Source organism: Sporolactobacillus nakayamae, assembly GCF_900113325.1.
Classification (GTDB): Bacteria; Bacillota; Bacilli; order Bacillales; family Sporolactobacillaceae; genus Sporolactobacillus; species Sporolactobacillus nakayamae.
In genome coordinates, this window is record NZ_FOOY01000027.1 from 1 (window position 1) to 51,947 (window position 51,947).

The following is a 51,947-nucleotide window of genomic DNA, read 5'->3' on the forward strand; positions in this document are numbered from 1 at the left end:
GATAAAAATTAACCGTTTCTTTCCGTCTAGCCAGATGTGTTCCACTTGCGGGCACAAGGATGGAACGAAAGCGCTCCACATCCGGGAATGGGACTGCCCGCAGTGTGGGACTCACCACGACCGGGATGTCAATGCAGCGCTCAACATCTTGCATAAAGGGCTAAAAAAGACCTCAATTGAGGGCTGAATAAAAGCTAAGAACCGTCGGGACGACGGGGTTCGCCTGCTCAAAGAAATAAGCCGCTACCCAATGGTAAGTCGTGTTGGGCAAGCTTATTGTTCGCAGGAACTTTTGATTGAGAAATCAGAAGCCCGCGACTTTAGTCGTGGGAGGTTCACTAAATGCCCATACGGTTGTGAAGATGATGCCATTCATGCCGCTTGCAGCAGCCGATTTGATAATCTCCTTTCGAAACATGTGGCAAAGTCGCCACATCTCCGGCGTAAAACCAAACAAGGGGACAAGTAAATCAATGGTCATATGATTATGAAAGAGTTTCAAATCAGTGATCTTTGCTAGTTCTTTGCCGACAGTCATTTTTCCTACAGCCTGCGGTCCGAAAAGAAGGATAAAATTCATCACCATTCCTCCAACCTTAATAAATTTTATAGGGTAACATTTTGAACGGTTTGTCGATTGCGTCCGCGCTTCATATGAATCGATTGATAAAAGCAGTAAATACCGGTGCAGCTGAAGAGGATATAGAGAATCGCCATTCCATAGGAAGGGAGAAACGCGCCGATGATGACACCGAGCGACCCCATTATTTTTGCCCCTTGAAAAACAAGCCCGTAAACAGCCATATATGCGCCACGTACATTTTCCTGAGCCATTGATGCGAGCATGGTTTGGCAGTTCGGCACATACATGAGTTCGCCTAAGGAAGATACAAGGATCATAAACGCAAGCAACAGCCACTGATTGCTGAATGCGAGTGTTATATAGCCTGAACTATACAGGACAAGACCGACGAAGAGGACATGATTCGGGCGGTAATGCTTCATCCATTGATTGACGGCCACAGTGAAAACGACAATGAGCAGTGTGTTTTCCACACGCAGCCAGCTGAGCAATTTCAGGCCGTTAACGGATTGGTTCAGGATTAGTGTGTGAAACTCTTGTGAAAGCCGAATCGCAATATAATTGTTCATCTGAAATTCAAGGGAGAGGATCAGCAGATGAGCGAGACAAAAGACAAGAAAACGTTGGTCCGATGTTACGGTTTTGTAACTCTTTCCCATATCTCTTAGGAGCTGAACTACGGTTGTTACTTGGTTTTGCATCGTGCTCTGATGATGACTTTCGTGCATAAAGAAAGCGAGCAGTGTAAAAACAAAAACCGAAGTCAACGCTAGAATGACAAACAGCATGAATCGATGGCTGTTAAAATATAAACCACCGATAATCGTGCCGGCGGCGATTGAAAGATTGACCGACCAATAGTTGACACTGTACATAAATTGCCGATTTTTTTTGGTGCTTACGTCAATAAGCATTGCTTCTGCAGCCGGATTCATTAAACCGCTGCTGATACTCTGAAGCAGCATCATCGCGAACGTGATTCCCGGTGACAGGATCCAGGGTGAGTTAAACGCAGCCATGATAGTAAACGCGGCAATTTGAATCACTTGTGCTAGGATCATGACATGCTTCCTTCCGAGTCGATCGGAAATGTAGCCACCAAAAAAGCTTGTGATCAATGAAGCGATGACATTGAGCAGTAAAAGAAAACCGGCCATGGCTGTACCGAATTCCTTCGCAAAGTAGATCGCCATAAACGGGAAAACCATATTTCCGACGAATCGCGAAATGAAAGAGGTCAGAAGTCTAATTCTAATATTGGGATGCAGTTCCATGAATGTGTTCATCTCGTTCATCTCCTAGTGATTGTGAAGCTGTATGACTATTGTTCTATAAAATAAATCGTGAAAAAAGTGTAGACTAGAATAATTAATTTCCCCTTTTTTGTGAACCAAGTCGAGTACAATAGAGCTAGGGAATGAAAGAGGGTGATCGAGTGAATGCGATTGATTATTATACAGAGCTGTACTTAGCTAAAGTTCACGGATTTCAAAAACAAGTGGAGACAAGTATCAGTGAATGTGCAGCTGTCTTTTTCTGCTCGGAACGCAACGCAAAGCTGGTCATTCACAAAATGGAAGATCTGAATTGGATTCGTTGGACGAGCGGATTAGGGCGTGGAAATAAATCACAGATTTTATTTCTAAAGGAGCTCGATCTGTTTGTTGATGAGCAGATCAGCACGCTTGTTCAAACGCAACAATTAGATAAAGCGCTTAAATTCATTCAATCACACACATTACCAGAATCCTTGGCGGATCATTGCTACAAAAGGATAACACAGGAATTTGGGTATCAAACGGAAAAAAAAGAAAAGCATGAACGCGACATTCTTCGTATTCCGAAGAGGAGGCAGTTAGCGACTCTGGACCCCGCTTTTGCCGCGATCACCAGTGAATCTCATATTGCCCGGCAGCTATTTGATTGTTTAGTAAACTATAATCTAGAGTCGAATACGTTTGTGCCTCATCTCGCTCATTCTTGGGAGGCGTCATCAGATCGAAAGAGGTGGACGTTCTATCTGCGAAAGGGAGTTACCTTTCATCATGGCAAAGAATTGTCTTCTAAAGACGTTTTATTCACCATTAGGCGTATCTGCAATCCGGCGAATCAAGTGCCGTGCCGATGGTATTTCCGATCAATGAGCCACGTTTCAGCAGTTCATCCTTATGTGTTCACGATAGCTTTTACCGAACCGACACCGGCTTTGCTCTTTTTTAGTTCATTAAATCTTGCCATTCTTTCTGCAGATGTTGGGTTTGATCCTAAGCATATCATTGGAACAGGTCCTTTTAAAATCGTAAAATACACGAGTCAGCAGCTTGTTCTTGATCGTTTTGCCGATTACTTCAGCGTGCGTGCATTGTTGAATCGGGTTGAACTCTATTATGCGCCTGATCTGATCAGCTCGCAGAAAATTTATGATGTCCCCAATACGCAGCGACAATCGGCCATTCATGAGGAAGTTCATGAGGATATTGGCAGCAATTATATTATGTTCAATTTTAAAAAAGGAGGACCGCAACAGGATTACTGGTTTAGAAAGACAATCGATCTGCTTATTGATCGTCAAGCGATGATTCGTGTACTAGGCGGCAACCGCACCCGAATCGCGACTAGTTTTCTTGAAATGGAGTCAGGAGAATCACTGCACCCAACTGTTACAGATGATCAAGTAAAGCAATGTCTTTCTCGCAGTCATTATGATGGGGAGATGCTTAAATTCTACTATTTTGACCACCATCCAGTGAAAATAGATGCGCGGTGGATTCAGGCACGTGCAGCTCAAAGCGGAATTATTTTTGAACTCTATCCATTGTCGATGACCGATTTCTATAGTGAGCAGCTTATTCAGAATGCGGATCTGGTACTCGGTGGAGAGGTGCTGGAAGAAAATATCGAACTTGGTATCGCCCACTTGTTTCGGGATGAGAGCAGTTTAATTCGACGAATGATCAATAACGAACAAGCGTATCGGATTGACCTTTTTATTGATCAATTTCTTCAAATAAGCAATCAAGCGGAAAAGTACAGAGTCTTTCATCAGCTGGAAGACTATTTAAAGGATGAAAAACTGCTCATCTTTATGTATCATAACCGCCGAGAAATTACGTTTCATTCGGCTCTGGAAGGTATTAAGCTTAATGCGTTCGGTTGGGCTGATTTCAGTAAATTATGGATTAAACCTGACATAGTGCAGGAACATGACTGATTAAGGAGAATAAAATGAAATTTATCTCATGGAATGTCAACGGATTTCGAGCACTACAACGAAAGATGGATGTGTTCGCATGGCTGCAGGAAACTGGAGCCGATGCGTTCTGTATTCAGGAAACGAAACTGCATCAGGATCAGGTTCAGTTTGATACGCCCGGGTATTTTCAATATTGGAATGATGCAGTTCGCAAAGGCTATTCTGGCACAGCGATCGTTACAAAAAATGAACCTTTGAATGTAACCTATGGGATGGGCATTGAAGAACATGATCAAGAAGGACGCTTAATAACGCTTGAATACGAGAACTATTTCCTAATCACTGTCTACACACCTAATGCGAAGCGTGATCTGACGAGACTGGGATACCGGCTTGAGTGGGGTGCTGCATTCACCAAGTACATAAAGGGTTTGGATCAAATCAAACCGGTCATTTTTTGCGGGGATCTGAATGTCGCACATCAGGAGATTGATTTGACGTATCCTAAAAATAACAACGGCAACTCCGGATTTACTCAGCAAGAACGCGATGATTTTACTACTTTGCTAGACAATGGCTTTGTTGATAGTTATCGCTCGCTTTACCCGGAACAGACAGGTGCCTATTCATGGTGGTCGTTTCAATTCAATGCCAGACAGAGAAATATTGGATGGCGAATTGATTATTTCGTTACCTCTGAGCGGTTGAAAAGAAAAATTGTTGACGCAAGAATTCTTCGAGATGTCATCGGTTCGGATCATTGCCCGGTCGAACTCGAACTGAGTGAATACTATGGAAGACATGCGGGAAGATGAAACTTAGTAAGTTTTGTGGAGCGGCTTTCTTTATTCGGGAGAGAAAAAAACGTAACAATGGAAGGACTGTTATTCATGAGTACTTTTGAACCTCTATTTCAATCACTAGAATTACCCAATGGCGTGCGTTTAGCCAATCGGTTGGCGATTGCTCCAATGACTACCTGGTCAGGAAATGTCAACGGCACAGTATCTGATCAAGAAATTGCTAATTACGAGCGGCGTGCGCGACTTTCCAGTCTTTTCATTTCTGCATGTATTGCGGTATCTCCAACAGGAGTCACCTTTGATCGGCAGTTCATCGCCTTTGATGATGCTGTACTGCCGAGATTGAAAAAAATGGCGAAAGCAATGAAATCTGGAGGAGCTAAAGCGATTCTCCAAATTCACCATGGAGGAAGCGAAGCAAAAAAAGAATGGACGCTCTTCGGACAAACGTTAAGCGCGAGTGCTGTACCTTCCTACTCGGATCCGAATCAAGTACCTAAATCAATGACTGAAGAACAGATCGAAACAGTCATCAAAGAATACGGGATCGCCGCGCGGCAAGCCATTCGAGCGGGATTTGACGGCGTTGAAATTCATGGAGCCAATCATTATTTAATTCAGCAATTTGTTTCCGCTCACTTTAATAAGAGGACGGATGCATGGGGCGGCAGCCTTGAGAAGCGGCTGCGCTTTCCCATTGCGATTCTTGATGAGGTGCGCTCTATCGCACAGAAATATGCAGATGATTCGTTCATTATCGGTTACCGATTTTCTCCTGAAGAGATGTTTCATGATAAAGGCTATGATTTGCAGGATACCTTGAAGCTAGTGGACAGTTTAATCGAACATGGTGTCCATTACCTACATGTTTCTCAAGGTGACATCAGTTCCTTGCCTCACGGACATCAATCAGATGACCAAACAATTGTCCATCAGCTATCCACACATATACACGGCAGAGTTGCATTGATTGCCGTTGGCGGAATTCATTTTCCTGATCAAGCCGTTTCCGGATTAGGCGATGGAGCCGATCTGATCGCACTTGGTCGTGAGGCGATTATTGATCCCGATTGGACGGAAAAGGTTCGCACAGGTAAGATTGACCAAATCAAAAGCGCGCTTGATCTAAGCGCGCAGCGTGAACTCGTTGTTCCGGATCGATTATGGTCGATCATAACCACGCGAAGCGGCTGGTTTCCAATTGAAATAAATGAATAAAAAAAACAGGAGCGGATGACTCATTCGCTCCTGTTTGCTCATTTAATCGCATTCTGATTTGCCCATTCTTCCAATTCAATGATCGCATGATAAACTGTATCAACGGTACACTTCATTGGATGCATATGAATGAGGGATGTTGGTTTTAGTACAGCTACGGCAATTTCTCGAATCTCATCGTTGGTCAAATCACCTAAAGAGAGATCTCCGAGAGTAACGGGGAGATTGAGTGCTCTATAGAATGGAAGCAGACGTTTCATTTCCTCGTATTTTTTTTCAATCACGAGTTCAACCATAACGCCATACGAAACCTTGATGCCATGAAGCAAATGATGGGTTTCCTGCCTGATTGTCAACGCGTCATGCACCGCGTGAGCAGCCGTCGCGCGTCCGTATTCATCACCAAATCCCGCAACAAGACCGCTAGCCATAATATTGGTCTCCATAACCTGAGTCCAATCGTCGGTGAGTCTGCCGTCTTTCATATCTTGAATGGCTTTCTCTGCATGTTTGAGTGGGATTTCAAGGCATTGCCGCGCAGCTTCACGTGAGAAGAAAAGAGCTAGACTTTTACGATCTGCTTGTTGCAAGAGCAGGTCGGATTCATACCACTTGGCGATCGTGTCTGCTACGCCGGCAACGAAATAGTCGATTGGCGAGTCTAAAATCACACGTGGGTCAACGAGGACGAGGCTCGTTTGCGTTGGATAAATCTCGTGACCGATGCATTCCCCGTCCTCTTTGTACAATACAGACAGGCAGGACCATGCGGCACAATTACTTGCCATCGTTGGAAGAAGAATAATGGGAACAGCTCCGGCTTTATAACCGGCTGCTTTTGCGGTATCTAATACTTTTCCACCGCCAAGTCCAATGATCGCGTCAAGCTTCTCGTTTTTTATCAAGTCAATCATTCGCTGAATTTCATTCTTTGAACATTCACCATTAAAAACAACATCAACAACCTTAATCCCCTGTTTTGAAAGGTCTGGCAGATAGGCAGCCGCCTTCGCCATTGATTTTGTACCATGAAGAAAAAGAACACGGTTAATGAAACGGGATTTGAGCGCGGAAACAAGCCGATCATACGCACCAACTTCTGAAATATATTCTTGTGGAGCGATTCTTGATACTAATTGAAGTGCCATTTGCATTCTCTCCTTAATACGTACCTTTTCCTAAGCAGCTAATTATATAAGCGATCAAGTCGTGAATTATATATTAGTCGTTTTTTGCTTATTCTGTCAATGAAAACAAACTGAAAACTCTAGTAAAATTCACAAATTAATTATGCAAAAATAGTATCGTTTTCATTCAATTGCTGATCGAGCCTTTAAATGGCTAACGATTTTCGTTTTCACTATACTTAGAGGTGAATGATTAAGATAGAAAGACGGGTGATTGCAGTTGAAGAAGATTGTTTTTGGTTTTGATGACGAGTTTTATTTGCCGCAAGCTGAATTAAAGCAGCTGAAAGAGAACTATATGAACCAGTTTCAATTTGTTGAGCTAATGAATGACACCATTCCGGAAGGCGTGTCGATTGAGGATGCAGTGGCGTTCATTGGCGGACCATCAAGTGAATTGCTTCAAAAGATGCCGCATTTGCGCTGGCTGCAGCTCCCAAGCGCAGGAGCTAATCATTTTGCGCGACATCCTGACTTGGCGAATGATGTGATTCTCACAAATTCAAGCGGTGTTTTTGGTGTATTAGGTGCAGAGCACACCATAGCGATGGTTCTTGCTTTGACAAGAGAATTGCCACTATACGTACGACAAACGGAACGCCATCTCTGGAAATTAAGCGATCATTGCTTGCAAATTGACGGATCAACAGTCGCAATTATTGGTTATGGTGACATTGGCTCAGAAATCGCGCATCGTTTAAAAGCGTTCGGTGCACGGATACTTGCAGTAAAAAGAACGGCAGGTAAGGTACCGAAGGACGCGGACGCCGTTTTCGATTTGAGCAAGTTTACAGATGTATTGAATGCGTCGGATTTTGTTATTAATGTACTTCCCTTAACAAAGGAAACGGAACAATTGTTTAATGCAGCGCACTTTAATTCCATGAAAAAAGGCACTATTTTTATTAATGTCGGACGTGGTGGCACAGTAGATGAGAACGCTTTGATTGAAGCCGTGGAATCGGGCAGAGTCGGAGGAGCTGCACTTGATGTTACAGCTCAAGAACCGCTTCCGAAAGAAAGTCGTCTATGGGAACTTCCCAATGTTTTGATCACCTCGCATTCTTTAGGGGCCGGGCCAGGAAAATATAAAAAAAGAACAGACTTGATCAGAAGAAACCTAAAAAAATTTAGCAACGGACAACAGTTGGAAAATAGTGTAGATCGCAGTATTGGCTATTAATGATCGGCAGCTCTACTAATTAATCGAAGAAGCATCGTAAAGTCTCCGCTTAGGCGGGGATTTTTTTATGCGTTACTTTAGACCTATTAATCTAGTAAATATTTCAACCGAAACGAATATGTAACCTAATTTTGTCGGAAAAACATGAACTGTGTTGGTATAATAGGGATAGTGTTGAATCTCGAAAGATTTATAGATATGTGTAACCTGAATTTATAATCGGTATATGCTTGCTGAGCATGGATAAGGAGTCCGGTAGATTGAAAACAACAAAGATGAAAGTGATCGGCGCAGTATGTCTCTCCTGCTCCTTGATTTTGGGCGTTGACGGTGGGGCGGCTTTTGCGAATACTCAAGCTCAGCTTAACGACAAGTTAAATCACGTTCAGAACCAACAGCAAAATAACAAAAAGAAATTGACGTCCTCCAAAAAGAAGCTCTCTGAAAATCAGACAAAGCAGGATTCGGTAGTCGATAAAATTAAAGCCTCAGAGAAAAAAATTAACTCAATGAATGCAAAAATTGATCGCACAAAAGAAACTGTCCGGCAAAATCAGATGGATATCATTCAACTCAAACAAGCGATCAAGAAGATTGACAATCGCATCAAAATTCGCGGGCAATTATTGAAGGGGAGACTGCGTTCCATTTATATGAATGGCGGGGCGGTTAGTTACTTGGACGTACTGATGGGGTCCAGAAGCTTTGGCAATTTCCTGGATCGCATGCTTGCATTAAAAACGATCACTGATCAGGACAATCGGATTATAACTGATCAGAAAAAAGATAAAAATAATCAAGTGTCAAAGAAGAAGAAACTTCAAGCGGTTCTCGTTCAGACAACAAACGGGCTGCATAATTTGCAGACAATGAAGACAAACCTTGATCAAGAAAACGATAATAAACTAAGCTTGCTTGAGGAATTGAAGAGCCAAGCATCCGATATTGAAAAAACTGTGATGTCCTCAAATGAACAGACAGGAATTCTGAATGCGCAAGAGTCAGTCATCAAAAAGCAACTGGCTGATCTTGCCGAGCAGCAGACACGAGAAAAAGCGCGTGCAGAAGCAGAAGCTAAAGCAAAGGCCGAGAAGGAAAAGGCAAAGAAGGAAAAAGTCGAAGCGGCGAGACCAGATTCCAGTCAGCAGGTCACGGTTGAAAGCAACCCGAAAACCTCCGCCGAAACGGTATCGTCAACGAACAGTTCAACTGAAACGACGCAGACAAATTTTATTAAACCAGCGGCAGGATATATTTCTTCAGGGTTTGGTTATCGTTCTTTTGACAATGGATTTCATCCTGGAATTGATATTGCTAATAGTTCCGGCACACCAATTCACGCGGCAGCAGATGGTATCGTCTTCAGAGCTTACAACTCATCAAGTTATGGAAATTGTGTCATGATTTCGCATTTTATTAATGGACAACTTTACACCACTGTTTATGCGCACATGTCCTCGATAAATGTGTCTGATGGACAGAGTGTTTCGCAGGGACAGGTCATTGGAGCGATGGGCAGCACCGGTGAATCCTTTGGCTCGCATCTTCATTTTGAACTCTATGTGGGCAGCTGGACTCCGCCGCCGCACAATGGCGCAGTCAACCCGGAGAACTATATTAGATGAATTACCCTATTATTGCTTATAAGAAAGGCCGTTCAGATTATGTTCGGCTTTTTTTTATACGTAGAGGTTACAAGCGGTTCTGTATCAGCATTCCATGCATAAGGTTAGGATGAACGCGACTATCCGGATTTTATGGATGATTGGAGCTGATGATCACGAATAACCAGAAGATCTGTGGTGTAATTAATTTATCTGAATCAATTGACGCGACATTACCTTTGACTGAGCATCGTCCGGTAGCTGGTTTGCCCTTTTGCGGAAGGTATCGCTTAATCGACTTTCCATTGTCGAATCTTGCATCGGCAGGTGCTGATTCGATCGGTATTTTCATGAATGATCGATCGCGTTCCATCTATGACCATGTACGGAGCGGCAGTGATTGGGATCTAGACGGGGCTCATAGCGGTCTCTTCTTTTTCACTCCGACGATCGATCGGCCGACATATGGCAGGGTGAAAGAAGACCTTTCAAATTATTATGACAATCTTGAGTTTATTGAAAAATCTGGAGCAGATTATGTACTCATTATGGGCTCAAGGATGTTGTGCAATTTGGATGTGAATGCCCTTTTGCGTTATCATCTTGAGCAAAAAGCTGCGATCACGGTTGTTTATAAAAAGATGCATCGAATGGAATCAAATGGCGTGCGATCGACGAGTCTTGTGTTTGGTAAAGACGGGCGCGTGATTCAAATTGTATCCGAGGCAGAACAACAGGATGATCAGATTGCGAAGAATATGGAAATCTATCTTATGAATGCACGTTTGTTCACAAGATTGATCCGATGCTGCACCGCGGGGAATGAACTTTATCGTTTAAGAGACGCGCTTCATCAATCAGTTTCCGAATTTCCAACAATCGGATTTAAATATACCGGCTACATGAAGAACGTACAATCGATTAAAGCTTATTATGACGCAAATATGGATATGCTCAAAGATGCGAACCGCACAGCCCTCTTAAACGGGAATCATCGAATCAGCACAAAAATAAAAAATGAGGTACCCGCATTCTATGGCCAAAATGCTGAAGTATCAGAGATATTGCTTGCCAATGGCTGCGTGATTCATGGAAGTGTTCGACGGTCGATTCTTTCTAGAAATGTGACTGTAGCTGCAGGAGCGAAAATTGAGGGCTCGATTCTTATGGAAGGATGCGTTATAGGAGAAGGCGCTTGTTTGGAAAATGTCATTATGGATAAACAGACCTATGTTGAGCCCGGTTCCAAAGTCATTGGTTCAAAGTTTAAGCCCATTGTTATTGAAAAAAAATCAACAATTTATTTAGACACGTAACGACGTGTTCCGACGTCAAAAAGTCGGTCAAGCCCCGGTTTTTCTGAAAAATTGTTTTGATGCGCGAAAAACAGGGTAAAAGTAATGAAAGGGGACTAGTTTATTTTTTGAGGAGGGAAGCTGATGAGAAAATTGATCTTCTATACCTATCCGAGCTGCACTTCTTGCAGAAAGACAAAAGGCTGGCTGAAGGATCATCAGATAAGTTATGAGGAACGGCATCTTTTCCGGAATCGTCCGGATGCTCAAGAATTGATGGAACTTATTAAATTGTCGAAATCGGGTGTTGAAGATTTACTTGCAACGCGCAGCGCAATGTATAAGCAGTTGACGGTCAACTTGAATGATATGCCGCTTAGCGAGGCTCTTCAGCTTCTTTCCGATGAACCTAAATTATTGAAGCGTCCTATCATTACCGACGGGAAACAATTGGTTGTCGGTTACCATCAAGAGGATCTTAAAAGACTCACGCTGAATGATAAACGGGAACATCAAAAATCAATGGGATAGTTTGAAAAGTATGCGGGAAAAAGTAATGAGCATATTTTGGTAACGATGAATTTTAGCATGATTTAAAATGAGCGGCCGCAATCCCACTGGATTGCGGCCGCAAACGTTGCGAGTAGTGTTTTCAATTTTTTTGTTGCCGATTTTAAAAATAATGAAAAAGAAGGGATGCAGTAACTGAGTGTGGAATAGTTAGTTAACCCTGAATCTCGGAAACAAGCCTGTTTTCTTGAACAAAGCGAAAGCAGGTGATGATATGGAAAATTTAGACAATGGAACTGTTGAGCAAAGTCGAGAAATGCTGAAACAAGCGTACAACGCAGGAGCGTCAGACATTCATTTCTCGCCTCGCATGCGCGACACATTGGTTGAGCTCAGAATTAACGGGTATCTTTACGAACTCGTTAGACTTGACACCGAGTCTGCTGAGCGGATCATTAATCACTTCAAATTTTGTTCGGGAATGGATATTGGTGAGCATCGTCTTCCTCAAAGCGGCGCGATGCGCGCAATCATCAACCATGATCCTGTTTCCTTACGCATGTCCGTCCTGCCTACTCCGAATAAAGAAAGCCTTGTTATTCGAATACTGCCTCAAAGAAACGAATTACCCATTGATGAATTGACTGTGTTTGATGAAGCAAAGCGCGGATTATCTTCGCTGCTTTCTTATGAGAACGGTTTGATCCTTATTTCCGGACCTACCGGTTCTGGAAAAACAACAACCCTATACACACTGCTCTCTACATTGCAAAGGCGTTACCATGCGCGAGTGATCACGATTGAAGATCCGATTGAGAAGAAAAATGATGCATTTATTCAAATGGAAGTAAATGAAAAAGCAGATTTCACTTATGCGAAGGGATTCCGAGCCATTCTCCGACATGACCCCGATATAGTGATGATTGGCGAAATCCGTGATGAAGAAACGGCAAAAATTGCTGTGCGCGCTTCTCTGAGCGGACATCTTGTACTGTCCACCGTGCATGCCTCGAATGCGCCCGCAACTTTGCAAAGAATGGCTGAATTAGGGATTCCCCGATTTGATCTAAAGGAGACACTTGTTGCGGTTATCGCTGAGCGATTGGTGACGATTCAATGCCCAAATTGCGGACAAGCGTGTACCGGTAATTGTCCTCATCGCCATCATCCCAAACGTACCGGTGTCTTTGAAATTCTGGCGGGTATGCCGCTTCACGACTATCTGTCGGGGAAACTGACACGAAGCACGCCGTCAGCTTATAAAACGATTGAAGATTATGTTGAAGAGGGGATTGAAACCGGTTGGATCCCCAAGGATACGGTAAGGAGGCAAGCAGATGTTCTCACGGAAAAAATGGACTAGAAGGGAACAAGCTCAGCTTTTGATTGAACTTGGGGAATCGCTTAAGTATGGTTATCCATTAAATGTGGCCTTGACGTTACTCGCTAACCGGAGAAGGACGGCACTCCGTGTTGCAATTCAGCAAATTAGTGAGCGATTGAAGGCCGGCAATACACTTCATGAGACACTTAGTGACTATAAATATCCAAAGGAGGTCACAAGCTCAATTTATTTTGCAGAGGCAAGCGGTCACTTGTCGGAAGCTTTGATCGAAAATGGCCAAATGATTTTACGTAAAGAGCGCTACGTTCAAACATTGCGACGATTGATTCGATATCCACTTTTTCTTTTGTGGATATTAGCCATTGTTCTGTTTGTTGTCGGACATTTTCTCTTGCCCAATTTTATTCAACTGTATCATTCTCTATCGCTTGAACTCCCGGCCATAACACGAATGATGCTGTATTTAGCAGAACATATGGTTCTGGTGTTGCTGGTGATCGCCGGGTTCATACTTTTGGTAGCTATGGGCACAATTATTTTTCAGCATCAAGAGCTTTTAAATCGAATACGTTTAGCTGCGCGCATTCCTTTGCTTGCTAGCTTTATCAAATTGCACTATACACATCAGTTTGCTTTTCAAGTCGGAGGATTGCTGCGTTCCGGTTTGACAATTAAGCAGTCCGTTGAAATCTTGTCTGAACAAGGGACTTCACCTTTTCTAAAATTAGAATCAAAACGACTTAGCGAAAAGCTCATTCAAGGAGTGCCACTGAATTCAGCCATCGAAGATACGGTATACTATCTGCCTGAACTTTTAATGATTATAGAACAAGGCGGTCTCCAAAGCTCGTTAGGGAATGCGCTTGATCGTTTCAGTGATCAGCTCATGACTCGAATGGAACGGCAAACTAAATGGCTTTTGTCACTTTGCCAACCTATTCTATTGATTTTAATCGGTGGATTTGTGCTTCTCTTGTTTCTTTCCATTTTGTTGCCGGTTTTCCACATGATTAATGGTCTTTAACCAATCCCGGCAGGAACGTAGAGGATTGCAGGTAAAATAAACCGACATTAATTAATTGAAGGCTTATCTTCGGTTGGTATTGCTCCTTCAATGCTTTTTGTTCCTGAAAATAACGATCAGGCTTTTCATCCTGATGTTCGTAAAAGGTATCAAGCAGATCTTGGTCTTTGACCCACCGCTCGCTTGCCTGATCTGCCCATTCAGAGGGTTCCGACTCCAATTCTGATTCGATAAAGCGTTCGATTCTCTGAATCCCGCTCTTAACCGTTATTAGAGGGCTAAGGGTGTAGCAATAATTGGGCAATTTTTGATTGAGATCAAGCCTTGTTAACATAGTCTGGAAGCCTTCGATTAATGTTCCGTTTATTAATTGAAGGCCCATCGATATAAGCCGATCTTTTTTCAGATCACACTGATAACTAATCTTCATGTTGATCCCAAGCCACGGTTCCAGCGCGGGTGAAGATTGAGGCGCAAGGACTTGGTAAAGACGGATGTAGCGCCCGAGTTGTTCCGCCGTATTGAAAATTTGATGAAGGCGCGGAGAACCGAAGTGGACGAATTCGCCTTCATCGAGTTGATCGGTAAATCGGAAGGTGAGGGTTGCTGTTTCCGGTGTCTGACCAATTTGTTCAATATAATGCCAGTAAAACGGGCGATTCATTAACAATTTATCCATTTGCTTGGTTAATTTCACCTTTAATTGGGCCGGGTTGGATATAGGGAGTAATTCACAATCCGAACTTGAGAAAAATCGAACAAGAAAATCACGAATTTCCGCTTGCTGCATGATGATCATCCTCTGCTCTATTTTCTTGTTCAAAATTAATAACACTGCTTAGGTTATCCAGCTTAATTTTAATTTCTCCGTCTGATTCCGATTCCTCAAAGATATGAGCTATCTGCTGATCAACATCTTGTAGGTCGATGTGGTTGAGTATCTTATCCAGTTCACCAATGACCTGTTCGAATAGATGAATTTTATTATAGAGCAGGTTCAAAATATGACTTTCAACCGTTTCTCGTGTCGCAAAATTGTAAATATGGACGTCGTTTTCCTGACCAAGACGATGAATTCGGCCAATTCTCTGCTCAATCCGCATGGGATTCCATGGAAGGTCATAGTTAATCAGATGGCTGGCAAATTGCAGGTTAATACCTTCGCCGCCTGCTTCTGTTGCGACAAGCACCTGAACTCTATTCTGAAAAAGCATACGCATCCAATCTTTTTTATTCCGTCTGAAACCACCATTGAAGGGGACGGATGAAATACCATTTTTCTTTAAAAACCACTGTAAATAGAGTTGTGAAGCACGGTATTCTGTAAAAATAATCACCTTATCGTTTATATGTTTAATCAATTCAAGTGCTTTTTCAGCTTTAGAGTTATGATCAATTGCGTTTAACTTCTCAAAGATAGGATGCCAAAGTCGTTCATTTACCGGAGTCGCAGTCGACTTGTATAGTTTATTTAGAGTCGCAAATGCAGCTTCGCGGCTGCTGCATGCTTCTCGTTGCAGTGTAAGCAGTGAAAAGGGCTGAACGACTCCGTTTTCTCTTAGTGTTGATAGGCTATCATAGAAAGCTTGCTCAGTCTGCGAAAAGGGAATATCAAAAGATTTGATAATTCGTTTCGGCCAGTGGAGGCCGGTATCCTCACGGCGATTGCGAACCATAACTTGATTGACAAGTGCTTTAAGTTTTTGTTCATTCTTAACCGAGCGAATTCCCGATTTATAGTTCTTTGAAAAACTTTCGGCATCACCAAGATAGCCTGGTTTCAGCAACGAGACGAGATAAAAAATTTCATTGAGTCGATTCTGGATGGGTGTCGCGGTCAGTAAGAGACAAAACCGTTTCTTGAGTGATTGAACGAATTGATAGTTTTTTGTTTTGTGATTTTTAAGCTTATGTGCTTCGTCGATAATAATTAGGTCATAGTTTTGTTCCATAACGATGTCTCGATGGGGCTCACGTTTTGCCGTGTCAATAGATGAGACGACAACGTCATACTGACTCCAGACATAAGCCTTGCGCTGAGCGACTGCCGGAATATAGAATTTTGAGTTGAGCTCGGATACCCATTGCAGTACTAAAGAAGCGGGAACAAGGATCAGCACTTTTTTTACAAGTCCGCGAATCATATATTCTTTAATAATTAATCCTGCTTCAATCGTTTTTCCCAAGCCAACTTCGTCTGCTAGAATCGCTTTGCCGTGCATGTCCTCAATGACCATACGAGCGGTCTCTACCTGATGGGGGTGCAGCTTTAATAATGGAAGGCGTTTTGGGGCGATTAAGCCGTGAAATGTGGGAACGACCCGTTCTTTTTCGGCGAGATAGGCAAGCGAGAAGAGTTCGGATTTAGCCCAAGGACCGTCATCGTCGATTCGTTTGAAGAATTCTTCATGCCAAGTTCTGTCAAATTGGATAAGAGGTTTCATTTTCGACACCTTATATGTTAAAATTTTGTGAACAAAGTATTGCTAAATTCACTGAGAAAATGGTAGGATAACACTGTTAGTATGCACGATAATATCTGGAGTTAAACGATTGAATTGAATGGATTGCGGATGACGTTATGGGGAGAGACCGCTTCAGTGCGGTCGCCGAAGGAGCAAACGAGTAGTGAATCTCTCAGGCAAACAGGACTCATGACGGACGCACCTCTGGAGAGTGCCACGGGGCTACCAAAGGGGATACCGCTTGAAGCTTAGGCTGATAAAGCGATAAACTTTCAGGTATAAGGACAGGGGAAGACAAACTAATTGTCTTCCCCTGTCCTTTTTTAACATTCATTCAATGGTACGTCCAAAGAACAGCTTTAGTGGGAGGAATGAACGGAATGCCGGATTTGAAAACAACACCGCTCTACGACTTTTACAGAAGTCAAGATGTAAAACTGATTGACTTTGGCGGCTATCTATTGCCAGTACAGATCTCAGGAATAAAGCAAGAACATAATGCCGTGCGCAGTAATGCGGGTATTTTCGATGTATCTCACATGGGTGAGTTCTTGATTCAGGGAGAGAAAGCAGAACAGTTTCTTCAAAAAATGGTGACAAATGATGTATCCAAGGCTCGCCCTGGGGATGCATTGTATACCGCGATGTGTTATGAAGACGGCGGAACTGTCGATGACTTGTTGATTTATTGCCTTGGTCAAAATAACTATCAGTTGGTTGTCAATGCCGCGAATATTGATAAGGACTTCAAATGGCTCTCCGAACATGCTCCTCAGGACCTTGAATTGATTAACCAATCAAATAAAATAGCGCTGCTTGCTGTACAGGGGCCACGCGCTATCGCAATTGTTCAAAAAATCACTGACTACGATTTAACATCAATAAAGCATTTTAAATTTGCTGATCAAGTTTCTTTAGAAGGCGTATCATGTCTCGTTTCCCGTACCGGCTACACTGGGGAGGACGGTTTAGAACTTTATTGTCCATGGGACAAAGCGCCAGAGTTATGGAATGCCATTCTTGTATCAGGAAAAACAGAAGGGATCATTCCTTGTGGGCTAGGTGCGCGCGATACGCTGCGCTTCGAGGCGCGACTTCCTTTATATGGGCAGGAACTCAGTGCGACGATCAGCCCTCTGGAAGCAGGCATTGGTTTTGCAGTCAAGACGAATAAAGAGGCGGACTTTATTGGTAAAACAGTGTTGGCGCGGCAAAAAGCAGAAGGATTAGCACGTAAAATAGTTGGTCTGGAAATGATCGATCGAGCAATTCCACGTACACATTATAGTGTTTATGTGGGTGATACTAAGATCGGCGAAGTGACGACTGGCACTCAATCCCCAACACTTGGCAAGAATTTAGGCCTTGCTTTGATCAATAGTGAATTTGCAAAAATCGGCGGCTTGGTTGACGTGGATATCCGAGGAAAGCGCAAAAAAGCCAAACTAATTAAAACACCTTTCTATAAAAAAGGCTGAGGAGGAAATCAAATGTCAGAGTTTCGCTATCTGCCGGTGACGGAAGAAGATCGCCGCGAGATGCTCAATGTTATTGGCGTGCAGTCGGATGAAGACCTTTTTTCAGATGTACCGGCAAAGATCCGTTTTAAAGGAGATTTGAAACTTGAACCGAAGTTATCCGAACCGGAGTTGGTCCGTTTCTTAGCCGGACTCGCGAAGAAGAATGTGAGCACAAGAGACTATCCTTCATTTTTGGGGGCGGGTATCTATGATCACTATATTCCTTCTGTCGTGGACAGTGTAATCTCCCGTGGTGAATTTTACACGGCTTATACGCCTTATCAGGCTGAGGTGTCGCAGGGAGAATTGCAGGCGATTTTTGAATTTCAGACATTAATTTGCGAATTAACCGGGATGGAAGCTGCTAATTCATCAATGTATGACGGATCAACTTCGCTAGCAGAGGCGGCACTGCTCTCGAGCAGTGTAACACGAAATAAGAAAATTGTAGTTTCAGAAACCGTTCACCCAGAATATCGTCAAGTGCTTGCCACTTATGCACATGGACGCAGGCTTGATGTAGTTACTGTGCCAGCAAAAAATGGTGCTGTGGATCTTCAAACACTTGAGGCTGCTGTTGATGATGGAACCGCCTGCGTGATTGTTCAGTACCCGAATTTCTTTGGACAAATTGGGCCGCTAAAAGAAATTGAGCAAATCGTTCATGGAACAAAAAAAGCGCAACTTATTGTCGCAAGCAACCCGCTTTCCTTGGGACTTCTAACGCCACCGGGTAGCTTCAATGCTGACATTGTTGTTGGCGACTGTCAGCCGCTCGGAATTTCAGAATCGTTTGGTGGCCCTCATTGCGGATACTTTGCGGTATCCAAAAAATTGATTCGCAAGGTACCGGGGCGTTTGGTCGGAGAAACAGTAGATGATCAAGGTCAACGTGGTTATGTGCTGACGCTTCAGGCACGCGAGCAGCATATCCGCCGTGAAAAGGCAACTTCTAATATCTGTTCGAACCAGGCATTGAACGCTTTGGCTTCTTCAGTTGCGATGAACGCTTTTGGCAAGAAAGGAATCCGTGAACTTGCCGAACAAAATATTCAGAAGGCACATTACGCTGCTGAGCAGTTTAAAGAATATGGAATTTCTGTTTGTTCCGATCAGCCGTACTTTAATGAATTTGTTGTTGATTGCAAGCGACCGGTATCAGAGGTCAATCACTTGCTGCTCAAAGAGGGTATCATTGGCGGATATGATTTAAGCAAATCTTTTGATCAAATGAATAACAAAATGCTTATTGCTGTGACGGAAATGCGATCCAAAAACGAGATTGACCAATTCGTTGAAGCACTAGGAGGGATTATTGGTGGATAATCAAAATCAGGCGCTTATTTTCGAACGGAGCAGAGAAGGACGGACAGCGTATAGCCTGCCCCCACTCGATGTACCGGAAACGCCGCTTTCGAATATGGTTGACAAGGTGTATCTACGGCAGGAAGAACCAAATTGGCCGGAAGTTTCGGAACTGGAACTTGTCCGTCATTACATGGCTCTCTCAAGAAGAAACTTTGGCGTCGATAATGGGTTCTATCCGCTCGGATCATGTACGATGAAATATAATCCGAAGGTAAATGAAGTGGTTGCACGTCTTGACGGTTTGACGAATATTCATCCGTATCAGGACGAACATTCGGTACAGGGCGCACTTGAACTGCTCTATCGACTCCAAGAAAATTTACAGGAAATCACCGGTATGGATGCAGTCACACTGCAACCTGCAGCCGGTGCACATGGTGAGTGGACAGGTCTAATGATCATTCGGGCTTTTCATGAAGCAAATGGTGACGTGAAACGTACGAAGGTCATCGTTCCGGATACAGCACATGGTACAAATCCGGCTTCTGCCGCCGTTGCCGGATTTGATGCGGTAACGGTAAAGTCCGATGAAAATGGCCTTGTCGATTTGGATGATTTGAGACGTGTCGCTGATGAGACAACTGCTGCGTTCATGCTCACGAATCCGAATACATTAGGCTTATTTGAGACACATATTCAAGAGATTGCTGAAATTATTCATGCCGCGGGTGGTAAAGTGTACTATGACGGTGCGAACATGAATGCGATCATGGGTGTGACAAGACCAGGCGACATGGGGTACGACGTGGTACACCTCAACCTTCATAAAACATTTACCGGTCCGCATGGCGGCGGTGGACCTGGTTCAGGTCCTGTTGGTGTAAAAGCAGAGTTGGAACCCTTCTTGCCCAAACCATTGATCGTGAAAAAGGATGATGGCAGTTTTGGTTTTGACAATGATCGTCCGCAATCTATTGGCCGTGTAAAGGCATTTTATGGAAACTTCGGTATCAATGTCCGTGCCTACGCATACATTCGGACGATGGGCGGCAAAGGACTCTTCCAGGTTTCCAAAGATGCTGTTCTTAATGCGAACTACCTGTTAAAACGTCTGAGTGATGCCTTCGAAACACCATTCAAGCAGCTCTGCAAGCATGAATTTGTGCTCTCAGGCAGCCGCCAGAAGAAGTTGGGCGTGCGCACACTCGATATGGCCAAGCGACTGCTTGACTTTGGCTACTATCCACCGACCATTTACTTCCCACTGCTTGTTGATGAAGCGTTGATGATTGAACCGACGGAGACGGAGTCTAAGGAAACCTTGGATGCATTTGCCGACCATTTGATCGCAATAACAAAAGAAGTGGAAAACAGCCCTGAAATTGTTCAAGAAGCGCCTCATAAAACGGTTATCGGTCGATTAGATGAAACACAAGCAGCTCGTCACCCGGTACTGCGCTACGTGAAAGAAAAACACTAAGAATAGTAAATCAAAAAGCACCTTCGGCATGAAGGTGCTTTTTGATGTGTTAAGAATGATAAATTACGGTAATTAACCGTGCTTGATGCGACCATTCCATTTTTTAAATCCGCCGTCTAGGTCAAATAGATTTGTGTAGTTCATTCTCTTTAGAACGGCTGCTGCGCGGGCGCTTCTTGTGCCATTAGTATCATAAAGATAGATTGGCATATCATGTCGCACTTCCGTGTGGCGCATTTTTAATTGGGTTAACGGAATATTTCTTGCACCGAGAATATGGCCGTTCTTAAATTCATTAGGTTCTCGTACGTCAATTAACTGAGCTTTACGATAACCTGCTCGAAAATCGACTTCCGACAATGTGGTGAGATAGCGTCGCTGTAGATATCTGGCGATAAAGAAATAGCCTAAATATGCGGCGATCATTGCGAGTAATATAATCCAGCCCATGACTAGTCGTCCTCCTAATTCATTTCAAGTTTTATTATAACGATTTGTACCATTTTATGAAAGGTGTGAAACAGTCATAATTTATTCGTAGCGCAATGGTGAGCCTTGTTTGTTTACGGTAATTCCTTGTTTTTTAAGCGCTGTTATAGTAACATGAGGGAGTGAAAACGGAAGTTGTTAGGGGGAGACACGATGTCGCCTACTCCGAGTATGGAAGACTACATTGAGCGAATTTATTGGTTAATTCAAGATAAGGGCTATGCAAGAGTTTCGGATATTGCTGAAGCATTGGATGTGCATTCGTCCTCAGTGACTAAGATGGTACAGAAACTAGATAAGGATCAGTATCTGATTTATGAAAAATATCGCGGTTTCATCTTAACGCCAAAAGGTAAAAAAATGGGGAAGCGATTAGTTTATAGACATGAACTGCTTGAAGACTTTCTGAAATTGATTGGCGTTCATGAAGAGAATGTCTATAAAGACGTGGAGGGGATCGAGCATCACCTCAGTTGGGATTCAATTGACCGTATTGGTGACGTTGTCCAGTACTTTGAAGAGGATCCCAAGCGCGTGAGCCAATTATTTGAGATAAAAGAACGCACTGATGAAGAATGAACACGTGAGATCTGAAGAGATGAAAATCTTCAGGTCTCATTTTGCTTCTGTACTCATTTAATGGTAAGTAAGGGGGGAAGCTGGTGTGTTGATTGATATTGTTTTTTCCGGAGGAGGCGTCAAGGGGTTTGCTTTTGCCGGTGCGTTACAAGTGCTTGAGAGAACAGGCTACACATTTAAGCGTACAGCGGGGACCAGTGCCGGATCAATCGTTGCCGCACTAATAGCAGCCGGTTACACGGCAAAGGAATTAGAGAGCATTATAGGCGATATGGACACAAATAAACTGCTTGAGCCTTCAATGCGAATGCGCTTCCCGTTAGTTAAGTGGCTGCGCCTTTATTTCAAGATGGGACTATTTCGCGGAGATTCTCTTGAGAAATGGATTGCCAAATTACTCAAGGCTAAGGGTATTGAAGACTTCTCTGATCTTCCGAAAGACCGCCTGAAAATTGTCGTTTCGGATGTTACTAAGGCAAGACTTGTGGTCATTCCCGATGATTTGCAAGACTATGGAATTGATTCTTCTCATTTTTCAGTGGCCCGGGCCGTGCGAATGAGCTGCTGCTTGCCTTTCTTTTTCGAACCTGTGCCTCTTTATGACGCAAATGGCGTAAAGTCTTTAATGGTTGATGGCGGGATACTAAGCAACTTTCCACTCTGGATTTATAACAAAGAAGATGAACTCCCTGCGCGTCCATTTCTCGGGCTGCAAATCGTGGATAAAGATTCAGATTTTAAAGAAGCAACGAAAATAAAGAACGCGGCAGAATTATTTCGAGGATTGTTTAAAGCAATGCGTGAAGCTCATGATGAACGTGTTATTGAGAAGCTCAAGGGATCAAATATTATTTGTCTCCCAGTAGATAAAGTAAATACGAAGGAGTTCCAAATATCGAGTAAAGAAAGGAATCGATTATTTCAAATTGGCGCCGACAGTGTAAAAAAGTTTCTTGACCAGTGGTCCTATTAACGTAAAGAAAGAGCGATCAGCTTCAATTGCCGATCACTCTTTTTTTGCATTTATTTAGAAAAGCAGCCGTTTCTTTTTCTTGCTTTTCCTGCCTTCAATGACGGTCAGGTGTCCATGACTTTTTGATGTCTGATGGGTTAAATTATTTAGTGAATGTGTCCCGCTTTTAATGACTTTAAGTTTTGAGGTCGAGTGAAGACTTCGCGTTCGTCGGCTTAGAGCAACCGGTTTTCTTTTTTTACGTGACTGACGCGCCGCTTTTTTGTATCGTGCTTGATCACCGTTTCCTGTCCACTCGCCAAGGCGTCTAAAAAAGAATAACCCAATAACGATAATGAGTGCGATGATGATCAGTTGCGTAAACAAAACGGAATTCTGACTAGGTAAAAACATGGAGAGCAGGCCGAACAGTCCGAGTCCTCCAATCAACAAGAAGGTTAAGGAATAGAAAAATGTTCTCACGGACACTCACCCCCGTTTAATTAAAGCACTTGCTGTACAAGTACTTGTTCCTTTTCAATGGCTGAATCTCTCCGTCTCATTTCTTCGAAAGCGCGGATGCCGATTTCAATTTGATTGTCATCAGGCTCCTTTGTCGTTAACAATTGGACCCAAAGTCCCGGATAGCCAAGCCATTTCAGCACTGGAATGTGGCGTACCTTATTCGTTAGTTTAAGTATTTCATAGGCGAGCCCAAGATCAAGAGGGATCAACGCGATCCGGTACACGAGTCTGAGCAATAGTGGTTCGGTTGGTACAAAGAAATAAAGAAAAATACTAATGATCGCGGTAAACAAAATGAAACTTGATCCGCAACGATAATGAAGCCTGGAATGCTTACGTACATTGGCAACCGTTAAGGCGACGCCGCTTTCAAATGTATTAATTACTTTATGCTCAGCACCGTGATATTGAAACAGCCTTTTCATGATTGGCGTAAGTGAGACAAAATAAACATAGCCAACAAGCAGCATAATTTTGAAAAAACCCTCGAGCAGCACTTGAGCCACATCACCTGAAATAATCGGTTCAAATAAACTAGCGACGAATGCCGGAACTAAGGTGAAAATAAACTTAGCAAATAAAAACGAAATAATTCCAAGTGCGGTCAGACCAATAACCGTCTCCAAATGAAAACTTTTTTTCGCTTCTTCCTCTTTTGTAACCTCTGCGCCAGGTTCTTCTTCAAAGACTTCTGAAGAATAATTCAGATGCTTTGTTCCGATTGCACTCGATTCGATAATGGCGACGATTCCTCGTATTACCGGGATTTTCCGGAAAAATTTCAGAGAACGAAATTCTTTTTTTGGTGCTTCAAAGTAAGTGACGGATTGATCTTTCCGGCGAACGGCCGTAACCGTTGTGTACTTACCGCCCATCATCACACCCTCAATGACCGCCTGACCACCATATATAGGAAGTATTTTTTCCATTGCCCAATCAACCCGATTCTCATAAATAATTTTGTATCTCTAATACTTATTCTTATTCTACCCGAATTCACTTAAAACCTCTAGATTTGTGTTGATTATCTATTCATAGTTTTCTAACGGCATGCCTATTTGAGTCGGTGGGGAGAGCTTTGTTTCCAATTTTTTAAATTGTTTTTATGGAGATGGGCATACTGTACTACATGATTTACCGTAAAAGAGGGATTGAACATGGCGAGACGTAAAAAAAAGGCAACCACAAAACAAAAACATCAATTTGCGAAATCATTGGGTCGTACTGCGGTAACCGGACTCTTTGGCGGATTAATTTGGTCGGCAGCAGGGCTTGTCTGCTATTTATTAAACTTTAGTAAAGTAGGACCGTCATTGCTGTTCGCGCCGCTCACCTTTTGGTCATGGAGAAATAAGATCAGTGGCCAATTAATAGCGATCGCGGCAATTGGTGTCCTTTCTATTTTTATTGCTTCAGCCTACCTTTTTGCTTTTAGTAAAATAAAATCGATTTGGTTCTCAATTGGTTTTGGTCTTGTCCTATGGGGGGCAGTATTCTTTCTGTTTCAACCGCTCCTCAACGGATTGCCAAAAGTAACAGAGGTTGGATGGAATACGCTGACGACAACTCTGTGCCTTTATGCGCTTTATGGTTTGTTTATTGGGTACTCCATTTCTTTTGATTTTGAGGAAAATTCAGGAGTGAACAACTATTCAAATCAGTAATGCTGTGGTAAAATTGCTAGAGTGAATTTGTCTGCGCACCGTTCTTTGTGTGCGAGCGGAAAATACCCTTGTTTGAGCCTTTTTCGACGCATTTATTTTCCAAACCATGGGAATAATGCTTTTTTCATGGGTATGTGATGAACGTTTTCAGACATCGTTTTACATTTTATTATGACGGGGATTCATTCCTCGTTGCTGCATGGTTGTATTTTAAGGGAGGAAGCCTTATGATTTCTGTAAATGATTTTAAAACAGGTCTGACAATTGAGGTTGACGGAGATATCCTGTCCGTTATCGAATTCCAGCACGTAAAGCCGGGAAAAGGCGCAGCGTTTGTGCGTTCGAAATTAAGAAATTTGCGCACCGGAGCGATCCAAGAAAAAACGTTCCGTGGCGGTGAAAAAGTAAACCCGGCGCGTATTGAAAATCGTAAGATGCAATTTCTCTATTCTAGCGGTTCTGCATATACGTTCATGGATATGGAAAGTTATGAACAGCTTGATTTGGATGCAAGTCAGATTACGCAACAATTGAATTTTCTTAAAGAAAACATGGAATGCAACATCCAATCGTACCAAGGCGAAACGCTTGGCGTTGCGCTGCCTAATACAGTTGTTCTTGAAGTCAGCGAGACTGAACCTGGTATCAAAGGCGATACCGCTTCCGGTGGATCGAAGCCTGCAACACTCGAGACCGGTTATGTCGTCAGCGTTCCATTCTTCGTCAATGAAGGGGACAAATTGGTTATTGACACACGCTCAGGGCTTTACGTTTCCCGAGCTTAAGCATCAATTCATCTTAATAGAGGGTGTTCAAAAAGTCCGGGAAAAATAGCTGTCGAATCTCTGTGTCAGCTTGTTTCTCCGCTCCTCACGTATCATTTGCATACGCTCTGGTGCTCGAAACTGCGCTTCCTTGATCTTCTCGGCTCTTTTTGTCCTCCTTTTTGAACAGACTCTAATAGAACTCGTATTGATAAAAGCAGCTTCTTCGGAAGCTGCTTTTTGCTGTTCCTAAAATTTTTATCATAATAGTTTCGAAAGGACGAGGGGGCGTTCATGGCTTGAGCTGCATAAACACCAATTCGCAATAAGGCAAGCATATTGTGTACAAGCCGGCATATATTTTGAGAAGAACTAAAAACATTTCAGCAATACGTCTTTTCGAGGTGAATGCTTTGAATCAAATTTTGCCTTATCTCCCTGAATCCTTTCAACAAATGATTATTCGGATGCCTGTAGAGGAGAGAAACATGCTGGAGGAGATTCGCTGCCGAACTGATTGTCCGCTGGAATTAATTGTTTCCGGAGAGCAGTGGATGCCCCCAGATAACGTGGAAATGCCGGTTTTTCGAAGGGAACAGGCAGCACAGATGCTTCAGAAAATCGGCAAATATTCACTTTATACACTTGAAGAAGAACTAAAACGGGGCTATGTGACAATTAAAGGTGGGCACCGAATTGGACTTGCCGGACGTGTCATTACTGAGCACGGTCATGTGCTTCGGTTACGTGATGTAACCTTTTTTAATATTCGATTGGCGAAACAGAAAATCGGCGCAGCACTTCCCCTTGTGCCCTATCTCTATAATCGCCAACGGTGGTTCAATACATTACTGATCGGTGCCCCGCAGACTGGAAAAACGACAATGCTTAGAGATTTAGCGCGCCTTGTCAGTGAAGGCATTCCTAAACGCTATATTGCTTCGCGCAAGACAGCAATTGTTGATGAACGTTCAGAAATTGCCGGTTGCGTCGACGGTGTTCCACAGAATCGGCTTGGTGCTCGAACGGATGTTATGGATGCCTGTCCAAAAGCCGAAGGCATGATGATGATGATTCGCTCCATGAGTCCTGAAGTGCTTATTGTTGATGAAATTGGCGGAAATGAAGACACAGCTGCATTGTTTGAAGCGCTGAATGCCGGTGTGACAGTGATGGCAACAGCTCACGGATTTACTTTTGATCAACTGTCTCAACGACCGTCCATTCGTCCGCTTATCGAAGCACAGCTTTTCGATCGGTACGTCGTGCTTTCTCGTCGGAATTTCGCAAATAAATCAGGATGCCGGTTAACCATCCTTGATCAATTGGGAAGAAAAATGTCTTCAACCGAGGGGATTTGGCAGTGATAAAACTGATAGGATCACTATTTATCTTATTTGCTTCGACATCCGGTGGATTGCTGCTTGCCAGACAATATCGGGATCGTCCAAGAGAAATTCGTCAATGGCGTTCAGCGCTTCAGTCTATTGAAGCCGAAATTGTTTATGGCAGAGTGCCGGTTGATCAGATGGCAGAGGATCTTTCCCGTCAAATTCCCATGCCGCTTTCACTTTTCTTTCATTTGCTCAAAGAACAGTTACGCAGTGAAGGGCTGCCTTTGCAAGAAGCTTGGTCAAATTCAGTGGAGCAATTTTGGCCGAGGACGTCAATGAAGCAGCCTGAGAAAGAAATTATGCTTCAATTCGGTTCAACGCTCGGCACAGAGGATGCGGAGAATCAAAAGAAGCACATTCAACTCGCTTTAGCTCATCTGGAGCGTGAGGAGTCTGATGCCAGGCAATCGCAGAAGGCAAACGAGAAAATGATGCGGAGTCTTGGGTTCTTGACCGGTGTACTGGTGGTTCTTCTGTTCATATAGCTTTGAAATGGTTTTATTTACACTGATAAGAAAGTAAAAATAATTAAATAGTCAAGGAAATGAGTGTAAGTGGTCGGATAGAGCGCCACGCCCTGTGGCATATCCGACATTTAGCCATCTTGGCTGGCACAACTAAGGCTTTGCCCTCGCCAAAGGCTTGGCAAAGCCAAGTTTTCTAACACTGGTAAGAAAGTATATAAAAAAATTCAAGGAAACGAGTGTAAGTGCAACTAAGGCTTCGTCGTCGCCAGAGGCTTGGCAAAGCCAAGTTTTCTAATCTGCACGACTTGTTGCGAGGGAGAGGAGGCAGTCCCAATGTCACTGGATGTAAATACTATCTTTCAAATTGCAGGCATCGGCATTATTGTTGCCATGATTCAAACGGTTCTTAAGCAGATGGGTAAAGATGATTGGGCACAGTGGGTTACCTTGATCGGATTTATCGTGATCCTTTACATGGCTGCAACACTTATAGATGATCTCTTTGAGAAAATACGTCAAGTATTTCTTTATATGTAGTGAGGCATTGGCCAATGGATATTCTTCAGATCGTCGGTTTGGGACTTGCCGTCACCTTTCTTGCACTCGTCTTGAAAGAGAAAAACCCAGTTTTCGCACTCGTCGTTTCACTTGTTGCCGGTGTATTCATTTTACTCATGATGGTTGATCAGATCCGACTGGTCATGGATATGCTGAAAAGCATGGCGCAGAATGCGCATCTGAACAATGTCTATGTAGCGACAATTCTTAAGATTATCGGCATCGCATATATTTCGGAATTTGGCGCGCAGATTGCGAAAGACGCGGGACAAGGCTCTATAGCGGGGAAAATTGAATTGGCTGGAAAGCTGATTATTCTTGTTATGGCAATTCCGATACTGACAGCGATTGTCGAAACAGTCATGAACCTAATGCCGCAAATGGGAGGAGGCTAAAATGGGAAAATATAGGGTGTCGGTTTACATTCGTGTACTCTTTATCGCTTTCTTTGCTGCTTTGCTCATGCTCTGCCTGGACAAGCCGGCATTGGCCGATCAACCAGACAGTACGGTTAATGAATGGTCTGATCAGCAACTAGATAAAATTGATACAGATCAAATTGAAGACTATTGGGATAAAGTCGTCACTGACTATCATGGGTTTCTGCCTGAAACAGAGTCTAGTTTTAAGAATTTTGTGCAGTCAAATAAACAGGGCTTCTTTAAACAGCTTATTGATGGTATTGTCCATTATTTTTTTCATGAGCTTGTGGTCAGCAGCAAGTTGCTCGGAACGTTAATCTTGCTTACCGTATTTTCAACACTGCTTCAAACGATACAGTCGGCATTTGAGCATAAAGCTGTTTCCAAGGTCGCGTATATTGTTGTTACCCTTGTATTGATAATTTTGCTTCTTAATAGTTTCAGACTCGCCATTGATTACACGAACGACACTGTAGGAGCGATGAGCAATTTTCTTGTCGCACTCATTCCACTCATTTTTGCACTTACAGCGGCAACAGGTGGATTAGCCTCAGTAGCTTTTTTTCATCCTTTAGTGATCTTTCTTGTCAATGCTTCCGGTTGGCTGATCTCATCTTTTGTATTACCGCTACTGCTGATGTCCGCGCTTCTTGCAATCGTCAGTACGCTTTCGGATCATTATAAGCTCACTAAATTAAGTGATTTGATGAAAAATATCGCACTATTCACATTAGCAGGATTTTTCGCGGTGTTTCTTGGCGTCATCTCTGTTCAAGGGGCGGCGACATCCATATCTGATGGTTTGATGGTAAAGTCAGCTAAATTTTTTACTGGTAATTTCATTCCTGTTGTCGGACGAATGTTTACGGAAGCGGCCGACACAGTCATGGGCGCATCTGTGCTGCTGAAGAATACAATTGGTATTGCCGGTTTATTATTATTACTCTGCATTACTATTTTCCCATTGCTCAAAATTCTTTCGCTTGCATTCATATATAATTTAGCCGCAGCTGTACTGCAGCCGCTCGGAAGTGGTCCCGTGATTGACTGCTTAGTTATTATGGCTAAAAGTATTTTTTACTTATTCGCCTCTTTGGCCGTAGTATCACTTATGTTCTTTCTTGCGATCACGATCATTATTGCTTCGGGAAATCTTTCGTTAATGGTGCGATAGGAGGCATAATCGTGAGTTATCTTGTTCATTGGGTATCTGAAATCATTTTAATCGTTCTGTTTGCCGTCATTCTCGAGTTGCTCGTTCCGACAGGAACATTTCAAAAGTACATTAAATTCGTGATCGGACTTGTTCTCATTGTCGCTTTAATGGACCCGGTCATTCGCCTGTTTCAGGTGGATCCGAGCAGCCTGATTAAAGGACTCAATTCAGAGCAGCACGATGCGCCAATAAAAACAGAGACAACTCGTCAAAAAAATGAAATACAAAAAGCACAAGCCGCATATATTCAAGAACAAGTGGCTGTCCACATGAAGAATGAGGTAAAGGAGGAGTTGAATGAACACTACGGATTACAGATCACAGATTTGGCATTATCTGCGGCAAAAATTAGCGGACAAGAATTGTCAGTGGGCAAAGTTACAGTCGTCGTTGAAAAAACAGAGCGCAACCATCGCAGTCAGGAATCCGGAATTCGGACCATTCAACCCGTTAAAAGTGTATCGGTCGACATAGAAGATCACTCATCGAAAAAAAAGTCGGTACATGAATCCAATGAGATGAAAAGCGTCCGCTCCTTCCTTGCCAGACGATGGGAACTCAGTAAGAGCCTCATCACAGTTAACATGGAGGGAGGGAAGATCAACCCGTGATACGATGGATTGAAAGAATCGGTAGGATGTTCTTCGGAAGTCGCGATAAAGAAGGAAAACCGATTAAAAGCACGAAAGGAACTCTGGCTAAACTTGTCACACTTGCATTGATCGGAATGGTACTTCTTGCGGCAAACCATTTTTTTTCCGGAAGTCAGAACGCTCAAAAACCAACGGCCCAACAAGTGTTCAATAATAAGGATTCGAAGGACCTCTCGGAAATAAAGTCCGGCGCGGCACAGAGCTCTATGACATCAATTGAGAAGTATGAATCCTATGTCAATCAGAATTTAAAAGATATATTGGAGCAAATTCGCGGAGTATCTGATGTGTCGGTTATGGTAACATTCGCATCGACTGAAAAGAAGATTTATCAGAATAACACCAAAACGCAAGACAACCAGTCAAATGAAACGGATCAAAAAGGCGGAAAACGTGAAGTGAATGAGCGGAATGAGGACACTGAGGTCGTTATGATTGACCAGAATGGCAATAAAGTTCCCGTTGTTATTGGCAAGGAGCAGCCAACGGTCCGCGGCGTGATTGTCGTCGCTAGAGGCGCAGACCAGCCGACGACAAAGGTTCAAATCATGGATGCCGTTGCTACTGTTTTGGACATCCCTACGTACAAAGTAAAAGTACTCGAGAAGAATGAATGAGGAGGCAGTAATCATGATCAAGAAACAAACGGTTTGGCTGTTAACGATGCTTAGTTTAATTGTTGTATTGTCGGTGTACGCGTTATCAGCTCCAGGAAATCATACGGGCGACCTATCACAGTCTGCCACAGACAAAGCCAAGCCTGCGGCCACCAATGTAAAAACCGGTAAAACGGTGACGGCAACCGCAACCGCGACAAAACTGGCGGATATTGAATTAAGTAAAAATGATGAGCGTGCGCAATTGGAGAAAAAATACGAAAATGTCATTGCTTCTAACAGCAGTTCTGCAAAAGAAATAAACGCGGCTTATAACGAAATGGATTCGCTTAAAGCATTAGCTGACAATGAGACCATGCTTGAAGATGTAATTGATTCAAAGGGGTTCAAAGACAGCGTAGTGAAAACGAGTGGAAATCAGGTGCAAATTTATGTCGACTCAAATAAGTTGACAGATAAACAAGCGAATCACTTAATTCAGCTCGCTAATGAATATCTGGGGACCGGCAGGGTAGTCAGTGTTACCTATGCATTAAATCAAAAGTAAAAAATCATGATATTTTAAAGATTTTTTGAACGAAATTAGGTAGAATAGAAACTGTTGCGATTGCCCGCAACAGTTTTTTTGCGTCGGAACAGGAACATTTCGGACAATCACTTCGTAAGTTTACTGCCCATCTCTTTCGGGGAAAATTAAAAGATCAAATAAAATTCCGTAAGGATGCGCTTTAGTTCATCATTAGTTTCAGGCATTATAGAATTGATATGCTATAATTGAAATCAAAGCGAACGGAATAAAGGAGTGCTGGATTTGTTAAGTATTGAAGACATTAAAGCATTGATAAAGGAGATGGATTCATCTTCAATCAGTGAATTGAAATTTGAGGCGGAAGATGCAAAAATCACTTTAAAAAAAGCGGAAGCCTTTGCTAATAAAACGGTGGTTCAGACTGCGCCGCAAGTCGCCGGACTCCAGGCGGCAATTGCTCAGCCCGTTGTTCAAGCAAGTGCCTCGACAGGAAGTGCCGATCTTGATGAGAATAGTGGGGATGATTCGTCACTACATAAAATTACGGCTCCTATGGTCGGTACTTTCTATTCATCTTCATCACCTGAATCCAATGCATTCGTATCAAAGGGTTCTAAGGTTGACAAGAAAACAGTTGTTTGTATTGTTGAAGCAATGAAGCTCTTCAATGAAATTGAGGCAGAATGCAAAGGTACAATTGTTGATGTTCTTGCGGAAGACGGACAGCTTGTTGAATATGGTCAGCCACTATTTCTTGTTAAGGAAGATTAAGGAGTTCATTGTTCATGATAAAAAAAGTATTAGTTGCGAATCGAGGAGAAATTGCGGTTAGAATTATCCGCGCATGTAAAGAATTGAACATAGAAACCGTTGCGGTATATTCTCAGGCAGACAAGGAATCGCTGCATGTTCAGCTAGCTGACGAAGCTTATTGTATCGGACCGAATGCGCCGAAGGACAGTTATCTCAGCTATACGAATATGATCAGTGTTGCAACGCTTACAGGTTGCGACGCCGTCCACCCAGGTTATGGGTTCTTATCCGAGAACGCTGATTTTGCCGAAATGTGTGAGGAATGTAAGCTCATTTTCATTGGACCAACATCTGAAGCGATAAGCAAAATGGGGATTAAAGATGTTGCCAAGCAAACGATGAAAAATGCTGATGTTCCTGTTGTGCCTGGTTCAAACGGTGTCATTGACCGTGTTGAGGATGGTGTGAAAATTGCAAATGATATCGGCTATCCCGTGCTCATCAAGGCAACTGCAGGCGGTGGAGGCAAAGGCATCCGCGTTGCAAGAAATGAAGAAGAATTACGACATGGAATAACGATTACGCAGCAAGAGGCTGATACGTCTTTCGGAAATTCAGGAGTGTACATTGAAAAGTACATTGAAAATTTTCGCCACGTGGAAATTCAAGTGCTCGCCGATGAACATGGTCATGTGATTCATCTTGGCGAACGTGATTGCACGATACAAAGGCGTCTCCAAAAGTTATTGGAAGAATCTCCATCACCTGCACTTGACGAAGCCAAGCGTCAGGAAATGGGGATGGCCGCTGTACGGGCTGCGCGCGCCGTAAATTACCGGGGTGCCGGTACAATCGAATTCATTTACGAACCCAATGGTTCCTTCTATTTCATGGAAATGAATACGAGAATTCAGGTAGAACACGGTGTGACAGAGGAGGTTACCGGAGTTGATCTTGTTAAAGAACAATTGCGTATTGCATCCGGTGAGCCGCTTTCAGTAACTCAGGCAGACATTCAGTTACAGGGCCATGCTATTGAATGCCGCATCAACGCCGAGGACTCGGAAAAGAACTTTATGCCGTCTTGTGGGCGTGTTGAAACGTATCTGGCCCCAGGAGGTCCGGGTGTACGTGTGGATTCAGCAGCATATCAAGGTTATTTCATACCGCCATATTATGATTCTATGGTCTCAAAGGTTATAGCCTATGGGAAAACAAGAGAAGACGCGATCGCAACGATGCAACGCGCGCTAGGTGAATATGTAATTGAAGGAATTAAAACAACCATTCCATTTCATCTTCGTTTGTTGCAGCATCCGGTTTTTGAAAGTGGAAAATTCAACACAAAATTCTTGGAAAAGTATCCGTTAAACGAGCAAAGCTAATTATGGAGGTGTGATCATCATGCCGGAAAACGAAAATCGAACGATTGAGGTTGAAGAGCAACAGGTGGATTTGGGAAGAATAGAGATTTCTCCTGAAGTGATCGAAGTAATTGCAAGCCTTGCAGCCGTTGAAGTTGTCGGAGTTAGCGATATGCATGGAACCTTCGCTTCGGGAATGGTTGAGAAGCTGGGCGGTCGCAATTACCGAAAAGGTGTCAAAGTGGATTTGACTGAAGACGGCATTGACATAGATGTTCAATTGACGATGAATTACGGTGTCTCCATACCTGAAGTGGCTGAGAAAGTGCAAGACAACATTGTTCATACACTGAAGCGGATGACATCACTTGATGTTCATGAAATCAATATTCATATTGTCGGTATCCATTTTGATCACAAAGAAAAAACAAATTCTGAGATCAATTAAGAAGCAAAGGGCAAGGAATGTCCCTTTGCTTCTTTCCGTGTTTCAAACATGATAAATCAGAACCATGAGATTGCCAAAGGCGTCATGACATGGCTGATTAATTAAGGCAGGATATGAGAGGGAGTACGTAATGAATCGAAGACAAGCACGGAAAATGGCGCTCCAAGCCTTATTCCAAATGACACTTAGCAATACAGATCGGGTAACAGCGCTTGAAGCTGTGCATGACAGTGGCGACCCGACCGATCCGTTTGTCAACCATTTGCTGGATCAAACCTTGGATCATGAAAAAGAAATTGATCGTTTAATCAGTAAACATCTGCAAAACTGGTCATTAGATCGGGTAGGGAACATTGATAAAACAATTTTACGACTTGCCGTTTGCGAGATCCTTTATTTGGATGATATACCGGTTACAGTGTCGGTAAACGAAGCGGTTGAACTGTGCAAAATTTATAGCGATGAACAGACACGCAAGTTTGTTAATGGTGTTTTATCCGGTATTTCCAAGGAAATAGATGCTGAAGGTCACAAAAAATAAAGGGTGGTTGAATGGTGGGTGCAAAACTGATTGATGGAAAAGCAATTGCCGCAGGAAAAAAACAGGTGATGAAAGTTCGCGTTGACGCAATGAGACGGCGCGGAGTTGTTCCCGGACTCGCTGTGATTCTCGTTGGCGAGAATCCCGCATCAATGTCCTATGTCAAGGGGAAGATTCGTGATTGCAAAGAAATAGGCTTCTACTCTGAACTGATCCGTTTTCCAGAGACAGTAACCGAAGAACATTTGTTGGAGAAGATTACGCAGCTCAATGGCAATGACGCAATTCATGGACTGCTTGTTCAGTTGCCGCTGCCGAATCAAATATCTGAGAAAAAGGTGATTCAGGCAATCAGCCCGGAAAAAGACGTTGATGGTTTTCATCCGATTAATGTTGGACGACTTGTCACGAAACAGGAAGGCTTTGTTTCATGTACGCCGGCTGGTATCATCGAAATGCTCAAGGCGATAGATGTGCCGGTAGCTGGTAAGCATGTGGTCATTGTCGGACGAAGTAATATTGTGGGTAAACCGGCCGCACTCTTGTTTTTAAATCTTGATGCTACGGTAACAATTTGCCATTCAAAGACCCGACCGCTCGCGCAGTATACCAAGCAGGCCGACATTCTAGTAGCCGCTGCGGGAAAAGAAGCGCTGATCCGCGCTGAAGACATCAAGCCTGGTGCCATTGTCATCGATGTCGGAATGAATCGTAATCAAGCAGGTAAGCTTGTCGGTGATGTTGCGTTTGATGAATTAAAAGAAAAAGCAGACTATATTACTCCTGTTCCTGGTGGCGTTGGTCCAATGACACGTGTCATGCTTCTTGAAAATACATTAATTGCCGCACTTCGGCAGAACAAAGAGGCTGCTCATTAATGGAGAATGATCGATATATTAGTGTCACTAAGCTTACTCGATATATCAAACAATTAATGGAGACAGACGCAAATCTGCAATCTGTATGGCTGCGCGGTGAAATTTCTAATTTCAAACGACATTCTCGAGGACATCTTTATTTAACAATAAAAGATAAAAACTCGAGAATTCGTGCCGTGATGTTTGCAGGCAACGCTCGCCAGTTAGCCTTTGAACCAAAAGACGGAATGAAAGTTCTTGTTCAGGGATCAGTAGCTTTATATGAACCCTATGGTGAGTATCAAATTTATATTCGTGATATGGAGCAGGATGGACTGGGCAGGCTTTATCAAGCCTATGAAGCGCTAAAGAAAAAACTTGAGGAAAAGGGTATGTTTGAGTCCTCATACAAGAAACCTATTCCGAGGGTTCCTTATGAGATTGGTATCGTGACGTCAACGACGGGGGCGGCCATTCGTGATTTATTTACCACGATCAAACGACGATTTCCGGTTGCCCGCATAACCGTCTTTCCTGTTCTTGTTCAGGGTACTGGAGCGGCTCCATCAATAGCGGAGGCAATTGAGCAGGCAAACAGTTATCCACATATTGATGTTCTGATTGTCGGTCGAGGCGGCGGATCAATTGAGGATCTATGGGCATTCAATGAAGAAATAGTCGCTAACGCGATTTTTCGATCACAGATACCCGTCATTTCCGCAGTCGGTCATGAAACTGATTTTACAATTGCTGATTTTGTTGCCGACAAACGAGCGCCGACGCCAACAGCGGCAGGAGAGTTTGCAGTGCCGGACCGTGTTGACTTGCAAAGACGAATCGATCAATCCTCAGCTCGATTAGCCCAAGCGATGAACAGCCGGATACGTGAAGAAAAGAACCATCTGCATCAATTGCAGCAATCCTATGCTTTTCGTTACCCTGGGCAGCTAATCCTTCAGAAGGAACAGGAATGTGATCGACTCGTGGAGCGCTTAAATAGCGCACTTCAAGCACAATTACTGCGCAAACGTGAACGGCTGATTATGATCGAGCGATTGCTGGGGCAGAGTAAACCAATGCAGCTTTTAAACAGAACAAAACGGCTTTTAAACGACCGAGAGCAGCAATTAATTCGTTCATTCTCAGTATATCGTAAAGAGCGGGAAGCGCACTTTGAACGTTTAATCGCACAACTGAACAGTTTAAGTCCGCTTAAAATTATGGGCCGCGGTTATGGCTTAGCTTTTGACGTGGATGATCAGCTAATCAAATCGGTGCACGACATAGCACCCGGCGATATGTTTAATCTTAAAATGCATGATGGAAAATTGGATTGTCAAGTGTGGGGCATAGAGGAGGCGAATGAACATGTCGGAATCGATGAATGATAAAGGAAAAGCGCCGGTATTCGAAGAGGCAATGGACAAGTTAGAGCAAATTGTCAAGCAATTGGAAGAAAATGATGTGCCGCTTGAAAAAGCGATCGGATTGTTTCAAGAAGGTATGGCACTTTCGAAGATTTGCCATGACAAGCTTGAAACGGTTGAAAAGAAAATGGATCAACTCGTGTCACCAAATGGAGAATCAAAGCCTTTTTCAGTTCAGGGAGATGACGTAGAGTGACTGAATTGTTAAGGGATTATATGGATGAAAAAAAAGAATGGTTTGAATCGAAAATCCCCAAACTTTTTCAGAATGCGCCAGTCACGCCTAAACTAGAACAGGCAATGCTCTATTCATTAGAAGCTGGTGGAAAAAGAATTCGTCCTATATTATTATTCGCCACATTGCAGGCATTTGATCAAAAAGAAGAAATTGGGTTAACGACTGCACTGGGATTGGAAATGATTCATACCTACTCATTAATTCATGATGATCTTCCCGCAATGGATGATGATGACTTGCGGCGCGGCAAGCCGACAAATCATTGTGTTTTCGGTGAAGGCACGGCAATTCTTGCCGGTGACGGCTTACTTACGGCCGCGTTTCAAATCATTGCGGATGACCAGGCGCTTGATACGGATACGAGAATTCGGCTCATTAGCTTACTTGCACGAGCAGCCGGACCTGAGGGAATGGTGGGCGGACAGCAGGATGATCTTGAAGCAGAAGCAAAGCGACTTGATTTAGAAGATTTGATTTCGATTCACAAGAGAAAAACCGGCGAACTTATTCGTTTTCCCATTGAGGCAGCGGCGTTGATCGCTAAAGCAACAGAATCAGAAACAGAAGCACTTGTTCATTATTCGGAACACATTGGACTTGCATTTCAAATTGGTGACGATATTCTTGATATCTCTGGTGATGAAAAAGCATTGGGAAAGCCTATCGGCAGCGATCTTGCGAATCATAAGAATACTTATGTCAGCCTGCTGGGGTTGACAGATGCGAGAGAAAAACTAGCTCAAGAAGTGGAGAAATCCCTGCATAGTTTAAAGAAACTGGGTTTTGAAAATAAACGTCTTGGGGATATTGCACGTTATCTGCTGAACCGAACATATTAACAAGTGAGATAATTTATTTGAGGGTTTGTCACTTTTGTGATAAACTTAAGTGCATCAAAATGATGGTGCGGTATTCTAGTCACTCTACTTTACTTGAAGACGGGGCTAAAAATCCGTCAAAGGGCACATCGATGAAGTTCCTGGTACTGGCTTAAGGCGCCCAGCTTTGGGCTCGTGCTGGGAGTAAAGGGCGTAGGGCGATCCGCAACGGCATGTGGGCGAAGACCCTGCGCCCGTGGAGACACGTACGTTGTTTGCTTTAGCAATGACTATGTGGAAAACCTGTTTCGTAAGTACTTATTCACTAAGGAAAAGCGAACAGCGTAGCCTGCCTTGAGTGGGAAAGAGGGGATGGTCGGCGCATAACTTTGAACTACTTGGCCGGTATGATAAGGGGCGCCTTCCTGAAATCAATTCTGCAAAAGAGGCTAGAGCAAAGTTTCAAGAGTGCTTGAGGAAATCTCCTAGACTGTCTGCATACCTGCAGCATTTGAAAAGGATTATAGTGCGGTCTGAGTGGTGTTCTAGTTCAATGTCTGGTGACAGCATTGGTCAAGTTTTAAAAGGAAACTGCCTGCTTGGCAACAACAGGTAATTTGACGGGAAAACCTACTGGACCTAAGCCGCAATATTTACTTTTCAAATGACCTCACTACATAATTAGTTACCCTTACAAATAGATATAGTTTAAGGATGTGAAATGTCCGGTATTTGCAGGATTGATTGACCGGAATACGCATGAAAAATGAATTAAAAAAATCTTTAAAGTGGGCATTGCCATTAGCTGTTATCACGTTTGTGCTAGCGGCTATTTTTTCAATTGTATCCAATGCGATTCTGAGTAACGCCAATGTGGTAAGCGGCATTGCGGTTGTTCTCGTTATTATTCTAATTGCCCTGTTTTTTGATATCATTGGTGTAGCTGCCACCGCGGCGATCGAGGCGCCTTTTCACGCGATTGCATCGAAAGGTGTGAAGGGGGCAAAGTACTCAGTATGGCTTGCTAAGAATGCGGATCGTGTCAATACCTTTTGTACCGATGTCATTGGTGATGCGAGCGCGATCATTAGTGGTACTGCTTCATCGGTCGTTGTAGTGGAAATGATGTTGATTCTCGCTTACAATGAAAGTGGTTTTATGGAATATGTTATTTCCGTATTTGTAACCAGTATTGTTGCCGCATTAACCGTCTTTGTAAAAGCTCTTGGAAAAAGTTTCGCGATAAAGAATTCGACGAAGATTATTTTTAAAGTCGGATATGTCATGTATTTTACCGAAGACCATCTTCATATTCCGATCCTCAGAATTCTTGATACAAAGAAAAAAAAGAGCAAAAAGAGAAAAACGGCAAAGAAGGATGTGTGATTATTATGGATGTATCGACAATCAAAAATCCTAAGTTTCTTAAAAAAATGTCCGTTAATCAGATGGTTGATCTGGCCGGTGACATCCGCGCTTTTTTAATTCATAAATTATCAAAAACAGGTGGACATCTTGCGCCGAATCTTGGTGTTGTTGAATTGACCTTAGCACTGCATAAGGTGTTTCATAGCCCTACAGATAAACTTGTTTGGGATGTCGGGCATCAATCTTATGTGCACAAGATCTTGACCGGCAGAGGCGATCGCTTTGATACGTTGAGGCAGTACAAAGGGCTATGCGGCTTCCCAAAAAGAAGTGAGAGTGAACATGACGTCTGGGAAACAGGGCACAGTTCAACATCTCTGTCCGCCGCTCTTGGGATGGCGGTCGCTCGTGATTTGAAACAAGAAAATTTTGATGTCGTGGCGATTATCGGTGACGGAGCGCTGACTGGCGGGATGGCTCTGGAAGCTCTGAATGATATCGGGCACCAAAAAAGAAATATGATTATTGTATTAAATGATAATGAAATGTCGATCGCACCAAATGTCGGCGCTCTTCACAATATGCTTAACCGGATCCGTTCGGCTAATAAATATAACAGAGCCAAAGAGGATTTAGAGTATTTGATGAAAAAAATTCCTGCATTTGGAGGCAAGTTGGCGTCTGTCGCTGAACGTTTGAAAGATCGTCTGAAATATTTGCTTGTGTCCGGCGTATTTTTTGAAGAGTTGGGAATTACGTATCTTGGCCCTGTGGACGGTCATAACTTAAATGCACTTATAGACAACCTTAATTATGCGCGAAAGAAAAAAGGACCGGTAATCATTCATGTATTGACGCAGAAAGGTAAGGGCTATAGACCGGCTGAAATGGATGAAGTTGGTACGTGGCATGGCACTGGTCCTTATAAGATCGAGTCTGGCGCATTTATCAAACCCGTGGCTGTAGCCCCGGCTTATAGTCAAGTTGTTAATGATACCCTGCAAGAATTAGCACGGCATGACAAGCGGATCGTTGTGATTTCACCGGCGATGGTTGTCGGATCAAAACTTGAAGGATTCGCTAAAGAATTCCCTGACCGATTGTTTGACGTGGGAATTGCCGAACAGCACGCGGCAACTTTTGCAGCTGGGTTAGCGACACAGAATATGAAACCGATTTTGTCAATATACTCAACATTTATGCAGCGCGCCTATGATCAGATTGTCCATGACATATGCAGACAGAATTTAAATGTCGTCATTGCGGTTGATCGGGCGGGACTTGTCGGGGCTGATGGCGAGACGCACCAGGGGATTTTTGACATCGGGTTTTTGCGCAGTTTGCCTAATCTGACCATCATGATGAGTAAGGACGAAAATGAGTTGCGGAACATGGTTTACACAGCGACACGCTATGACCGAGGGCCAATCGTTGTTCGATATCCGCGTGGAAATGGAATTGGTGTCGGTATAAGTGAAAGGCTTGAAGAGATTCAGATCGGCTCATGGGATGTTCTGCGTGAAGGCGCGGACATGACGGTATTGTCATTCGGACCGATGCTGCAAATCATCTTAGCTGCAGCGAAGCAGCTTGAAACAGATGGCATTCACCTGCGTGTGGTTAATGCGCGATTTATCAAGCCGATGGATCATCTGATGCTTGCAGATCTCGGTGAGCTTGGAACGCCCATACTGACTGTTGAAGAAGGAATGCTTGCGGGCGGCTTCGGTTCTGCTGTGTTGGAATATTACCATGATCATGGCATCCATGATTTAATGATTGAACGAATGGGAATAGATGATTGTTTTGTTGAACATGGTGGTGTAAATGAATTGCTGAATGAACTAGGACTGACATCGAAACAGATTGCAACTCATGTTAAACGGATGTTGAAGCAGCAGAGTAAGAAGAATGTTGTCAGGAAGGTTATTACTTCATGAAAGAGAGACAACGGGTTGACGTCCTTCTTGTACAGAAGGGATTGTTTGATTCTCGGGAAAAAGCGCAAAGAGCAGTGATGGCGGGAATGGTCTATCACGGCGATCAACGTGTAGATAAACCGGGAAGCAAGGTCGACAGCACACTGGAATTTAATATAAAAGGTACCATTCTCCCCTATGTGGGTCGTGGAGGTTTGAAGCTGGAAAAGGCGCTCGAGGTGTTTCAACTTGACTTGACTAATGTACTGATGCTTGATATTGGTGCCTCAACGGGCGGTTTCACCGATTGCGCACTCCAAAATGGCGCGAGAAAAGTGTATGCGCTCGATGTCGGTTATAATCAATTAGCCTGGAAGCTTCGCAGCGATCCGCGTGTCATTGTTATGGAAAAAACAAATTTTCGTTATTGTACGCCGGACAATTTTCAAGAGGGGTTGCCTGAATTCGCATCGATTGATGTATCATTCATCTCGTTAAAGAAAATCCTTCCGCCACTCATAGATATTTTAAAGCATGAAGGTGAAGTAGTCGCGCTGATAAAACCACAATTTGAGGCGGGCCGGGATGAGGTCGGGAAGAAGGGTATTATTCATGACCCGAACGTACATCTCTCAGTTGTTAAAGATATCCTTGATTTTGCACGAACATGCGGATATACGTTGCTTGATCTAAACTATTCACCGATTACTGGCGGTGACGGCAATATTGAATTTCTCGCCTATTTTCGATCAGAAAAGGGGAACGCATCGGATTTATTGCAGATTACACCGGAAGAAGTCGTTCGTCAGGCACATCAGAATTTCGATCACAAAAAAAATAGGACATAAACCTGAGAATGAACAGGTTTATGCCCTATTTTTTTTAATAACTTCTTGACTGTTTCGCGCGAACGGTAGAGAATAGATATAGAGAACGAATGTTCGAATTAAAGAGGTGAACCTTTAATGTTAGCGGAACTTCAAATTATAAATTTTGCGATTATCGATAAACTTACTGTAACGTTTGAAGACGGTCTGACTGTATTTACAGGAGAAACCGGCGCTGGGAAATCGATCATCATTGATGCGATCGCGTTACTCGCCGGCGGTCGTGGATCTGCTGAATATGTTCGTCATGGCACGCAAAAAGCAGAAATTGAGGCTTTATTCGATATAGAAGATACAGAAAGTGTGTCACGTTTGCTTGACCAATTTGGAATGGATCAAATCGACGGGCAACTCATACTTAGAAGAGAAATTTCCAGCTCGGGCAAAAGTGTATGCCGCATTAACGGAAAGCTTGTGACATTGTCTGTTCTTCAGCAATTTGGGACTATTCTTGTTGATATACACGGGCAGCATGAACATCAAAGGCTTCTTGAACCGAGTAATCACCTTGGATTTGTCGATCGCTATGGCGGAACGACAATCAGTAAATTAAAACACAGCTACTTGGAAGAATATAAACAAGTGGATGAACTGGCAACTAAGTGCAATAAATACAATGGTGATGAGAAGAAAATTGCTCAGAGAATCGATTTGCTTCACTATCAAATCGGTGAAATTGAAGCGGCTCAACTAAAAGCAGATGAAGAAGACCGTATTCTTGAAGAAAAAAGAAAACTCGTCAATTTTGAAAAAGTATATCAATCGCTTAAAACAAGCTATGAGGCGCTTGATGGAGAAAATACCGGACTGGATATGCTTCGAAAAGCATCCGGAAGTCTTGATGCAATTCGGGATTTGGATCCGGAGCTTGCCCGCTTCTCAGAGTCGGTTTCGAACTGTTATTATCTCCTAGAGGAACAAACATCTGCAATTCGGGCATATCTGGAACAAATGGAATATAATCCTGAACGACTGGATGAGATCGAAAATCGACTAGATGAAATCCATCTGTTGAAAAGAAAGTATGGCAACTCTGTAGAAGAAATTCTGACTTATTATGAACAAATAAAAAACGAATTGGATGAATTGAATTCTCGAGATCAAAATTTCGACGTATTAAATGACGCATTAAAAGCGGGTCTAGGCAAGTTGAGGGACATAGCGGTGCAGCTGTCTTCCGAGAGAAAAAAGACAAGTGCACGCCTTGCTCGAGCTGTTAACCGTGAATTTAAAGACCTATGTATGGAACACGCACTCCTTGATGTTCATATTGAGATGGGCAGCAATTTAGAGTCTTTTTCCGGTTTCGAGCTTGAAGGGATTGATCACGTTTCCTTTTACATAACGACTAATCCCGGGGAACCATTTAAACCACTGGCAAAGATTGCTTCAGGCGGAGAGCTTTCGCGGATTATGCTCGCGATAAAAACAGTTTTTAAAAAAATAATGGGGCCAGCGACGATTATTTTTGATGAGGTAGACACTGGAGTCAGTGGCAAAGCCGCACAAGCGATGGCAGAAAAAATCAGCAGTTTGGCTCAAAATGCACAAGTGTTCTGCATTACACACCTTCCGCAAGTGGCGGCAATGGCTGATCAGCATGTATACATCGAAAAACATATCACGAAAGATCAACGGACCGGAACGCGCGTAAAAAAATTAAATGAATCCGAAAAGATACGCGAAATCAGCAGAATGATTTCAGGTCCTCTGATGACTGATCTGGCTCGTGAGCATGCCAAAGAATTAATTCAAATGGCAGGCAAAATGAAGTACTAGCACATGGCATGTACATCCTATACTGGAATTAATCCCTTCTTCGGATCACTCATAATTATCCTCTGCTCAGGCAATTTTAATAAATGCACTGCAAGACAAGGTGCGGGTTTGCAGCGAGGAGAGTGAGTTATGAAGATAAGAAAAAATCTAAAAATTACAGTTGTTGTTCTTCTTCTCGGTTTTTTAATGGTCAGTTCGAGTATAAGAACAGGGCAGTTTGTCTCACACATATGGCAGAACGCGGGGACATTGCCTAACAACTACTTACGCGCTGATGTCGCAAGTGGTTCGCCAATCGCAATGGTAACAAAGAAGCGAAAAGCCGAATCAATTCTGAATTATCGGGGGATACACCATTCGCAGGCCGTTTTAAATCAATTGTCGGCAACCACTGTCAACGCGGCGGACAAAGATGTCCGTTTAATACCTGGCGGTCAATCAATTGGTGTTCAACTGAGCACTAAAGGTGTGCTTGTTGTTGGTTACCATCTAATTGCAACCGGCGGGGGCGAGTCATCGCCTGGGGAAACAGCAGGAATTCGAGTCGGTGATGTGATTACAAAGATTAATGGCAAAACGATGAGCTCCATTACAGATGTTCGTCACATTATGGACGGTTCGAAGGATGGCGAGCCGCTGCAGGTGACATTGATTCGCCAGCGGTCCATGGTTAAAAAAAGGCTGACACCGATCATGGACACAGCAAATCGTCAATATCAGATGGGACTGTTCATCAGGGATTCGGCATCAGGTATCGGTACCATGACCTTTTATGATCCTAATACGGGCTCATATGGAGCTCTTGGGCATGTGATCTCTGATCGCGATACGGGTCAACCCATCATGGTGAAAGACGGGCACATCGTCCGTTCCATTGTACAGGCAATTGATCGAGGCAGAGAAGGAAAACCAGGAGAAAAAATTGCATTTTTTCCTGAAAATGCGATAAGTATTGGTTCTGTCTCAAAAAATACGCCATTCGGTATCTTTGGGAAAATGGAAAAGAACTACATGATGCGTTCTGGTATGAGCAATGCTGCACTTCCAATTGCCACAGGGGATCAAGTCAAAGAAGGTCCGGCAAAAATTCTTACCGTTCTTAATGGAAATAAGGTTGAAGCTTTTAACATCCGAATTCTAAATTCGATATCGCAAAAACATCCTGCGACGAAAGGATTAGTGATCAAGATAACGGATCCGCGTCTGCTTAAAGCTACAGGCGGTATTATTCAAGGGATGAGCGGCAGTCCGATTATTCAAGATGGTAAATTGGTCGGGGCAGTTACCCATGTGTTTGTCAACGATCCAACAAGCGGATATGGTGTGCACATCGAATGGATGATGGATGAAGCAGGTCTACATCATGAAAAACAAGCTCTACGTAAGCGGATTGCAAGCTAACGAATTTACTGAATCACTAAATAAAATTCGACATATATGTGTCGAACTAAGCTGGAAAAACACTTATTGAGATGAACGATCTGTTTTAAAGAAGAAAATGAAAGAAAAAAATAGATTGAAGTGACTAAGAATAAAAAGGATACCTTCCTCTCTTGTCGAAAAGATAACATATAGTAATTTCGACAAGGGGGATTTTGTGTTGCAAACAATTAAGGTCTGCTTGACGGACGACAACAAGGAATTAATTATGTTGATTTCTGAGTACTTAAAAACGCAAGATGATATTGAAGTTATAGGAACAGCGAGCAATGGACAGGATTGTCTTGAAATGCTGAAATCCATGACACCAGATGTGCTCTTATTGGATATCATTATGCCGCATCTTGACGGTCTTGGTGTATTAGAGCAAATTCATGCTAATCCCGATCTTCCGCAACCCGGCATTATTATGCTCACTGCCTTTGGTCAAGAAGATGTTACAAAAAAAGCGGTTGAGTTAGGGGCGTCTTATTTTATTTTAAAACCATTTGATATGACGAACCTTGCCAACCATATTCGCCAAGTCGCCGGAAAAAAGGAACTGAGTCCTGTTTTCACGACGCATTCGATTCAGCGCCCATCCGCATCTGATAAAAATCATGACCTTAACGCAAGTATTACCGATATAATCCATGAAATTGGCGTGCCGGCTCATATTAAGGGATATATGTATCTTCGTGAAGCGATCTCTATGGTTTATCACGATATCGAATTGCTTGGATCAATTACAAAAGTGCTCTATCCGGATATTGCCAAAAAATACAAAACGACACCCAGCCGTGTCGAGCGCGCCATCCGTCATGCCATTGAAGTGGCTTGGAGCAGAGGAAACGTTGAGTCCATTTCTTCACTGTTCGGCTACACGGTATCCATGTCTAAAGCAAAACCAACCAACAGCGAGTTCATCGCCATGGTCGCCGACAAGCTCCGAATCGAAAACCGTGCGGAGGAATCAATGCGGATTTTGTGATTGTATCGGTTTTCTCCACAAGTCCAACAAAAGGTTATAGACCAAGGTTATAGATCAAATTGAGCACCTTAATTGTTGAATGAACATCCATCCAATAAATAGAGGTGCTTATTTAACAATTTTTAGAAGAAAGCATCATCTAATGCTTTGCGCAGCCAATGTTCCAAAATTATTCATGAACTGCTTTAAGAATAAAGCGGCATGAACTAAAATTCTATGGTATAGTTTATTTTGTCAAAAAAAATGCTAACCGTTTTCATTTATGACGTACATAAAGAGTCAAAATTGTTGAAAACATATATGATCTGAAGGTGAAAATACCTTTTTTAACGATCATGGTGTAGCTTTGGAGGGTGTTGAAGATTTGACTGGTCTGTTAATTTCCCTCATTCCAGCTCTCCTTTGGGGGACACTGCCGCTTGTGAGCACAAAGGTAGGGGGAACACCGCATCATCAGGTGTTCGGAATGACGATTGGTGCGCTGTTTTTTTCGATTGCGCTATTTTTCTTTATACCGCCGGAACTTAATGCAACGGTTATTACGGTAAGTTTCATTTCAGGATTGTGCTGGGCTGTGGGGCAATTTCATCAGTTCGCTGCAATGAAAATTTTGGGTGTTTCGAAAACGATGCCTCTTTCTACTGGGATGCAGCTTTCCGGCGCGGCACTGTGTGGTATTCTGATTTTTCATGAATGGGATACTGCCTTTAGAATGGCTTTGGGGTTGTCGGCTTTAGTATTGATTGTCCTTGGGGTTCTGCTTACTTCGAGAGAGAAATATTCTACGGAGAACCAAGCGAATAAAATGCTAAAAGGTATTTTTCTTTTGATTGTGTCGACACTAGGCTATATCTCTTATCTTGTCATTCTTCGTTCCTTTGATATTGACGGTTGGTCCGCAATTTTTCCTCAATCGATTGGAATGATCATTGGAGCAATAGTGCTTTCAGGCAAACAGGTGAAGTCCCTTTACAATCGTCACACCGCCTTTAATATTATTTCCGGTTTTATGTGGGCCGGAGGTAATCTTTCACTGCTTATTGCAACGAAACTTGAGGGTGTCGCGATCAGCTTTTCAATGTCTCAGATTGGTACAGTGCTTTCAACATTAGGCGGAATCTTTATACTAGGCGAAAAGAAGTCAAAACATCAGATGGTACTCCTATTGATCGGATGCGCGTTAATTATCGTTGGCGGTGTTTTACTGGGAATGACGAAGCGCTGATAAAGAGATATATCGTTGATTTCATTTTTTTCATGGTTAGGTCATGACATAGGCGGAAATGAATGATAAAATGAAAGTAAGCTTTTTGAAGAATCTTGTCGTCTGGAAAAGATGAAAACGGTTCTTTAAAGGATAATGCAGGTCAATATATCATTGAATCCTGTTCAATTCAAATATTATGCAAATGAATGGAGCGAGTAGAGAAATGGAAAAAACGTATGTTGTCACTGACGAAACGGGTATTCACGCACGCCCGGCAACTGTACTTGTAAGTGAAGCAAGCAAATTTGAATCAAACATTAACATCGAATATAATGGCAAGAAAGCCAACCTGAAAAGTATCATGGGTGTTATGGCTCTTGGCATTATGCAAGGCGCTGAATTCAAAATCGTTACTGAAGGCACAGACGCTGATGAAGCATCTGAAGCAATTGGCAATGTAATCTCAGCACAGGGCATTGGCAAAGAAAATTAATGCTCTCCATATAAAAAGCGGCGAGTTTGAGGGAAGCCTCAAACTCGCCGCTTTTTTTTATCTTTTTTTTAAACTGCCGGAACCGGTTTTCTGATGCGATTAAGCAACAAATGTGAGAAGTAAGTTTGTCCGATCAGGAATAAACCACCGACAACCCAATATAATGGCAGCGCAGCCGATGTTGAGAGCGAAGCAAAAACGATCATGATTGGTGACATCAATCCGATCCATTGCATCGAATTTTGCTGCTGCTCTGCGCTGACGGTAGGCATCAGCTTTTGGCTTATTTTAAATTGCATAAAATAAACGATCCCCGCGACAATTGTCAATGCAAGATCTGTATGCCCCAAACTGAACCAAAGAAAGTGGTGCGTTGCGATCTCGTGTGAACGTCTTATCGCGTAGTAAAAGCCCATAAGTATTGGCATTTGCACGAGAATGGGCAAACATCCGATTGCCGAAAACGGATTGACATTGTGTTTTTTGTAGAGGCCCATCATTTCCATTTGAATTTTTTGCTTTTCATTGGGATCCTGGGCAGCCGACATTCTTTTTTGAATGTCCGTCATTTCAGGCTTGAGCTTGTCCATCTTTTTCTTCACGTCAAATTGTCGTATATACTGTCGGATCATCAATGGTGCCAATAAAAGTCGAATCAAAATCGTTAACGCAATGATCGCCATCCCATAGCTACCCCCAAAGAAGGAAGCCGTGCTTTGGATTAAGAGTGTGAATGGTTCAATAATCGTATTCATGTATTCAGTTCCTCCTAGCAATTGTTCAGCTTTGTTAAGTGAATTAGCCAAGAGGAGTACAATCATATTCTGAGTCATTTGCACCGGAATCTCTTCGTTTAATCGTTCGTACCAGGCAAAATGCGAATTGGCGCATTCCGTTATCAGAGATAATGGACGATGAAGCTGATTGAGCAAAGGTACCGGGTGCTCGCTCGTCCAAATGGCGGTTGAAATGAGCACGTTCGGAATCTAAGGAGCGCTTAATTAAAGGAATTGAGAACTGAAGTGCGATCAGCAACGTTGGAAGCGATGGATCATTCAATAGATAAGCGCATAAATCGAGCGTAACGGTCACCTGCCTTTCAAATGTGATCTAGAATCATCATACCATTAATGACTTATGCGTAGAAGTATATTAACTAGAACAAACAGCATCAGAATAGCCCCTGCCGTAGAGGCAGGGGCGTTCTTTTTATCATTAATTAATTATAGAAGAATGAGCGGAGTTAAGAGTGGAGCAAACACAAGTGTAAAGATCGCGGCAAGTACCATCGCGAGACTTGCTGCCGCGCCTTCCTCACTACCGAACTCCAACGCTTTTGACGTTCCTGCACCGTGTGCCCCCATTCCCAATAACAGTCCTTTCGCTAATTTTTCTTTAATATGCAGATAGCGAATTACCATTGGACCAAGGATTAGTCCGGTAATCCCTGTCACGATGACGAAAATTGCGGTCATTGTCGGCATGCCTCCAATGTCCACGGATACGGCCATGGCAATCGGAGTAGTAATCGATCGTGGCAATAGACTAAGCAGATAACTGTCTTGCAAGTGAACGATGTGGCTGAAAAGACCGGAGCTGATAATAGCGATTGTGACGCCAGCAGTCATGCTGATCGCGATAATTTTTGCGTATTTTTTCATTACCTTGCGAAATTTATAAAGTGGGACAGCAAATCCGACAACAGCAGGTTGCAGCAGATTGCTTAACCAACGTCCGCCACCATCATAGTCTGAATAATCAATCTGAAACCCGACAAGCATCGTTGAGAGTATACAAGGCGCTACAAGAAGTGGAGATAGCAGCGCAAACCGAACTTTCTTGTAAAGCAGTTTCGATAAATAATACACAATAATGGTAAGCAGGATGCAAATAAATGCAATCATTTTCCAATCTCTCCCTTTTTATTTGCCAGCCTGCGAATTGAAATTTGAGCAACAAGACCAGTGACAATCATGACTGTAATTGTACTTAATAAAATCACAATTAAAAATTGCGAACCGTGCTGAAGGATTTCGTTCTTGTATTGAATAATCGCTACGGCAGATGGGATGAAGAACAACAGCATTTCAGACATTAGAAATCCTGCGCCAAGTTCAACTGCAGATAGTTTTAAAACCTTGAAATGCAACAGTGCAAGAACGATGAACAGACCGATTATACTGCCCGAAACAGGCAGGTGGAGCCATTTGACAAGAACATTGCCAAGCAGCGCAAACAAGTACAGGTAGGTAACCTGAGTGATAATGCGAAAACATTTTAGCAAATTACAGACACTTCCTAATTTTAGTTGGCTATTTGAGTGACTAATGTCACACTGTATTATACAAAAGTTAAAAATGCAGGTACAATAGAATTCAGGAATACACATATTCCAAACACCTATAGTGCGGGGGCGGCGAAGACGGATATTAAACACCTTCATTATTTTTTAGAAGTAGCTGTAAGAAAAAGTTTTACGAAAGCAGCGCATCATTTATATGTGACTCAACCCACAATTAGTAAAATGGTACGAGATATAGAAGATGAACTCGGTATGGTTTTGTTGGATCGAACAGGTAAAGAAATTGAGTTAACCGATGCGGGACGAATTGTTTTTGAGCAGTCACAGAAAATTGTTCAATCCTTTGCCCATTTGTCTGACGAATTAAGTGACCTCACCCACGCCAAAAAAGGAAAATTAACGGTTGGGCTGCCACCGATGATTGGCATGCAATTTTTTCCTGGAATTCTCAGTCAGTTTCGAAAGAGCTTTCCTGGCATAGATTTGCATAGTGCTGAGTATGGAGCGAAGAAAGTAGCTGATTGTGTGTCGGATGGACTCCTTGAAGTTGGTGTTACTGTAGGAAGCATCAATGAAGAAGTTTTAAATTCATTTGTTTTTTTTGAGGACAGTATTCGTCTTGTCGTTCATACATCAAGCCCACTCGCGAAGCTGAGCCATGTAACGTTAACAGATCTTCGTGATGAACACTTCATCCTGTTTCCGGAAGACTTTTCGTTACGAGGGATGATTATCAATGGTTGTGAAAAGGCGGGCTATCAACCCAATATTGTTTTTGAAAGTTCACAATGGGAGTTTATGGTTAAGATGGTTTCAAAGGGATTCGGTATTGCATTCTTACCAGAGAGTGTCATTAGTAAAATGGAACAGAAAGCAGAGCCGATTATTACACTTCCGATAGAAGAGTCTGAACTTAACTGGCGTTTATCTATGATATGGAAGAAAAATCACTATTTATCCTATGCAGCGAGGACATGGGTATCTGAAACACGCGCCATGTTAATGGGCATACAATGAGTTAACCAAACGAGAGCATAGAGGAAAAGAGAAATAAGAAATTAATTATTGACAAGCCAAATTGTGAGTGATATATTATAAAAGTTGTCGCCGCCGATAAAACACTTTGAAGTTGACGATTGGTGAGACAAGTTTTATTATTAAGAATTAGTCATCAAAACATTTTGTTGACAAAGAACAATTTATTTGTTAGACTGTTCAAGTTGTCACTTTAAAAGATGACTGCGAATGTTCCTTGAAAACTAAACAAAAGCCAAGCGTGATTTAAAAAGGGTTTAACCCCTGATAAATTCAAATTGCTATGGATCTTATGAACGAGCTTCCACAGGATGTGGTGACTTCCGCGTTATACACAGGACGTGCATGACTTTAGCGGAAGATCCGCTCCTTTGGAACTGAAACAAAACTGTGTTATAAAGCAAGACACTTTTTGGAGAGTTTGATCCTGGCTCAGGACGAACGCTGGCGGCGTGCCTAATACATGCAAGTCGAGCGCATTGAAGGGAGCTTGCTCCCGGATGTGAGCGGCGGATGGGTGAGTAACACGTGGGTAACCTGCCTGTCAGATTGGG

The 51,947-nt window shown here is 42.9% G+C and carries 52 protein-coding genes, 1 rRNA gene, 1 pseudogene and 1 riboswitch; of the genes and pseudogenes, 43 read left to right on the forward strand and 11 right to left on the reverse strand.

Annotated elements, in window-relative coordinates:
* The coding region (locus BM003_RS14960; RefSeq protein ID WP_177184819.1) for a zinc ribbon domain-containing protein at positions 1-187 on the forward strand (187 nt) is incomplete at its 5' end.
* A 147-nt stretch (positions 188-334) separates the two neighbouring features.
* Here the strand turns inward: BM003_RS14960 and BM003_RS14965 are convergent.
* Both BM003_RS14965 and BM003_RS14970 read right to left on the reverse strand, forming a co-directional pair.
* A pseudogene (locus tag BM003_RS14965) lies at positions 335-580 on the reverse strand (DEAD/DEAH box helicase family protein); the annotation flags it as partial.
* A 26-nt stretch (positions 581-606) separates the two neighbouring features.
* Complete coding sequence (locus BM003_RS14970) at positions 607-1,869, reverse strand: MDR family MFS transporter (protein WP_177184820.1); 1,263 nt, start codon at positions 1,867-1,869, stop codon at positions 607-609.
* 149 nt (positions 1,870-2,018) lie between these two features.
* Here BM003_RS14970 and BM003_RS14975 point away from each other — a divergent pair, with 149 nt between their 5' ends.
* From BM003_RS14975 to BM003_RS14985, 3 genes are all read left to right on the forward strand, one after another.
* Positions 2,019-3,794: an ABC transporter substrate-binding protein gene (locus BM003_RS14975; RefSeq protein WP_177184821.1), complete on the forward strand. Its 1,776-nt coding sequence runs from the start codon at positions 2,019-2,021 to the stop codon at positions 3,792-3,794.
* 14 nt (positions 3,795-3,808) lie between these two features.
* Positions 3,809-4,591 (forward strand): exodeoxyribonuclease III, encoded by a 783-nt coding sequence (locus tag BM003_RS14980; RefSeq protein WP_093674462.1) that lies wholly within the window; start codon positions 3,809-3,811, stop codon positions 4,589-4,591.
* 75 nt (positions 4,592-4,666) lie between these two features.
* On the forward strand, positions 4,667-5,797 hold the full coding sequence (locus tag BM003_RS14985; protein WP_093674504.1) for an NADH-dependent flavin oxidoreductase: 1,131 nt from the start codon (positions 4,667-4,669) through the stop codon (positions 5,795-5,797).
* A 38-nt stretch (positions 5,798-5,835) separates the two neighbouring features.
* On the opposite strand, the gene BM003_RS14990 is transcribed toward BM003_RS14985, so the two are convergent.
* A complete protein-coding gene (locus BM003_RS14990) occupies positions 5,836-6,945 on the reverse strand; it encodes an iron-containing alcohol dehydrogenase family protein (protein ID WP_093674463.1) in 1,110 nt (369 codons plus the stop codon).
* A 259-nt stretch (positions 6,946-7,204) separates the two neighbouring features.
* Between BM003_RS14990 and BM003_RS14995 the strand changes: the two genes are divergently transcribed.
* The 6 genes from BM003_RS14995 (at position 7,205) to comGB (ending at position 13,945) form a co-directional block, all read left to right on the forward strand.
* The gene (locus tag BM003_RS14995) at positions 7,205-8,167 is read left to right on the forward strand and encodes a D-2-hydroxyacid dehydrogenase (protein WP_093674505.1); all 963 of its coding nucleotides are present in this window, start codon (positions 7,205-7,207) and stop codon (positions 8,165-8,167) included.
* A gap of 260 nt (positions 8,168-8,427) precedes the next feature.
* The gene (locus tag BM003_RS15000; protein ID WP_177184822.1) at positions 8,428-9,792 is read left to right on the forward strand and encodes a murein hydrolase activator EnvC family protein; all 1,365 of its coding nucleotides are present in this window, start codon (positions 8,428-8,430) and stop codon (positions 9,790-9,792) included.
* A gap of 149 nt (positions 9,793-9,941) precedes the next feature.
* Positions 9,942-11,087, forward strand: coding sequence for a glucose-1-phosphate adenylyltransferase subunit GlgD (gene glgD / locus BM003_RS15005; protein ID WP_093674465.1), 1,146 nt, complete (start codon positions 9,942-9,944; stop codon positions 11,085-11,087).
* Positions 11,088-11,210: 123 nt separating this feature from the next.
* A complete protein-coding gene (locus BM003_RS15010) occupies positions 11,211-11,597 on the forward strand; it encodes a Spx/MgsR family RNA polymerase-binding regulatory protein (protein WP_093674466.1) in 387 nt (128 codons plus the stop codon).
* Positions 11,598-11,850: 253 nt separating this feature from the next.
* The gene (comGA, locus tag BM003_RS15015) at positions 11,851-12,939 is read left to right on the forward strand and encodes a competence type IV pilus ATPase ComGA (RefSeq protein WP_093674467.1); all 1,089 of its coding nucleotides are present in this window, start codon (positions 11,851-11,853) and stop codon (positions 12,937-12,939) included.
* Positions 12,914-13,945, forward strand: coding sequence for a competence type IV pilus assembly protein ComGB (comGB, locus tag BM003_RS15020; RefSeq protein ID WP_093674468.1), 1,032 nt, complete (start codon positions 12,914-12,916; stop codon positions 13,943-13,945). The genes comGA and comGB overlap by 26 nt, the downstream gene beginning before the upstream one ends.
* Here the strand turns inward: comGB and BM003_RS15025 are convergent.
* Together BM003_RS15025 and BM003_RS15030 are read right to left on the reverse strand one after the other, a co-directional pair.
* Positions 13,932-14,735, reverse strand: coding sequence for a YqhG family protein (locus BM003_RS15025; RefSeq protein ID WP_093674469.1), 804 nt, complete (start codon positions 14,733-14,735; stop codon positions 13,932-13,934). The genes comGB and BM003_RS15025 overlap by 14 nt on opposite strands.
* Entirely contained in the window at positions 14,713-16,389 is a 1,677-nt protein-coding gene (locus tag BM003_RS15030; protein ID WP_093674470.1) for a DEAD/DEAH box helicase, read from the reverse strand. The genes BM003_RS15025 and BM003_RS15030 overlap by 23 nt, the downstream gene beginning before the upstream one ends.
* Positions 16,390-16,518: 129 nt before the next feature.
* Positions 16,519-16,609, forward strand: a riboswitch (glycine riboswitch).
* 181 nt (positions 16,610-16,790) lie between these two features.
* On the opposite strand from BM003_RS15030, the gene gcvT reads away from it, so the two are divergent.
* From gcvT to gcvPB, 3 genes are read left to right on the forward strand one after another with little or no spacing between them, the layout of a single operon-like run.
* Positions 16,791-17,888 carry a glycine cleavage system aminomethyltransferase GcvT gene (gene gcvT / locus BM003_RS15035; RefSeq protein ID WP_093674471.1) on the forward strand — a complete coding sequence of 366 codons (1,098 nt, stop codon included), beginning with the start codon at positions 16,791-16,793 and terminating at the stop codon, positions 17,886-17,888.
* Positions 17,889-17,900: 12 nt separating this feature from the next.
* Complete coding sequence (gene gcvPA / locus BM003_RS15040; RefSeq protein WP_093674472.1) at positions 17,901-19,256, forward strand: aminomethyl-transferring glycine dehydrogenase subunit GcvPA; 1,356 nt, start codon at positions 17,901-17,903, stop codon at positions 19,254-19,256.
* A complete protein-coding gene (gcvPB, locus tag BM003_RS15045) occupies positions 19,249-20,718 on the forward strand; it encodes an aminomethyl-transferring glycine dehydrogenase subunit GcvPB (protein ID WP_143128482.1) in 1,470 nt (489 codons plus the stop codon). The genes gcvPA and gcvPB overlap by 8 nt, the downstream gene beginning before the upstream one ends.
* A 72-nt stretch (positions 20,719-20,790) precedes the next feature.
* Here gcvPB and BM003_RS15050 read toward each other — a convergent pair whose 3' ends face one another.
* Positions 20,791-21,168 (reverse strand): rhodanese-like domain-containing protein, encoded by a 378-nt coding sequence (locus BM003_RS15050; protein WP_093674474.1) that lies wholly within the window; start codon positions 21,166-21,168, stop codon positions 20,791-20,793.
* A 192-nt stretch (positions 21,169-21,360) separates the two neighbouring features.
* Here BM003_RS15050 and mntR point away from each other — a divergent pair, with 192 nt between their 5' ends.
* Positions 21,361-21,786 (forward strand): transcriptional regulator MntR, encoded by a 426-nt coding sequence (mntR, locus tag BM003_RS15055; protein ID WP_093674475.1) that lies wholly within the window; start codon positions 21,361-21,363, stop codon positions 21,784-21,786.
* Between the two features lie 85 nt (positions 21,787-21,871).
* On the forward strand, positions 21,872-22,759 hold the full coding sequence (locus tag BM003_RS15060; RefSeq protein WP_093674476.1) for a patatin-like phospholipase family protein: 888 nt from the start codon (positions 21,872-21,874) through the stop codon (positions 22,757-22,759).
* Between the two features lie 54 nt (positions 22,760-22,813).
* On the opposite strand, the gene BM003_RS15065 is transcribed toward BM003_RS15060, so the two are convergent.
* Positions 22,814-23,221 (reverse strand): SA1362 family protein, encoded by a 408-nt coding sequence (locus tag BM003_RS15065; RefSeq protein WP_093674477.1) that lies wholly within the window; start codon positions 23,219-23,221, stop codon positions 22,814-22,816.
* A gap of 20 nt (positions 23,222-23,241) precedes the next feature.
* Entirely contained in the window at positions 23,242-24,192 is a 951-nt protein-coding gene (locus BM003_RS15070; protein ID WP_093674478.1) for a DUF1385 domain-containing protein, read from the reverse strand.
* Between the two features lie 228 nt (positions 24,193-24,420).
* Here BM003_RS15070 and BM003_RS15075 point away from each other — a divergent pair, with 228 nt between their 5' ends.
* The 26 genes from BM003_RS15075 to BM003_RS15200 all read left to right on the forward strand — a co-directional run bounded on the left by BM003_RS15075 (position 24,421) and on the right by BM003_RS15200 (position 48,056).
* Complete coding sequence (locus BM003_RS15075) at positions 24,421-24,927, forward strand: YqhR family membrane protein (protein WP_093674479.1); 507 nt, start codon at positions 24,421-24,423, stop codon at positions 24,925-24,927.
* A gap of 227 nt (positions 24,928-25,154) precedes the next feature.
* Positions 25,155-25,712: an elongation factor P gene (efp, locus tag BM003_RS15080; protein ID WP_093674480.1), complete on the forward strand. Its 558-nt coding sequence runs from the start codon at positions 25,155-25,157 to the stop codon at positions 25,710-25,712.
* A 392-nt stretch (positions 25,713-26,104) separates the two neighbouring features.
* Positions 26,105-27,058 (forward strand): stage III sporulation protein AA, encoded by a 954-nt coding sequence (spoIIIAA, locus tag BM003_RS15085; RefSeq protein ID WP_281242920.1) that lies wholly within the window; start codon positions 26,105-26,107, stop codon positions 27,056-27,058.
* Positions 27,055-27,570: a stage III sporulation protein SpoIIIAB gene (spoIIIAB, locus tag BM003_RS15090; RefSeq protein WP_093674481.1), complete on the forward strand. Its 516-nt coding sequence runs from the start codon at positions 27,055-27,057 to the stop codon at positions 27,568-27,570. The genes spoIIIAA and spoIIIAB overlap by 4 nt, the downstream gene beginning before the upstream one ends.
* A 315-nt stretch (positions 27,571-27,885) precedes the next feature.
* Entirely contained in the window at positions 27,886-28,089 is a 204-nt protein-coding gene (gene spoIIIAC, locus BM003_RS15095; RefSeq protein WP_023511026.1) for a stage III sporulation protein AC, read from the forward strand.
* 14 nt (positions 28,090-28,103) lie between these two features.
* Positions 28,104-28,505 carry a stage III sporulation protein AD gene (gene spoIIIAD / locus BM003_RS15100; RefSeq protein ID WP_093674482.1) on the forward strand — a complete coding sequence of 134 codons (402 nt, stop codon included), beginning with the start codon at positions 28,104-28,106 and terminating at the stop codon, positions 28,503-28,505.
* Between the two features lies 1 nt (position 28,506).
* Positions 28,507-29,706 carry a stage III sporulation protein AE gene (gene spoIIIAE / locus BM003_RS15105; RefSeq protein ID WP_093674483.1) on the forward strand — a complete coding sequence of 400 codons (1,200 nt, stop codon included), beginning with the start codon at positions 28,507-28,509 and terminating at the stop codon, positions 29,704-29,706.
* Between the two features lie 11 nt (positions 29,707-29,717).
* Complete coding sequence (gene spoIIIAF / locus BM003_RS15110; protein ID WP_177184823.1) at positions 29,718-30,359, forward strand: stage III sporulation protein AF; 642 nt, start codon at positions 29,718-29,720, stop codon at positions 30,357-30,359.
* Positions 30,356-31,018, forward strand: a complete 663-nt coding sequence (spoIIIAG, locus tag BM003_RS15115; protein ID WP_177184824.1) for a stage III sporulation protein AG — start codon at positions 30,356-30,358, stop codon at positions 31,016-31,018. Before spoIIIAF ends, spoIIIAG begins: the two co-directional genes overlap by 4 nt.
* A gap of 13 nt (positions 31,019-31,031) precedes the next feature.
* Entirely contained in the window at positions 31,032-31,565 is a 534-nt protein-coding gene (locus BM003_RS15120; protein WP_093674485.1) for a SpoIIIAH-like family protein, read from the forward strand.
* A 264-nt stretch (positions 31,566-31,829) separates the two neighbouring features.
* Positions 31,830-32,318 carry an acetyl-CoA carboxylase biotin carboxyl carrier protein gene (accB, locus tag BM003_RS15125; protein ID WP_093674486.1) on the forward strand — a complete coding sequence of 163 codons (489 nt, stop codon included), beginning with the start codon at positions 31,830-31,832 and terminating at the stop codon, positions 32,316-32,318.
* A gap of 14 nt (positions 32,319-32,332) precedes the next feature.
* Positions 32,333-33,685 carry an acetyl-CoA carboxylase biotin carboxylase subunit gene (gene accC / locus BM003_RS15130; protein ID WP_093674487.1) on the forward strand — a complete coding sequence of 451 codons (1,353 nt, stop codon included), beginning with the start codon at positions 32,333-32,335 and terminating at the stop codon, positions 33,683-33,685.
* 19 nt (positions 33,686-33,704) lie between these two features.
* Positions 33,705-34,112, forward strand: a complete 408-nt coding sequence (locus tag BM003_RS15135; RefSeq protein ID WP_093674488.1) for an Asp23/Gls24 family envelope stress response protein — start codon at positions 33,705-33,707, stop codon at positions 34,110-34,112.
* A gap of 130 nt (positions 34,113-34,242) precedes the next feature.
* A complete protein-coding gene (nusB, locus tag BM003_RS15140) occupies positions 34,243-34,653 on the forward strand; it encodes a transcription antitermination factor NusB (RefSeq protein ID WP_093674489.1) in 411 nt (136 codons plus the stop codon).
* A gap of 14 nt (positions 34,654-34,667) precedes the next feature.
* Positions 34,668-35,531, forward strand: coding sequence for a bifunctional methylenetetrahydrofolate dehydrogenase/methenyltetrahydrofolate cyclohydrolase FolD (gene folD / locus BM003_RS15145; RefSeq protein WP_093674490.1), 864 nt, complete (start codon positions 34,668-34,670; stop codon positions 35,529-35,531).
* Entirely contained in the window at positions 35,531-36,898 is a 1,368-nt protein-coding gene (gene xseA / locus BM003_RS15150) for an exodeoxyribonuclease VII large subunit (RefSeq protein WP_093674491.1), read from the forward strand. Before folD ends, xseA begins: the two co-directional genes overlap by 1 nt.
* Positions 36,879-37,133 carry an exodeoxyribonuclease VII small subunit gene (gene xseB, locus BM003_RS15155; RefSeq protein ID WP_093674492.1) on the forward strand — a complete coding sequence of 85 codons (255 nt, stop codon included), beginning with the start codon at positions 36,879-36,881 and terminating at the stop codon, positions 37,131-37,133. Before xseA ends, xseB begins: the two co-directional genes overlap by 20 nt.
* Positions 37,130-38,014 carry a polyprenyl synthetase family protein gene (locus tag BM003_RS15160; protein WP_093674493.1) on the forward strand — a complete coding sequence of 295 codons (885 nt, stop codon included), beginning with the start codon at positions 37,130-37,132 and terminating at the stop codon, positions 38,012-38,014. Before xseB ends, BM003_RS15160 begins: the two co-directional genes overlap by 4 nt.
* 723 nt (positions 38,015-38,737) lie before the next feature.
* The gene (locus tag BM003_RS15165) at positions 38,738-39,379 is read left to right on the forward strand and encodes a hypothetical protein (protein ID WP_342742023.1); all 642 of its coding nucleotides are present in this window, start codon (positions 38,738-38,740) and stop codon (positions 39,377-39,379) included.
* Positions 39,380-39,384: 5 nt separating this feature from the next.
* Positions 39,385-41,301, forward strand: coding sequence for a 1-deoxy-D-xylulose-5-phosphate synthase (gene dxs, locus BM003_RS15170; protein ID WP_093674494.1), 1,917 nt, complete (start codon positions 39,385-39,387; stop codon positions 41,299-41,301).
* Positions 41,298-42,128 (forward strand): TlyA family RNA methyltransferase, encoded by an 831-nt coding sequence (locus BM003_RS15175; RefSeq protein WP_093674495.1) that lies wholly within the window; start codon positions 41,298-41,300, stop codon positions 42,126-42,128. The genes dxs and BM003_RS15175 overlap by 4 nt, the downstream gene beginning before the upstream one ends.
* A 117-nt stretch (positions 42,129-42,245) precedes the next feature.
* Entirely contained in the window at positions 42,246-43,946 is a 1,701-nt protein-coding gene (recN, locus tag BM003_RS15180) for a DNA repair protein RecN (RefSeq protein ID WP_093674496.1), read from the forward strand.
* Positions 43,947-44,075: 129 nt separating this feature from the next.
* Positions 44,076-45,347: a SpoIVB peptidase gene (spoIVB, locus tag BM003_RS15185; protein ID WP_093674497.1), complete on the forward strand. Its 1,272-nt coding sequence runs from the start codon at positions 44,076-44,078 to the stop codon at positions 45,345-45,347.
* A gap of 247 nt (positions 45,348-45,594) precedes the next feature.
* Complete coding sequence (gene spo0A / locus BM003_RS15190) at positions 45,595-46,356, forward strand: sporulation transcription factor Spo0A (protein ID WP_425441058.1); 762 nt, start codon at positions 45,595-45,597, stop codon at positions 46,354-46,356.
* A gap of 364 nt (positions 46,357-46,720) precedes the next feature.
* A complete protein-coding gene (locus BM003_RS15195) occupies positions 46,721-47,581 on the forward strand; it encodes a GRP family sugar transporter (protein WP_177184825.1) in 861 nt (286 codons plus the stop codon).
* A gap of 205 nt (positions 47,582-47,786) precedes the next feature.
* Positions 47,787-48,056 carry a phosphocarrier protein HPr gene (locus tag BM003_RS15200; protein WP_093674500.1) on the forward strand — a complete coding sequence of 90 codons (270 nt, stop codon included), beginning with the start codon at positions 47,787-47,789 and terminating at the stop codon, positions 48,054-48,056.
* Positions 48,057-48,124: 68 nt separating this feature from the next.
* Here the strand turns inward: BM003_RS15200 and yidC are convergent, their stop codons facing one another.
* From yidC to BM003_RS15215, 3 genes are all read right to left on the reverse strand, one after another.
* Positions 48,125-48,811, reverse strand: coding sequence for a membrane protein insertase YidC (gene yidC, locus BM003_RS15205; protein WP_093674501.1), 687 nt, complete (start codon positions 48,809-48,811; stop codon positions 48,125-48,127).
* A gap of 468 nt (positions 48,812-49,279) precedes the next feature.
* A complete protein-coding gene (locus BM003_RS15210) occupies positions 49,280-49,960 on the reverse strand; it encodes an LrgB family protein (protein ID WP_093674502.1) in 681 nt (226 codons plus the stop codon).
* On the reverse strand, positions 49,957-50,340 hold the full coding sequence (locus BM003_RS15215; protein WP_177184826.1) for a CidA/LrgA family protein: 384 nt from the start codon (positions 50,338-50,340) through the stop codon (positions 49,957-49,959). Before BM003_RS15215 ends, BM003_RS15210 begins: the two co-directional genes overlap by 4 nt.
* A gap of 36 nt (positions 50,341-50,376) precedes the next feature.
* On the opposite strand from BM003_RS15215, the gene BM003_RS15220 reads away from it, so the two are divergent.
* Positions 50,377-51,375, forward strand: coding sequence for a LysR family transcriptional regulator (locus BM003_RS15220; protein WP_245734304.1), 999 nt, complete (start codon positions 50,377-50,379; stop codon positions 51,373-51,375).
* A 427-nt stretch (positions 51,376-51,802) separates the two neighbouring features.
* A 16S ribosomal RNA gene (locus BM003_RS15225) occupies positions 51,803-51,947 on the forward strand; the annotation flags it as partial.

Excerpts from the sequence above, each read along its gene's own strand:
- BM003_RS14985 (WP_093674504.1), top strand. The coding sequence starts at position 4,667 with ATGAGTACTTTTGAACCTCTATTTCAATCACTAGAATTACCCAATGGC.
- BM003_RS14970 (WP_177184820.1), bottom strand. The coding sequence starts at position 1,869 with ATGAACACATTCATGGAACTGCATCCCAATATTAGAATTAGACTTCTG.
- BM003_RS15010 (WP_093674466.1), top strand. The coding sequence starts at position 11,211 with ATGAGAAAATTGATCTTCTATACCTATCCGAGCTGCACTTCTTGCAGA.
- BM003_RS14980 (WP_093674462.1), top strand. The coding sequence starts at position 3,809 with ATGAAATTTATCTCATGGAATGTCAACGGATTTCGAGCACTACAACGA.
- accC (WP_093674487.1), top strand. The coding sequence starts at position 32,333 with ATGATAAAAAAAGTATTAGTTGCGAATCGAGGAGAAATTGCGGTTAGA.
- spoIVB (WP_093674497.1), top strand. The coding sequence starts at position 44,076 with ATGAAGATAAGAAAAAATCTAAAAATTACAGTTGTTGTTCTTCTTCTC.
- spoIIIAE (WP_093674483.1), top strand. The coding sequence starts at position 28,507 with ATGGGAAAATATAGGGTGTCGGTTTACATTCGTGTACTCTTTATCGCT.
- BM003_RS15070 (WP_093674478.1), bottom strand. The coding sequence starts at position 24,192 with ATGGAAAAAATACTTCCTATATATGGTGGTCAGGCGGTCATTGAGGGT.
- yidC (WP_093674501.1), bottom strand. The coding sequence starts at position 48,811 with ATGAATACGATTATTGAACCATTCACACTCTTAATCCAAAGCACGGCT.
- BM003_RS15120 (WP_093674485.1), top strand. The coding sequence starts at position 31,032 with ATGATCAAGAAACAAACGGTTTGGCTGTTAACGATGCTTAGTTTAATT.
- xseB (WP_093674492.1), top strand. The coding sequence starts at position 36,879 with ATGTCGGAATCGATGAATGATAAAGGAAAAGCGCCGGTATTCGAAGAG.
- BM003_RS14990 (WP_093674463.1), bottom strand. The coding sequence starts at position 6,945 with ATGGCACTTCAATTAGTATCAAGAATCGCTCCACAAGAATATATTTCA.
- BM003_RS15050 (WP_093674474.1), bottom strand. The coding sequence starts at position 21,168 with ATGGGCTGGATTATATTACTCGCAATGATCGCCGCATATTTAGGCTAT.
- BM003_RS15030 (WP_093674470.1), bottom strand. The coding sequence starts at position 16,389 with ATGAAACCTCTTATCCAATTTGACAGAACTTGGCATGAAGAATTCTTC.
- mntR (WP_093674475.1), top strand. The coding sequence starts at position 21,361 with ATGTCGCCTACTCCGAGTATGGAAGACTACATTGAGCGAATTTATTGG.
- recN (WP_093674496.1), top strand. The coding sequence starts at position 42,246 with ATGTTAGCGGAACTTCAAATTATAAATTTTGCGATTATCGATAAACTT.
- BM003_RS15025 (WP_093674469.1), bottom strand. The coding sequence starts at position 14,735 with ATGCAGCAAGCGGAAATTCGTGATTTTCTTGTTCGATTTTTCTCAAGT.
- BM003_RS15175 (WP_093674495.1), top strand. The coding sequence starts at position 41,298 with ATGAAAGAGAGACAACGGGTTGACGTCCTTCTTGTACAGAAGGGATTG.
- xseA (WP_093674491.1), top strand. The coding sequence starts at position 35,531 with ATGGAGAATGATCGATATATTAGTGTCACTAAGCTTACTCGATATATC.
- BM003_RS15210 (WP_093674502.1), bottom strand. The coding sequence starts at position 49,960 with ATGATTGCATTTATTTGCATCCTGCTTACCATTATTGTGTATTATTTA.
- BM003_RS15135 (WP_093674488.1), top strand. The coding sequence starts at position 33,705 with ATGCCGGAAAACGAAAATCGAACGATTGAGGTTGAAGAGCAACAGGTG.
- nusB (WP_093674489.1), top strand. The coding sequence starts at position 34,243 with ATGAATCGAAGACAAGCACGGAAAATGGCGCTCCAAGCCTTATTCCAA.
- gcvPA (WP_093674472.1), top strand. The coding sequence starts at position 17,901 with ATGTCAGAGTTTCGCTATCTGCCGGTGACGGAAGAAGATCGCCGCGAG.
- glgD (WP_093674465.1), top strand. The coding sequence starts at position 9,942 with ATGATCACGAATAACCAGAAGATCTGTGGTGTAATTAATTTATCTGAA.
- spoIIIAC (WP_023511026.1), top strand. The coding sequence starts at position 27,886 with ATGTCACTGGATGTAAATACTATCTTTCAAATTGCAGGCATCGGCATT.
- BM003_RS15075 (WP_093674479.1), top strand. The coding sequence starts at position 24,421 with ATGGCGAGACGTAAAAAAAAGGCAACCACAAAACAAAAACATCAATTT.
- dxs (WP_093674494.1), top strand. The coding sequence starts at position 39,385 with ATGGATGTATCGACAATCAAAAATCCTAAGTTTCTTAAAAAAATGTCC.
- spo0A (WP_425441058.1), top strand. The coding sequence starts at position 45,595 with ATGTTGATTTCTGAGTACTTAAAAACGCAAGATGATATTGAAGTTATA.
- gcvT (WP_093674471.1), top strand. The coding sequence starts at position 16,791 with ATGCCGGATTTGAAAACAACACCGCTCTACGACTTTTACAGAAGTCAA.
- comGB (WP_093674468.1), top strand. The coding sequence starts at position 12,914 with ATGTTCTCACGGAAAAAATGGACTAGAAGGGAACAAGCTCAGCTTTTG.
- BM003_RS15200 (WP_093674500.1), top strand. The coding sequence starts at position 47,787 with ATGGAAAAAACGTATGTTGTCACTGACGAAACGGGTATTCACGCACGC.
- spoIIIAD (WP_093674482.1), top strand. The coding sequence starts at position 28,104 with ATGGATATTCTTCAGATCGTCGGTTTGGGACTTGCCGTCACCTTTCTT.
- comGA (WP_093674467.1), top strand. The coding sequence starts at position 11,851 with ATGGAAAATTTAGACAATGGAACTGTTGAGCAAAGTCGAGAAATGCTG.
- efp (WP_093674480.1), top strand. The coding sequence starts at position 25,155 with ATGATTTCTGTAAATGATTTTAAAACAGGTCTGACAATTGAGGTTGAC.